This is a genomic window from Bradyrhizobium sp. 17 (genome assembly GCF_023073515.1).
GTDB classification, from domain to species: domain Bacteria; phylum Pseudomonadota; class Alphaproteobacteria; order Rhizobiales; family Xanthobacteraceae; genus Bradyrhizobium; species Bradyrhizobium canariense_D.
Genome location: NZ_JADPJQ010000016.1, coordinates 1 through 44,409 on the forward strand (window position 1 = coordinate 1; position 44,409 = coordinate 44,409).

Sequence of the window (44,409 nt, forward strand, 5' to 3'; positions counted from 1 at the left end):
GAAGACCTCGAGCCGCCGCACCGGCTCCGTGATAGCAGTATGCACTGTGTCCATTCTAAGCCTAACGGTCGAAACCGAACCGCAGACTCGCAGATCACACCGTCATCCGGTAGGTGGCAGCTGAACAGCCCTTACCATCGAATGGCCGTAGTCCGTCAGATCAGCGAGAGCGATCGCCACAAAAAGCAGGTCGCGTATGTGAGGTGCCAGTTTCGCAGAGCCCGCATCGGTCATCGACTGCGTCCGTTGCGCCCGCGACGGAAATCGGTTCTCCGTCCTACTCGTTCGTGTGCCGGACTATCGCTAGAACCGCTCAAGGCCACCTGAGCACGAGCGCCGATTGGAACGGATGCGCAAAGGCAGTTGCAAGTCCTCACGATGAATTCAAATGGGCCATTCAACGCGCATAGACTCGCGCACGCCAAACGTCATGGAATGATCCAGGGCCGAGAATCTGAGGCCTTGCCCGGCCGTCCAAACCTCACCACCTTGTTGCGTTCTGAGCGACTTCGCGGGAGCGGCGAGAGCACTTTGCAAACGCTTACGACACCCGCCGCGGGCCTGCGCGCGCGCCGCAGGCCACCGACAACGCAATCGCCCGTCAGGCTGCGTTCCTGCGCGGCAACTTCCATTGTGGACGAACACGATGGCAAGTGTAGCCGTTCGGATAGCGTTCCAGGTAATCCTGGTGCTCTGGCTCTGCCTCCCAGAAATCGCCAGCGGGCGAAAGCTCGGTCACCACTTTGCCCGGCCACAGCCCTGAGGCCTCGACGTCGGCGATGGTCTCCTGTGCGACGCGGTGCTGATCCTCGTTTATGTAGAAAATCGCCGAACTGTAGCTTGCACCCTGGTCGTTTCCCTGCCGGTTGAGAGTCGTCGGATCGTGGATCTGGAAGAAGAACTCAAGCAGGTCGCGGAAGCTAGTCTGACTCGAATCGAACCTGATCTCGATCGCTTCCGCGTGTGTGCCGTGGTGGCGGTACGTGGCATTCTCGACGTCGCCGCCGGAGTAGCCGACCCGCGTTGAGATCACACCGGGCAGGCGCCGCACCAGCTGCTGCATCCCCCAGAAGCAACCGCCTGCCAGGATCGCGCGTTCTGTAGTCCCTGCCATTTTCAGGCCTCCTGCTTTGCAAAAAACCTCACGTAGTCGCCGAATCGCTCACACCCCAATTGGTCGCGGTGGATTACGCGAAGGGGGGCCGAGTTGACGCAGTATCTCAGCCCTTCCTTGTGGCAACGCCCCGTCAGGTAAAACATGGCCGAGGTGGCTGTCTCAGTGCTTTGGAGCGGACCTCTGTCTCCGTGTATGCCTGCGAGCTGTCACCGTTCTCGAGGACACTTGCGGCCTCGAGATGCCGCTTTTCATTTCGAGCGCGGCGCAATCATGAACATCGCCGGTCATGTCAGCGCTCCCGGCATGAAGCAGCGAATGTGCGGTTGGTCGGTCATTTGAAAACCGGAGCTATACCACACCCATACCAACGTGCTATGGTCCAAGTTCGGCTCGGTAACGAGGGCATCGTCGGGAACATCAACCCACTCGGTATCGCCCTTCTTCATGTCCTGACCGTTGGAGGCGGATCTGTAGAGGTCGGCGGTCTTGGGCACCATAACCCTGTAATGGCTTTCCTTCTTGTTTTGAGAGGTCCATTCGACATCCCGCAGATGTAGGGCGTCGGAGCCATCACAGCAGGGGCCAGACTTACTACGGAGCTTCGCAAACCACGGGTTCAGCTCGGGGTGCATTGCATCATGGCCGTTGGAAGATGGCAGGTTCATCGTCAACATTAGGGCGCTCGCGAGCACGCACCTGACGATCAGGTAACAAGCCGAAATGGGAGGACCGCAGTTCTCTTCGGGGGTAACACTCGACACTACGGTCCCCTTCATCCGGGCTTCCCAAAACCGGCTCCTTTGGATTGGGGCCGTCGGGGTGGAGTCAGTCTTGGGTGTGTCAACCATTCAGTCACTCGGCCATGCTCAAGAATGACTCACCGGGATAGTGCAGAAGCGAGCGGAAAAAGCCGACGTTCTGGTAGAGTGAAGTCAGGACCGCTGCTTGCATTCCGCTTTCGCGTCGACCGAGAAACGGCGTACGCAATGGGCACAAGACGACTTCAAGGGTGTGAAGTTCACTTCGGGCTTTGGCGGGCGCTCGCGCTTTCCGTGAAACTCGGTCATCCCGTTTCGCTGTCGAGCTCGTCGAAGCATGCGAAGAGTGGCTCGCTGGAAACGTCGACGCAGAGACCAGACTACCTGTTGTCCCAGGATTTGTTGCAGAAGGGAGCGCTCGATCCGATCAGTCTGCGTCTCGCGATTCTGCTCGGCAGTCAACTTCGAGACCGCTTCGGGGTTGTTCCTGTAGGTCGGCATTCGCCGTACTCCGTGGTGTGCTACTTTGAAGATATGTACCGGGTCGTCGTCCGTCCAATCACCTCCAGCTATCGAAACGATGCCATGAGGATCGACATTGGAGGTATTTCAATCTGCAAGGTCCTAGGAGGCGGGTCTGACACTGCTGCAACAGGACTTTGAATAGGGCTACGGCGAAGGCGTGTACCAGGGACTGCGGTACGGCGTCACCGGGCGGAAGTCTTTACGGAAAGCGAATCCAGCCCGTTCGCGCGAGCGGTCGCCGGCGGCGACGTCGTCAGCTTCAACCTTTACCGGCCGAGGTCGGGTGAGGCTCTTTCCCTCCTGCGAAATACCAGCCAGGCGAGTTTGTTCTCGGGCATCTCCCCAGGGAGCGGAGAGCATCGACCCGCCGAGGAGAGTTGAAACGCATGGAAAGCTGCACTCCGGACCGCAGTTGACGTTTTTCGCTTCAGCCGGGCACGGCGACTTAGGATCGCTCCCGTCTGCGGTGAAGTGGCGGTCACCGCCGCGCTCAATCGTGATCCTGACGGCCTCCGCGCTCGCTTCTGATTCCGTGTAGCTCGCCACGAGTGCCTCGAGAGATAAACGATCGACTCTCATCACTCACACTGTTCGCTCGACGCGGGGCACGCCAGCAAACTTCTCCAGTGCCGGTTGGGAGTGCGGCCTGTTGCCTCTGCATCCGAGCTGATCGTCTCGCTCGGGGAGGACGTCGGCTGTCGGCGCCAGGTACCGGGGAGCGCCCTCGCGGAGACCGCCACGAAGCTCCAGGGCTCACCAAACGCGATCAGAACGTGGCAGTTGCCTGCGTCGACCTCGCGGTCGAGCGGAAGGGGTGCTAGCTGCGTGGAAGACAAGGCGGGACGTCTCGGAGGCATGGAGCCGGCCGAGCAAACCCTGCTTGTCGACCTCAGACGAACGCGCCGCTCACGTCGGCTTCAGGATATCGATGAGCCCACCGACGGTTGCGCTTCTGACTCCAGGGCAACGGATAGCGGACGCGGTCGCCGCGGTCATGGGATCGTGGACCTTCATCATCGTCGAGAGCGTGATCCTGTGCGTCTGGACATCGGCCAACCTGGTGGGCGCGATCAGGCGCTCGGATCCTTACCCGCTCACTCTTCTCAATCTCGCGCTTTCGTTCCAGGGGGCCGACGCCGCGCCAGTCATCATGATGAGCCACAACCGGCGGCAGGACATCGATCGCGAGGCGGCGAAGAACGAGTACCGGATCGACGTGAAGGCGGAGCTCGAGATAGAGTTGTTGCATGAGAAGATCGACCAACCGCGCGAGCGTGAAATCCTCAAGCTAACGGAGGCAGCCAGGATGCTGACCGTGCTGTTGGAGGAGCCGGCGTCGGGTGCACGCGAGTCCGATGCGGAAGGCGGAGGGCGGTCATAACCAGCGACTATCGACTTCATGGCGTGATGTCATTTTTCATTCGCCGCGCGGAAGTGCATAACGGTACCTTGCTCATCCGGCGCACGGCCGCTTAGCGGGCTCACGCGGCTCTCGCCCCAGAGAGCAGCCATACGCGAATGACTGAAGCGGTTCTCGCAACCCGGGCGATGGCAGAGCTGCGCGACGGTCGAGATCCCGGAGGACGCCGCTATGAAGAGCTTCTTTCGCATCCGTATCCGAAACGTCCGGCTCCACCCAGGGACAGCATGTTTCCGTGCGGCTGATGGGGCCAACGGCTACACTGCCGTGCTTAGATCCTCGATCGACCGGGCAATTCTACGTCGAGAATCGACTGCGTCGCAGCACTCTAGGAGCGAGGTACGAGTATGTTTTCAGTGATTTTTGAGATGCTCCCCAACAAAGAGAGCCTGGATGACTATTTCGACAACGCCAAGAGGCTGCACCCCGAGCTGGAGCAGGTCGATGGCTTCGTCGACAATATCCGATACAAGAGCCTGATTCGCGAGGGCTGGATCCTTTCGCTTTCAAACTGGCGTGACGAGAAGTCGCTTGTCCGCTGGCGCTCCCGCCGGCGTCATCATGAGGTTCAGCAGAAGGGGCGCGAGGAAATCCTAGCGGACTATCACCTGCGCGTCGGCCAGATCACTGCCGACAATCAGGTGCCGACGGGGTACGCAGTCACTGAGCAAAGGCTCGATGAGACCGAAGTCGGGGAGGGAACGACGGTGACGCTTATCAACGCGACTCGCCCCGGGGAGTGGAAGCAAACCGACAACCCGTACGATTGCGCCGAGTGGCTCGGCCTGAACCCGTGGGCTCCCGACACCACGTCCTGGGACATCTTCGAGGCCGTACTTACGCCCGGCGACCTGATTCTGCTCATATCCTGGAAGGACGCCGGTGCAGCGCGGGCCTACGAGGACGCTTACGCGCCGAATGAGACGGCACGGGTTCGGACAGTGCGGATCGTACGCGATTACGGCAAATACGACCGTCGCGAGGCACCTCAGTACTATGCAGAGGCCCAGGGCGGTAAGACCCTCTACGCCTGAGACCGCTCCGTCGTGAAGGCCGCCCTGCTGCGAATTAGACCGTACGTCGGCGAAGTCGCGAGCCGCGGAGCAACCAGCGTCGCTCTCGCGAGGTGACAGCGGCGAACACGATCAAGGAGACCCGCCGAAATGAGGACGGCGTAGGCCGAGGGCATCGCTGAAATCCGGGTTCTGTTAACGCGTCCGCTCGTCTGGCTCCTCATCGTGTTCCGCTCGAACATCATAGCGGCCTCGTTGCGCTGGATTGGGCGATCCCTCGAAGCGTCCTTCTGTCGTCCAGTGGTGATCAGGGCTTACGTGCTCTCGTCGTCAGCGAGCGTGAGCCGGAGGCGCGCGGAACGGTCCGTGTAAACCGATCGTGCACTGACCTGCTCTGGCTCGCCAGCTAAGACCCAAGTCAAGTCTGAAAGGAAAGCACGATGACGAATTCGAACGATGATGGACCTCTCCGCCACAGCCTGAGGTGGCCGGAGACCTTGACGATGCTGGCACGCTTAACGGCCTGCCGGCGCATCGGTGTTCTCAATCGCGGCCCCGACAGCAGGGGCGCCACCGGGGAGGCGGCCCCGAGTTGCTAAGTGCTTCGCTCGCCGCATGCATGACGATGACCACACGGCTGCAGGCGCGAAGGCGGAAAATGCCGCTATCCGACGTCGCAGTAGCCGTGTCGTACCACCATGTCAGGGATGGCGGCTGCGACTGCTTCGAGCGCTCCACAAGCTCGAAGGAACGCCTGGCGACGAGGCCGCGCACAACTGATGCAGGCTGCGAACATGTGTCACGCCGGGCGGACGCTGGGCCTTAGCGCCGACATCCGCGCTAACGATAACGTCGGCATCGGGCCGGCGGCAAGCTATGACGACGACTTGAGCGAGCTTCCGATTCCGTACATCACCCCCGATTAGCGGGCCGCGAGATAGTCCGCGAGCACTACGGCGTTGTTGCGCTTGGTATCGTGCGCGCCGAAGAGCAGCGTGACTTTGCCCGTCAATGCAAGATTTGTCAGGTGCTCGACTGCGGCGCGATTGGCGCGGAGCTCCTCGAAGTATCGCTTGTGAAACTCGCGCCACCGGTTCCGGTCATGACCAAACCAGGTCCTGAGGCCGCCGCTCGGAGCGATGTCCTTCAGCCACACGTTCACGCTGGCATGCTCCTTCGTGAGTCCGCGCGGCCAAATGCGATCGACGAGCACCCTCGTGCCGTCCGAGCCCTCGGGCAGCTCGTACACACGTTTAACACCAAGCCGACAGGAGTGTCGAGACATTGGTTTCTCCAGTCCTCTCCTCCGTAAAGGAGGGCAACTCGCATTAGGTCGCCTTCGCGGGGCTGACCTCGGGAAAATCGATCGGGGTCTGCACCGCATTGTTGATGAAGTTCGTCAACAAGAACTGAGCAGTCAGCGCGATCATCTCGACGATGTTGGCGTCTGTCCACCCCGCATCCCTGACGGCCGTAAACTGGGCGTCGGAAACTTTGCCGCGCGTCTCGATGAGCGCTTTCGCGAAGGCGACCGCAGCCTGGCGCTTGGGATCGGTTGATCGGCCCTCCCTGTTCAACTCGATTTCGTCCGCTGGGATTTTGGCTAGATTGCCCGCCATAAAGCTGTGCGCGGCCAGGCAGTAGTCGCACCCGTCCGCCTCAGATACCGCCAGCGCGATCCCGTCTCTCGTCTTGATGTCCAGCGTCTTCGCAAGTGATGCCATCAGGGTAGCCCAGCCGGAGAGCACGTTCGGGCTGATCGACATGAGGCGGTGCAGGTTGGGCGCGAAGCCCAGCATCTTTTCGACGTTGTCGAGGATCGGCTTGGAGCCCACCGGAGCGTCCTCGCGTTTCGGAATGGAAATGCGTGGCATTTGATCCTCCATTAGACCGCCAACGACTATTCGGTTGGTGACGAAGCAACCAACGCCGACGTTTCAGCTACCGGTAGCGACCGGACTGCCTCGAAGACTAGGACGCGTCGCACCGCGGCGCTCATGCTTGTTGATCATGCAGTCCATAACGTCAGGTCATCGGCCGAGCGCCGATCGGGCACTGATGTCGCAGTCCCAGACTTCGTGCTCAGCTGCTCGCCGCGCTGACCGGGGTGGAACCGGCGGCTCTGAACGCCCCCACCTCGCCTTCCAGTCTAAGATGCAGTACCTGACCGGATCGAGCGCTTGCTCGAGCTCGCGGAAGCGGGCGTGATGTGCTGCGGGCACTTTAAGCCGCAGCAAGACCCCCGTGATCAACCTTCGCTGTTGCCAAGTGACGCGACGCGCCGCGCCAGATCGGCGTCGTGTTTCAACTCTCTCAATTCCGCGAGCGCTTTAGATCTCGAGACGCCGGCGGTTGGGCTAGTCCATCAACATGACGGCGGCACCGTCGTTGGCCCCGCCATTGCCGATCCTGTACTGCGCGTCAGCCCTTTGCATCCGCTACTGTTGTTCAGGCATGCCGGCACGTGATATGGACCGCGGCGGCGCTCGCCTCGGTCACCGCTTTGATGGCTCTGGCACCGGGCTCGGAAATGATCCTTCAGAGCATCAGGGGGCGAATTGACCCCCGCGCTCGCTGCGCGGGCGGTGCGCATACGTCGCACGAAACCTCGCAGCCTTTCCTAAACCCGCGGTGAGACCGGGGAACATGCCCGAGAACAAACGCGACAACCTTCTCGGCCGGTACTTCGCAGGACGCAAAGAGCCTAACCCGACCTCAGCCGGGATTGAAGCAGACGCCGTCGCCGCCGGCGACCGCTCGCGCAAACTCATGGCATCGTTTCGATAGCTGGAGGTGATTGGACGGTCGACGACCCGATACATATCTTCAATGTAGCACACCACGGAGTACGGCGGATGCCGACCTACAGGAACACCGCCGAAGCGGTCTCGAAGTTGACTCCGAGCAGTATCGCGAGACGCAGACCGATGGGACCAAGCGTTCCCTTCTCCAACGAATACTGGGACAACAGGAAGTCTGGTCTCTACATCGACGTTTCCAGCAAGCCGCCGTTCGCATGCTTCGACAAGCTCGACAGCGAAACGGGATGACCGAGTTTCATGGAAACATCGTCGCCCGCCCAAGCTTGAAGTGCACTTCACGCCTTCGAAGTCGTCTTCTCAATATACCCAAAGCTTGAAGGACTACCGCGTGCGTACGAAAAGTCCCAACGGCTTTGATCCGAGACCGCACCGGTTCCGGGCGAATGCCCGCCACTACTGGACCGATCGAGACAAACTCTTGCTAACTAGATAGGAGAACTATCATGACAAGACGTTCGCTTATGATCACAGCCACAAGCTGTTTCATTGCATTTGCACCGGCAGCATATGGGCGCTCGGCCTACGACGGCTCTTGGGATCTCGTCTTCGTGACGCAAAGGGGAACCTGCGATTCCAGTTACAGCTTTAATGTCGATGTGACCAACGGAATTGTCACGCATCCCAATCTCGTAAAATTTCGAGGTTACGTCGCAAGGTCCGGCGCGGTTCGCGCTTCGGTAACGGTCCAAGACAAAGTTGCCGCCGGTTCGGGCAAATTGTTCGCAACGTCCGGTCGGGGGACCTGGAGCGGCCACTCAGGAATGTCACGATGCTCGGGCTACTGGACCGCGCGCCGCAATTGAAGGACGCGACGGGGTGCGAGTGCGCGAATGCTGTTAACGCCAAGTCTTACGCAAAGGAGCATTTCCTCGGTGAACTGGAGACCGTAATGAAATGACAGTTCCCAGAATACTAGTCGGCATCGCAGTCCTGCTCGGCTTGTTCTCAACCGGCCTCGACAGGACAATGCGGTTGGAGACGCCTCGGTCTATGAGCGCGCGCATTGGGTCGGGTGAATCTGCCCCCGTCGGTACTAATCGGCTAGCTCTAGTGATTGGCAATTCAACCTATCCCGATGCCGACTCTCCTCTTTCTCAAATGACACGCGATGCGGAAGGTTTGACAAATGCTCTTCGCAACGACGGTTTTCTGGTCGACGCAGTTGACAATGCGGCGCGTCCCGACATTACCCGCGCAATTGATCGTCTAACGGCAAAAGTACATTTGAACTCAATTGTGTTAGTGTATTTCGGAGGTTACGGTGTCCAATCTGACGGACAGAATTATCTGATTCCGGTCGATGCGAAGATCTGGACTGAAGAAGATGTCCGCCGACAAGGCGTAAGTATTGACCGCCTCCTTTCGCAACTCAAGTCTTCCGGAGCACGCGTACGGCTCATAGTGATTGAGGCCTCGCGGCGCAACCCCTACGAGCGGCGCTTCAGGAATTACTCACACGGACTTGCGCCTATTCAAACGAGTGAAAACGCGCTCATCCTGAGCTCAGCGGCGCCTGGCCAAGTGGTCGAAGACGTGGACGAACTACATAGCCAGCTGATGACCGCTCTTCTTGAGCGCATCGGGTCTTCGAAAGGAATCGAGGAGGTCTTCAACAACACGCGAAACGCCGTGGTGGCTGCTACCCAGGGCCAACAGATTCCAGCTGTGTCGTCTACGCTGACCGAGAACATTGACCTTTCGCCGATACGCGACGGCGCGCTGCCGTGTGCTCTGTCGGCTCCGCAGCTGGCCGCCGCCGCGAGTCATCAAACAGAGTTCTGCTGAGATCTAAGGATCAAGGGCTCACTTTCCCTGGAGTGCGCTATTCACTCATCTCCGCGTTGTTTGGGACCTTCAACGCACTTCGACGCCGTCCCGTATCGACGACGCCGCATCACCGGAGGTCTCTTGCGCTTCATGATCGTCTGCTCCTGCAATGTCCTCAGCGACCACGATGTTCGCCACGCCGTCAACACGGCCGATGACGCGCCGCGCAATGCCAAGCAGATCTATGACTGCCTTGGTTGTAGCGCTGAATGCGGCCGCTGCGCCCGCACCGTCAAGACGATCATCAACGAGGCATACAGGGAATGTGCGCTAGCCTGTCAGGCCGGCTGCCCGCATAGCCAGATCATGGATGACGCGGGGGATGAGCCCAAAGTCGCGCCCGCAGCGCCCTGACTTCGGTGGATTTGCCGCTCGTTCGCGCCTGGAATGCCTGCTTGCTTGTTTTTTGCCAGAAGCATTCTAAACTCCTAGGGTCCAAGACCCGCCTTAACTGTTGGAGTTCATCATGCAGGGCGACCCCAAAGTCATCGAGTATCTGAACAAGGGATTGCGTCACGAGCTCACTGCCGTCAACCAGTACTGGTTGCACTACCGGCTGCTGGCCAATTGGGGCCTCTCGGAGATGGCCAAGGTCTGGCGCAAGGAATCAATCGAGGAGATGCAGCACGCCGATCGCATCACCGACCGTGTAATATTCCTAGAGGGCTTTCCCAACATGCAGATACTCGATCCCTTGCGGATCGGCCAGAACGTCAACGAAATCATCGAGTGCGATCTCGCCGCCGAGATGAGCGCGCGTGCGCTGTACCAAGAGGCGGCGACGCATTGTCATTCCGTGAAGGATTATGTCACCCGCGACTTGTTCGAGAACCTGATGACGGACGAGGAACACCACATCGATTTCCTCGAGACGCAGCTTGATTTGATCAACCGGATCGGGATCGAGCTTTACTCCCAGAATCATGTCGGTGAGCTCAAGAGCGAAGAGCACTGAAATTTACGTCGATAGTCCCTTCTGCCAGTCCTAAGTTCGCGTTCTGCGCCTGCTTTGCCTCCGCGAAGGCTGCGAGCGGTTGCTTCAGCTCACTGGTCCTACTGGCGGAGCAAGGAGAGAACCGGTCCAGGGCCCCCTCCGTGACGTTTCCGCGTTCACGGAACGTGAGTACATGGCGAGGCAAGTGCCACTGGCACTCAGTGGTGGAAAATCGCTGCTCAGCCGGACCAAATTCATCGGGTCGGCCGAGTCTTTCGGTCATAGATGGTGAAGGTGGGATCGAACGGTATCCGCTCGTCACATTCTCGCAAAAGACAGGGGATGGCGTGGAAAGTTCCGACTAGCGCTACGCTCAAGAGCGATGGATTGCTTTCCGAGCTAACCGACAAGGCGTGGACTTGGTCGGCCATCTCTGTAGCCGCTTGTCGCGAGAAGGTCATTGGGAGTCTTCGGCTCGGATCCGCGCCGTTGACAATAAGGTGTGCGACACGACGAGCTAGCGTGTTGGCTTTGCTCCACGGCGCTGCTCGGGATTGAGTTCACCAAGATTTGTTGCGGCTGTCGGCAGGCTCGGCTCCTTCAGAGAGAATTGGAAGCCTACGCTGGAGGACAACGCTCCGCTAGCCTTAACGCTCCGGGAAGGAGTGATCTGCGTCCGATGACAACGAACCGCGGTGTGCCACCGGTGCGGTAGTGGGCCATGGTGGTGGTAAGGACTCCCCGCGACGAATGGCCCTCGTGGGCGAAGGGTCCGGGGCCGTAGCGCTACTGGTCGAAGGGCAACTTGTCACGCGCATTGACGTAGGCCCCCTCGATGCAGTCTGGACTGCGGCGTTTCCGAGGTCCTCATTTGCGGGGATCGTGAGCCAACCCCTGGAGAATTGGAAGTAGGTGCGGGTGGTAGCCACCGCACCAACACTGAAAGAAGAGAGAAGCCTGTGGCGCGCGGCGAATTCCTCGTGGGAGGCGGACGTTCCTTTCCCCGAGCTTCGATCCAGTAGGGCTCGAGTTCAAGGGCAGGCTGTCCTGCGATACTTGCTCATGGCTATACTCCCAATTCTAATTTCGGCGGGTGTACGGCGGCGCTTCGGCCTCACGACCGCGCTCGCGGCACCAATGTCATTGCCATGGAATGGACCGGTAAAGCTATGATCGTCGCGACAACCGCTTTAGGCTTATCCAGATAGGCACGTGGAACACCTTTTCGGTGGCCGAGAGTTCTGGTCGGGCGAGGCGGTGCAGAGGGCAGCGCTGCGCGCCCGCGGTGGCGCCAAGCGGCTCTCTCGATCCGATAACGGTCGGCTATCGACTCCATGGCAAGAGGTGATTTTCCTTTTGACCGACATGGACTCAATCTTCGAGCCATGGTCGCCGGCCCTCGGGTAAGAGCCGAAATCGGCCTTCCATTGAACCGTCGCAAGCCAAGAGGTCCGACATGCAGATCAAAGAGACAACCGGCGTTTCATTCCCCGGTGCGGTCGAAAGCCCGGCGCTGGAGGATGTCGTCGTGCTCAGGGAGCGCGCCGGGCTTGCGCTTGGAGTGCAGCGTGCGAGCAACGCAAGCGTGCGGGGCGCACGCGATGACGGTAGCGGCCTCATCGCGTCCAGGTACGTTGAGATCCCGCTCGTCGGGTCCGACGGCAAGGTCTCGGGAATTTTGTGCCGCACCAGTCCGCGGCCCGACACCGGAGGGGCGGTCGCGGCCGGCGAGCGGGCAGGGGTGAGGGCAGCGGACCTGAAGCAGTTCCTCCACGACATCAATAACCTTCTCGCCGTTATCGGGAGCGGACTGCAGCTGCTGGAGTGCCAGAGCGAAGCCGCGCACCGAAAGGCCACCGCCGACAAAATGCAGGAGGCGATCACGAGAGGCGCGTTGCTGTCCCGGCAGCTCCTCGACGCTGCGCGACCGCCCCCCAAGTCGACCGATGAGTTCGTCTCGGGCAGTCGCCTCACAGCAATAGCGGGCACGCTTGACCGGGCGTTGCGTCCGGATATCACGGTGCGCACCGAGATTGCCTCTGATTTATGGAACTTCAACGCTGATCCGGAAGAACTGTACTTTGCGCTGCTGAATCTCTGTCGAAACTCGGCCGATGCCATGCCGGACCTCGGCGTGATCACCGTCGCGGCGCGGAACGTCGAACCTTCCTCCGGTGCGGCCGCGGCATTCGTTGAGATCATCGTCGCCGACGACGGGGAGGGCATGCCTGAGGAGGTCCTTTCGCAGGCATTCACCCCGTATTTCTCCACAAAACCCATGGACAGCGGCACCGGTCTCGGGCTCCCCCAGGTCCAGCGCTTCGCCGAAGGCCGCGGCGGCGTGATGAGTATAGAGAGCAAGCAGGGTTTAGGCACCTTGGTGCGCCTCTTCCTCCCGCGCGTACACGCGGCTGGGCTCCCCAGCAGCATCGTCGGCACGAAAATAGCCTACGCGCCGTCACCTGACGGCGGTGTATTCCACGTCATCAAACCGGCGACAGCTGCGCCGACGTCGTAGCCGGCGCGAACACCCGACCGTTCAGTGATGCAGCTCATGATCCCCCCGGGCCGTCTCGACCGTCCGGTCGACCAAGAGACGGACCACGTGCTCGGCGCCGTGGATGCTGAGATCTCGCTCGTCGAGTACGGCAGCTACGCCTGTCCGCACTGCAGGGCTGCCAACGAGCGCATCGCGCAAGCACGCGACCAACTTGGCAACCGCGCCTGCTATGCCTTCCGCCACAAGCCGCTCGCGGACAACAGCATTTCCTTTCGGGCCGCCGAGCTCGCTGAGCATGCTCAGACGCCCGAGGCGTTCTGGTCCGCGCACATCAAGCTGATGACGAGGTCGATGCAGCTCACAGAGGACGACCTCGTCGCGGTGGCCGCGGACCTCGGTGTGAGCGCCGATTTCTCGCTTGGCAACAGCGACGCCTTACGGCGCGCGAGGGCGAGGGTGGAGGCGGACGTCGCAAGCGCACGCGCAAGCGGGGTGAGAATCACGCCAACCTTCTACATCAACCGTCGACGCTATGACGGACCTTGGGACGAGAGCTCTCTCGTCGACGCGATGCTTGGCACGCTTGGCCACCGCGTCCGTACGGCAGCCCTGGAGTTCGCGAGCTGGGGCCCGTCCGCCGGCATTTTGCTAGTCCTCGCGACCTTGACGGCCATCGTCTTGACGAACTCGCCGATCCGGCCCGCATTCGAGGCGCTCTGGCGCCAGGAGTTGGGCGTGAGCTTTGGTGACGCGGCCTTTCAGATGCCCATCCTCCGTTGGGTCAACGACGGCCTGCTGACGGTGTTCTTCCTCGTCGTGGGGTTGGAAGTGAAGCGTGAGATGACAGTTGGCCACCTCGCAAGCCGCCGCTCCGCGGCGCTTCCGATCGCCGCCGCGCTCGGCGGGATGGTCGTGCCGGCGCTTCTTTATGCGCTGGTCATCCCCGCGGGGCCGTGGTCGCACGGGTGGGGCATTCCGATGGCGACCGACACTGCGTTCGCGATTGCCTTGATCGCCGTGATGGGCGCCCGCGTTCCTGTTGGGCTGCGGATCTTCCTTACCGCGGCGGCCATCGTCGACGACATCGGTGCGATCGTCGTCGTCGCCGTGTTCTACTCCGGCGATATCCAACTGGGCTACTTGGCCGCGGCCGCGGCCGTGGTCCTCGCGCTGGCGCTGCTGAGCCGGTCGAAAGTCTACCTTCTCTCGCCTTATGCTCTCTTAGGCGTCGCGTTGTGGGCGTTCGTCTACGCGGGCGGCCTCCACGCGACGGTGGCTGGCGTTGTACTGGCGCTATTCGTTCCGACGCGCCCACCTGCAAACCTGGCTGCCCTGATCACGCAGGCCAGCACGATCATTGCCTCCGAGGCCCAGCACGAGGGCGAGGTTCTCAGGCACGGCCCCTCCACCCCGGCGCTGCACGCGCTCGAAGCGATCTACGACCGACTTGAATCGCCCGCCGACCGGCTGCTGCGACACGCCGGCGCGCGGTCGAGCTACGCAGTGCTCCCGATCTTCGCACTGGCGAATGCGGGTGTGGCAATCAACCCCGGCGTCTTCGTTGGGCATAACTGGCTCATGGCCGCGATCATTGCGGGCCTCACCATAGGAAAGCCGGTCGGCATTTTCCTCGCGGCCGCTGCGGCCGTGCGCGCCGACATAGCCGTGAAGCCGGCGGAGTACACGTGGCGGCAGTTGGCCGGGGCGGGATCCCTGGCTGGGATCGGCTTCACGATGTCGCTGTTCATCGCCGGGCAAGCGTTTCCAAGCGCCACTGACTTCTCGGCCGCCAAGATTGCCGTGTTCGCTGCGTCAATTCTTTCCGCCGTCGTTGGGATTGCCCTGCTCTGGGGAGCTCCGCGCAAAGAGCTTATCGAAGAGGCGCGGCAGAGCACCGGCATGCAAGTGTCGAACTCCGCGGGTGCTTATGCGGAATCGCGGATACTTTTGGATGATTCTACCCATGGAAATGAGAGTCGCAGTCGCTGACGGCCAACTCCGCGAGACATCATCGATTCCGTCGGTTGTATCCCGCCGTCGAGGACACCAACGCGCTGAGGTATCGCAGCGAACCGTCACATCTGCAGGAGGTTGACCATGGCTCAGGTATATTTTCACTGTTCGAACACGAAGACGGTTTTCGTCGATCGCCGCGGCGCTGTGGTGGACGATCTTGCTGAGGCACGCGATCACGCAACCCGTGTCGTCCAATCCTTAACCCGCGAGCGAAGTCTCGAGGATTGGCGTGACTGGGTCCTGCATGTCAGCGACGACAGCGGCGATGAGCTCTTCGTAGTGCCCTTCACCTCCGTGCTCGGCAAGCCGAATTGAGGGCGCATATATCAGACGGCTGGAGGCCCGCGACTCGTCAGCCTCGTCGGGGTCGGGTCAACAAAGTGCACACCTTACTGGCCGCCTCCGTCAGGCCCGACGGAACGGCGCCGGATCGGGTGGGAAACGCAGCGCTTGAGACCGGCATCGCGAGCTTGTCAAGTTGCTACCGAACTATGTGACTTCTCGGACGTCTTGGACAATAATTGATCATCGAGCGCGTGCGGCGTGCCGAAGTGGAAAACAAGATATAGCCGCACAAAACATCGGCCCCAAGACGGCGGGAGGCCCTCGAGTGGCCGAGGCTGATGTGTTAGAGGCTCGCTACTCGGGACAGCGACATCTCATCAGCGAACCGCATCTGCGATCTCGCGGGGAATAGCGCAACTCGCCGCCATGACAGCCGACACGCACATTGTGCGGGCGGTGATCCTGAGAAATGCAGGAAAGCGCAGGAACTCCTGTCGCCGAGCACGGCATTCAGGGTGCACGCGCTTAGGATAAGCTGGAGCAACCTCCCATTTTGTCCAACAGCCATTAAACCGAAGACACTGAGCTTTTCAATGCCGATACTGCTCATCCCAGGCTAGAATTAGACCAACGTATGATCAGGCCATTCCGATTGTGGAATGCGATCCTCCCTCAGCACGATAACGCGATACAAGCGTGCCATGGCCTAAGAAATCGTTCTGAGATAGCAGTGAGTCCAACGGCTCAGTGCCGAGAGTCGCAACGGAACCGGACCCGCGAGCCGGCAGTTGCAAGAAGAGGTCGGCGGCGTAGCGCCCGTCGGCCTTTTCTCGGCTCGCTTCCGATCACTGAAGGGTCCCAATTATGGATAGCTCGGATAACAACGACCGGTAAGAAGAGGCTCCTGAATCACAAACACTGAATGGCGCCGGTTCCGGGAGGTCGCAATGCAACAGATCTATCTCACGATTACTGTTAGCAGTCTCACGCTGCTGGTCGGCGTGTATTTGCTCGCCGTCGTGCTTCTGTGAAACGGTCGAATCGAGATTGCCGTTCGCGCATCATCATCTGGCGGACCATCACATCTTGAAGCCGACAGGTCTCGGAACCAGTAGGGTCGAGCTAGAACGTCCATCGCATGTAGGTGCTATCGTTCGCATGAGGCGCGTAGTGCGGTCAGACGGAAGTGGATGAACGTCCCTCCCGGAATGACACCCGAGCTTGCCGGCGAGTTCATGCAGCGGCTCAACGCAGGGGATACGCTTCGAAGGATTACGTCTGGCGACAAGCGATGCGGCCCTGCATTGGTCACCCCTCAGCGTTTCAAGAAGCATTGCGAGCTGCACCCCGAGAGGGCTGACGAGGCGAGGCGGCTTGCCAAGGCCAATGAACAAGCCGCGGCGCAAGTCCGAGTAACCCTAACGTGGAGGCTCGCGATACAGCGGTCGGCTGACAATCGCCGAACAGCGGAAAGATGCAAGAACGGCCATATCAGGACGATGGACAGTACATTTTATGAGCAGCATCTGGGTTACCTCGTCAGACGCTGCAAGGATTGTATGAAGACCCCTCGTCAACTGCTTATGCCCAGCGCAGAACAGGTGAGATCTTCCATCTCAGTGCTTCATGAGGGCGGAACGCTGAGTTCGAGTCTAACGTCGCAAATGCAGCAAACGATGAGGAATTTCATGAGGGCGACTCCCAATCTGGGTACTCGGCTGCGTGACCTCTCCGATCAGAATGCGTTCGCAAAGCGGAGCGCTGCTCAGAGGGCCAGGCGTCGGTTTGCTGGGGCGTCATTGACCCGAAACGAGGGTGAAGATGCCTACGAAGCGGTACGGCGAGCTACCGCCCATCTTTCTAAGTACGAGCGCGGAGACGTCATGTCTCGGATGCTTGTTGCGATAGCGGAGGGGCGCCTCAGGTTGAGTGACGCGAGCGCGCGTGTAGACGAATTCTTGGCTGATCAGCGGCATCGACCTCGGGTATACGGCGATTACAGCCTGAACAGCCCGGTAGGTGACGAGGACGGCGTGACGTGTCTCGACACCAAGACCGATGCGGACCGCCTTTGGGCGCAGGCCCTGGGGCCGCAGGACACGCCTTCCGGCGCCTGCGGCCTTCCCACAATCGGCGCCCCCGCTCACGCCGGCGGCTTCCCTTGGAATTGGATGTTGCATTTCTTCTGAACGCTCGCCTGCTCGATCGCGACCATTTGGCCTTTTCTTGTTGGCGAGCTCCGCGGCAGTCTGTTTGTCACCGCCGACAAAAAATGCGGCTGGCCAGAACACGACGGTAGCAGCCGCCGTGACCAAGCCGTCTTTCGTCCGCTGGCTGCCTTAGGCGTCGGAAAGGCCGGCCGCTGGCTGCGGCCCCAGCTGCTGGCAGTTGTAGGATTGGTACACGACCGGCGAAACGTACGACGGCGCGACATCTGACGAGGCTGACGCACAGCCAGCCAACGCGGCGCCAAGCGCCACGATTCCAAAATTACGCATTTGAAAAAGCCCCCCGGCCAAAAACAACAGGGCGCACTGAACTTCAACCACTGCGCGAGATCAATAGGTCGCGCGCGTGAATTGCCGCAACTTGGGAAAATATGCAGCAGCGTCGCACTTAGCGCAAACACGACCCGCCGGCCTCGTCCATTGGTGCCTCGCAGCAAAACGACCCCCGCGGGGGCACGCGGAGGCCGCTGTTGGAGCTCCAAGCCCCCGGGGGAAGGCCAGAAGCAACTGGCAGTAATGGGGGAGCGCAGGATGGTTCCTGCCTGAATAAATAGAAGTCAGGTTTCCCGCTCTAGGGTATCTTGACGAGCAAGGCGGCGAGACCCGCCGTTGTGATCCGATACGTCGCGGCCGTGCTCCCGCGCTCGATCCAGCCCTTGGAGACCATATTTAAGACGGTGCGCTTGCCGGTAGGCTCAAGAGCTCTCGGCGTTAGCTCACGTCCCGCGCGCAGCTTCTGCAACGCATCTCGCTCCGGGCTGGTCGGCAGATGGCTCGCCCGGGGTGGCATCTATTTTTAACCTTTAACGCTCGCCGCATCAGCGTCCGAATAGCTTGATGTCGGCTCCTATACACCGGGCCCTTCTTTTTGCGGTAGGCATTCTTAGCCGACGATCAGCCACGTCACCCCGGCGATCGTGCCGTAAAAGCCCGTGAGTGCAATAAGCACGAAAGCTCGCTCGATCTTGTCCATCGAATTTCCCCCGCAAGAAAGCCAATCGGAAAAGACGAAGGTTACTCCCGCTCAGGGCCAATTCAAGCGCTGTTGTCAAGTTGCGGCAGCCTAGAGACTGTGGATAACGGGGAAATTCCACGCCATCTTGGTCGCACCTCGGCCTGGACAGCCACCCTAGCCTTGATCCATTTCACGTTCGTGACTCAGCTTTGCGAGCGTCGCGCGGAAGTTGGCGAGATCGCAGAGCAACTGGTCGCGCTCGGGATTCTGCGGAAGCGCGAGGGCTTTCGTTTCCGCGTCTTCGGCTTGCTAGTTCGTCTAGCACCTGACTCATTTTTCTGCCTTCGCCCGATCTCCACCAGCCGCGTGAATTGCCTCTGGCCGAGAGGGAGGTTCTGCTAGGCTAGTCTCTTTTGGATTCCGTTTCTCGGTCCGCCGGACCAGTATTCCGATTCGTTCGAAATCCAGTTCATGGCATCCGCTTCCGTCGCGAAGTCGGCAATGTGGGAAACGGGACCAACACCAGTTTTCACAGCCACAAACCAACGTCCGGTTTTTGTTATTTGGGGAGCAAAGGAGGGGAACGACTTTGGGCGCTGCATGACTTGCCCGGTTCGTGAGTCGTCGGTCATTTCTTCTTCAGCCCGATCTCGACTAGGCGCTGGGAGACCTCTTCTGCTGCGGCTCAGTCGTCTACCCTTATAGCACACACCGGCCCGCCTCAGCGACAGGGCGGGCTTCTTGGCCATCCGCGACGACCCTTATTTTCGTTGCTCCTTCTTGTACTCTGCATGCCGTTCGTCAAACCATAGGCGAAATACGGTTTCCTGCATTGACCCTGGCTTGATCGCGAATGCACGACTCGCTGCCCGATAGCGCTCGACGTGGGTCGGGTACTTTTCGAAGATGTCCCTCAATTGAATCTCGGCGTCAGGGGCGTCCGGCATCGCGTGAGTATAGACCGGGATTCCTGCGCGTCAGAATCCAGGCAAAAGGCCGGCCGGTTCACGCTGGCGGGCCACTGTGCTAGCACCGCGGGTGCCGTGCCGATCGTGCCGATCGTGCGGAACTTCGCGGCGTCGGTCGCAGGAGCAGCCTTTTAGCCGTTCCTGCGACCTTCACTTTTGAGGCTCCTGCGCTCCGATCCTCAATTAAATCAGCCTTCGTTTGCAAACTCGCGAAGCGGTGGCTAAGACCGGGGCGAATCGCGCTCCTTGAGCAGCTACGCCGCGAACCGCGGCCTCGGTCGGCCTTGATGCGCTCAGTTTCCGCTTCCTCTAATTGCGCGCCATAACCCACGATAAAGCCGCCTCAGTTGGCGGGCTCTTTCATGGCGGCAAGGCTATCACCTCGTACTCGAAGGCCAGGCCTGGCCCACCGGAGCGCCTCAAGCGTGTCTCTGCCGATAGCGATCGGCTATCGACTCCATGGCGAGAGGTGATTTGCCTTTGACCCGTCATGGACCCAATGTTCGAGCTACCTCGCGCGCCTCCTGTAAGGACCAAAGTCGCCGTTCCGATCGCGTAGACCCCCGGTTGCAGAGTGCGTGCGACTCAGGCGTCGTCGGGAGACCGAAAATGGCAATCGCTTTGCAGGTTAGCTTCGCCTTGTGGGGAATGATCATTTGCGCGGGTCTGGAGATCGCCCAATGGGCAAGCTAAGGCGCGCCATCGCGCCGAGCTTGCCTTTAGGTCCGCCTATCCTGACCATGTACCACTCGCCACATCGGATCGAAGGGCGGAGCGCGTCCAGGAAAGGGAATGAGATGCGTACACTGATAATCGCAGGCATCGCCCTTGCATCGCTGGGCGCAGCTTGGGGCGAGTACGGCAGAAAAGGCAAACAAAACGGACAACTGCAGCTACATGCTTATGGACGGGCAGTTGGTGGATACCCGTTGGCGCAAACGTCTGCGTACGCTCACCCGCGCCATATACCAGCGAATACGCGCTGCTTCACTGTTATCCGCCCCTTCAAGAAATTGATCTCGTAACCCGTGGCGATTCCGGCTGTAGTGAAAAGTACGAACATCGCGAGCGGAAAAAGTAGGACCTGCAGCGGGATCTGGAGGGTGACGACCCGGGCTCCTAGGCAAACCGGGCCCGCCGCCGTGACCAGCGGGCCTGATGCCAAAGCGCGGGCTAGCCGTCTTGGCAGGGAACACCGAAGTTGTCACAAGCGAGAGCGAATGCCTCTTTTGCTTTTGTATCCTCGAAGCAGAAGCGAGTGCCGACTTCCGCGCGATCGATCCACCAATCGACGTTATTACCTTCGTACGGTGCTCCGTCAGTTCGGCAATAAGCCTATCCTTCAATGGCCCTGCCGCATCCTCTTCATCTGCTTCGGACGGCGGCGCGCGTTGGCACGCGCGACCTCGATTGGGCCAAGGGCGGCAAGTCTCTGCAGATGGTGGCATTCCTCGCTCGGGCATCACGCGGCGCGGCGGCAATAACGATCGTCTATCGACTCTATGGCGAGAGGTGATTTCCCTCTCCGGCGTTGCAAGGTCATTCTCGTCGGGTGGTGGATAGTCATCTTCAAAGCGAACAGGAGCTACCGTGACTATTCAAGTCCGCGGCCTCGCGATTGCGCTCGCAATTGCTGTTCCTATCGCGGTGGCTGCAACGGCCGAATCGTCTGCTGCTCCGATCACTTTCACGTCGATCAAGGCGGCGGTACCAGCCGCGACGATGGACGTGCGCTATCGGGTGCGGCGAGGTTATCCTACTGATAATTCGTACCGGGGCTATCCGACCTATGACTACTTCCATCCCGGTGAGGCCAAAGCTTGGCCGTGTGCGGCTCCCTCGAGCTGCCGCTAGCCAACATGTATTTGAGACATCATAGCGTTCCTCGATCATTCGCACGTCGTTCTTGGAGCAAGCTGAAACGAGTTCAGCGCGAGCGTATGTCTTCTGCCTTATCCTTGCGCATTTCATTGAGCTCAGTGCTGGTTATTCACCGAATGCGGGATGTTCAGTTGGCCGAGTGGTCCAAAGAGGATATCGCAACAAAGAATCAACGGAAGCTCATCACTGACGGTGACGACGTGGTAGCTAACGGTGAAACAGGCTTATTGGTAAGCTCACGCGCGCATCCCGCTCCTGTTGCGAGGGTTTGGGATAACGACAAAGGAGCGAGCAAATGACGCTCCAAGACAGCTTGACGGGCAAATCAGCTCATGAACGCGCCTTCTCAAGCACGAATACGGGAAGCGCGAGTACAGAGCATTTCTACGGCAATCTGAAGCCGTTCGATAACTTCTCACAAATAACGCGTTTCGACCGCTATCTCCCCTTACCGCGCGATTGGTTCATCGGAATTGCCGATATCGTCCAATCGACGACGGCGATCAAGACCGGCCGATACAAAGCCGTCAACACGGTGGGCGCTGCGGTGCTGGTCGCCATAACCAACGCGTTACCTGAACTCTGCTTTCCCTATGTTTTCGGCGGCGACGGAGCGACCGTAGCGATCCCCGGCAAGTATCTTGACGAAGTGAAGTATGCATTGGCGCGAACTGCGGCATGGGCAGATGATACTCTCGATCTTGTACTTCGGGTCGCGATCGTTCCGGTTTCTGCAATCCGCGCAGCCGGTCACGATGTTCGTGTCGCGCGATATGCCGCGTCCGAGAACGTCTCGTACGCCATGTTCACCGGCGGCGGCATGGCGTGGGCGGAAGGACAACTCAAGAAGGGAGAATTCAAAGTACGCCGCGCACCGTTGGATGCCAAGCCCGATTTATCAGGGCTCTACTGCGGATTCGGGCCAATCCCTACCGAGCAGGGCACCATCCTCTCTATCATCGCCATTCCGGTCGAAGAGCAACGGTCGTACGCGGCTTTGGTGGCGGATGTTTTGGCCTTGATCGACTTTTCCTCGCGTCGATCGGGCCATCCGTTGCCGGAGGGCGGTCCGTTGCCCGCCTGGCTCGGAGGCAAAATCCAGAGATTGCTTGATAAGCACTCCTCACACGCGCACCTTCTGACGGCCATCGCAGATGCACTACGAGCTATCAAGACGCGATTCGTTCTTTCGGCAGGTATTCGCATGGGCCAGTTCAAACCCCTCAAATATCGACGAGAGATTTCGAACAATACGGATTTCAGAAAGTTCGACGATGGCCTGAAAATGACGGTGGACTGTTCGCCGGAAATCGCAGACGCTATCGAGGCTCGACTGGTTTCGGCCCAGCTCTCTGGCGTTTGTGTAGCGGGCACACATCGTCAGACGAGCGCGCATCTCACCTGTTACGTGCCTTCAAACATCCGGTCAGATCACGTCCACTTCGTTGATGGGGCCGACGGAGGTTACGCCGCGGCAGCGGCCAAACTCAAAGCAGGCAAGACCGCTGTCATGGCAGGGTGGCAGCAGCGCGAGCAGTTGATACTCCGGCGGCACCTTGACACTTGCGGGCCGTCACAACTTGAAGGGCGAGGTCAGCCATGACCATCAAACGTCGTGAATTCGTTGTTGGAGCGGGCGTCATTGGCGTCGTCGGCGTAACTAGCGGATCAGTCGCCCCACAACCCGCATCGGCGGAGCATGCGATGCAGATGGGCGCGAAGCAGACTGCTCATGCATCCTCACCCGCACAGACGGCAACTTCCGCACCACCCGAGAAGCGCGCTTACACGTTCCTCAATCCCGATGAGGCCACCTGGGTCGAGGCGGCGGTCAATCATATGATTCCGGCCGATGACTTGACGGCCAGCGGCGTCGATTTGGGCATTGCCTATTTCATCGATCAGCAATTGGCAGGCGGTTTCGGGCAAGGCGGTAAAATGTTTATGCAAGGTCCATGGCATCCTGGGTTGCCCCAACAAGGATGGCAGGTTCGCCTCTCTCCTGCGGAAGCTTATCGCGCCGCCATCCCGGCGATCAACGCATACTGCACCAAGGCCTATGGCAAGGACTTTTCATCGATCACGGAAAGTCAGCGCGATGAGGTCTTAAATGATCTCGGCACAGGCAAAGCGGATTCGGGACCGCTTCCTGCTGGCCTCTTCCTTGATCTGCTTTATCAGAACGTGATGGAAGGCTTTTTCAGCGATCCCGCTTACGGCGGCAATCGCGATAAGGCTGCGTGGAAGATGATCGGCTATAGCGGGGCGACCGGGAACTTCGTCGACCTGATCGAGACAACTTACAACAAGCCTTACACCGAACCAAGCCAAAGCATCGCTGACTTGAGCTGATTTTCAGGTCGAAGGAGAATTCCGATGGCGACGAAGTTGAAACCCGTCGACGCAGTCATTGTTGGTTTTGGCTGGACCGGGGCTGTGCTGGCCAGGGAACTCACAAAAAAAGCGGGACTCAACGTGCTGGCGCTTGAGCGCGGCGGGATGCGCGACACTATCCCGCACTTTGCCGCGCCGATGATACATGACGAATTGCGTTTCGCCATTCGTCATGACCTAATGCAGGACGCCTCCCGCGAGACTCTCACCTTTCGCAACAAAGTCGACCAGACGGCGCTGCCGATCAGGCGCTGGGGATCGTTCTTGCCGGGAAATGGTGTGGGCGGCGCAGGCGTCCACTGGAACGGCCAGCACTATCGGTTCGCGCCCAGCGAGTTCAGGATCCGCAGCCACTATGGCGAACGATACGGCAAGACGTTCATTCCTAAAGAAATGACGATACAAGATTGGCCGGTTACGTACGACGAACTTGAGCCCTACTACGACCGCTTCGAATATCTCTGCGGCACCGCCGGGAAGGCCGGCAACATCAAAGGCGTGATCCAGGAGGGCGGGAATCCTTTCGAAGGGTCCCGTGCGCGCGAATATCCGAACCCGGCGATGAAGCGCAGCCTTCAAATGAAGATGTTCGAGGATGCTACGCGGGAAATGGGGTTTCACCCCTATGTTCAGCCATCCTCCGACGTTACGCAGGCCTACACGAACCCTGAGGGTGTGGACATGGGCTCCTGCGTGTACTGTGGGTTCTGCGAGCGCTTTGGTTGCGAAATGTCAGCGAAGGCAAGCCCGCAATCGACGCTTCTGCCCCTTCTGCTGAAAGACCCTAGATTCGAATTACGCACGCTTTCTCATGTCACTAAGGTCAATCTTGACTCCGGCCGCAAAAAGGCAACTGGCGTTACCTATATCGACTCGCAAGGTCGGGAGTTCGAACAGCCCGCCGATATGGTACTGCTCTGCGCATTTGGTCTGCATAACGCACGGCTGATGATGCTCTCGGGAATCGGTCGCATCTACGATCCTACGACCGGTAAGGGTAGCGTTGGGCGCAACTATGCCTACCAGATGTCCAGCAGCGTCACCGCGCACTTCAACGATAAAGTCTTCAATCCGTTCATGGGCGCCGGTGCGTGCGCCATGATCATAGATGATTTCAACTACGACAACTTCGATCATGGGCCGCTCGGCTTCGTGGGTGGTTCTTACATCTGTGTCGAGAGCAAGGGGCAACGGCCGATCGATTTCCGCAACCTGCCACCAGGCGAGCCTCGCTGGGGCAAAGGCTGGAAGCAATCGGTTGCCCACTGGTATAACCGCACTTTCGTGATCGCGTCTTTCGGCAGCGTCACAGCCCAGCGCAGCAACTATCTTGACCTCGACCCGAACTATAAGGACGGCTTCGGCAATCCCCTGCTGCGGATGACGTTCGACTTCACCAAAAACGATCTGGACATGTCGAAGTACTGCACCGATCGTGCAGCCGACATTGCCAAGCACATGAACCCGGACAAAATGGGCATCAACTATCGCAAGGGCCCTTATTCGATCGTCCCTTACCAGACGACGCACACGACAGGCGGCACCATTATGGGAGCCGATCCGACAACCAGCGCTGTCAACCGCTATCTGCAAAGCTGGGATGTTCCCAACGTGTTTGTTATGGGCGCCGGCGCCTTTCCGCAAAACCCGTCGCACAATCCGACGGGCACCGTCGGAGCTCTGGCCTATTGGGCGGCCGATGCAATCACAACGAAGTATCTGAAATCGCCGGGGCGCCTGGTCCCGAGCTGAGCACATCGGACCCGCGCCGATGGCGCCAGCCATCGAGTAGAACGCGACCCCATGGAGCACGATCTGAGGTTGTTCCGGAGCGGTCTATGTACGCCAAGGTTGGGGCGCTTACGGCGCCTTACCGTCACACGCGATAATATCACTGGTGCAGAATGGCATATGTTCTCACGGTAAACGGCAAGCCGCATACGATGGACGCTGACGGCGACACCCCGCTGCTGTGGGTGCTTCGCGACATGCTCCAAAAGACTGGCACCAAGTTCGGATGCGGTATGGCGCTGTGCGGCGCGTGCACGGTGCATCTCGAGGGCGCGGCGACAAGAGCCTGTATCACTCCGATTGACAGCGTCCGGTCACCGAGTGATCACCGCGGAGGTTATTGCGGTCCGGGCATGCGAAAGCATTGGTCCGTATCCGCGATGCGGAACGGTTTCCCAACGTGCCCAAACCTGATATCAGCGCCGCGAGAACGATCTGCTTGCCTTCGTGGCGGATCGTAGAGCTCCTGGTGATCGCGCGCCGCTTCCGCTGCAACGTCGTCCTGCGCGGTGGTCAGCTCTTCACCGAAAGATTCGAAGGCAACTGGCTCCATAGGCGTGGCGCGCGGGGAGGCCGGACTTCATCGTCTATCGCCTCGTTTGGCGCTCGGCCGGCTGATGCTGCCCCGATAGCAAAGACACACTCACGCGCGTAGTTCGCCACCCGACCCAGCTACCGGTTGACCTACACACGATTATCGACATCGATCTTTGGTCTCCGCGGCGCAATCACCCATGCGCAGCAGCATCTGCAACCTGGAAAGCGCCGGTCGTTAGGCCTTTGCGGGGCGAGAGGCCCCCACCGGCCAAGCTCGGTTCCCTGATTTGACGAAGCTGCGGCAACTGCCCTGCGGCACAGGTGCAGATCGTTAATGGATAACGCCAGCCGGGCCGTTGCAATTCGCGCAACAGTAATCGGTTCCACACTGCTCAAGAAGGCCGAGCGCCTGCGCTATGCTGGCTTCCCAAGAGCATAAGTCGTCATGTCAACTAGCGAATTCAGATTGTCCTTTGCTCTTCCACTGAACGGAGCGCAGCCTTCAATATCTCTTCGGCGCCTTGCTGAAGAAGTTTATGCCCGAGACTTCTGCCTATTGCGTCGGCTTGATCGGCCAGACCCACACTTTCATTGGTGATCTTCCTTTGGCCATCCGGATGAGTCACTTGTCCTCGAAGTGTTAATGTCCCGGCGAGCCATGTGGCAGAGACCCCGACGGGGAGGCTGCAACCCGCATCGAGACTTCTCATCAATGCGCGCTCTGCGTCCACTTCGGAGCGCGATTGCCGGTCTTCAATCTTTTGAAGCAGCGCTATAAGCGCCGTATCCTCTTCGCGAGCTTCGGCCGCGAGAGCACCTTGACCGACTGCATACGGGAAAACACGAGCGTCTAAAATCTGTGAAGCCTCATGCAGCAATCCTAGTCGGGACAACCCGGCCGCCGCCAATAGAGTCGCATCTATTCCCTGTCGGTTCTTTGCCTTACACAGCCTTGGAGAAACGTTTCCTCGGATAGGTCGAATATCGAGACCATTGCATAACTCGAGAAGTTGAGCTTTACGGCGAATTGATCCAGTGCCGACGCGCAGCCCCGGCCGTAGCTGACTTAGTGTAACGCCACAAATCGCGTCCCGAGGATCCTCTCTTTTGGGAACGGCTGCCAATACCAAGCCGGGCTGCAATTTGGTTGGAAGATCCTTGAGGGAATGAACGACCAGGTCAACTTCGTTGCGCAGAAGCGTGTCTTCGCTCTCCTTCGTGAACGCTCCGATGCCGCCAAGCTGATGAAAGGCCGACCTTCGATCTTTATCGCCAACCGAGCTCACGAAGACCAAGCGTACCTCAGCGGCCGGCTCGACGCCACGAATAAGGTCGGCGACGTGACTGGCTTGCCAGATGGCCAAATCACTACGCCTGGTGCCGAGTCGAATTTCCACGATGAAACCTCTCGCTTCTTCAGCAGTTCGCGAACCTATAGCGCTGCGCAACTAGCTATGATCGGCGCCTGCTCATTTAGCCGCACAGCGTGACTCTGGTGTGGCAGTCTTTGCTTGGGTATCTTTCCTCACGCCGTAATTCACATCAATCCACAGTCGCCCGAAAACGGAGAAGCAGCCAATAGCTCGCAACTTTATAAAGGCACTGGACTAAGTCGAGAAGGGTGCGGGTTCCTCGAGAATGGAGCTTGCGCACCTTCCGGATGTCAAGCGCGCTGAATGCGTCCACACATCGCTTCAACTTCAAGGGGTCGAGCCCAAACGCCACAGCGAGCTGCCATCACCTGTTTATACCGGAACGATCGAGGTGATCGAACGGTGTCGCCACTTTACGTGCGGCATCACGCTAACCTAAGTGGGCGCCTCCGTCGTCAAGAGCGAACGCCTGTCGATGAGACCGCGTCCCTTCGCCTCACGCACTGGATCATGCACGAGCATATTCGTCTTCACTTGCGGAGATCCGGATGGGTCAGCAGCCACAGCGTTGACTCGTTTGATCTTGGGGCGCGCTATTTGAATGGATTCATCGACGAGGAATAAGTTGGTGTTTTCGCGTAATCCGCCGGAACGTTCCAAAGAGTTGCGACATACCAAGCGGTCCAAGCAACGATCAGTAGCGTCAGCACCCACACCCAGACCGGCGTCGGCGAGGGCGATTCCGCTCGGTGCGGCTCGAACGGCTCTTCCGCTCCAAACGCGTTGACCGTGAGGCGCACGGTACCGTGGACGACGGCACCATCACCAAGCCCGGTGACCGTGATCCCGGGGCCGTTGCGGACTTGGAATCGAAGGCGCCGGACCCCGACCTGGCCGGTGGCATCTTGGGCTTCGATGCGCAGGCCGTGCTCGCCGTCGGCAAGGCTCTTGGTGTCGAGCGCTATCTCAGTTGGCGGCCGCTGATCGGCGACCGGATCTGGCGTGTCGTCTAGATAGATGCGGATGCGCGGGTCGGGCACGTGTTGCATTCCTCTAACGGTCGGTGTCCAAGACGCGATATTTTGGATGATTGGGATCCCGTTCGCCGGGGTCGAAGAGCATCCACAGCGCCGCCACGATGCAGCTGAGGGTCACGAGCCCAGCCCCGCCCGCCACCAGCACGTTGCCAAGTAGTGGTCCGGTAAGACTATGATCGCCAGCAACATTAGCGATCGCAGGCGTAGTGCAGAGATAGCCAAGCGCCGAGAGGATCCAAGCGGTAATCGTATCAGTCATCGTCGCCTCCTATTTCTTGGCGCGGAGCTTCGTGATGTCCGCGAGCGTCACCAGCGGCCCGTGGTTGCCCCATGACGTGCGCTCGTGATTGATGATATCAGCGATCTGCTGATCAGATAGTCTGTCAGCGAACGGCGGCATCTCTACTTCGTACTTCTGGCCGTTGATCACCTTCCCACCAAGGCCGCGCAGCATGGTGGTGATGTGTTCGGCAGGGTCAGTGGCGTTAACGACCTGATCGCCCGCAAGTGGCGGAAACGTGCCGGGCACGCCTTTGCCCTCTGCACCGTGACAGGCGGCGCAGTTCTCGGCGAACAGCTTCGATCCTTCCGCGGGATCGAATGTCGGTGCCGGGGCCGCTATCGGAGAGACCGGTTTCGTCGGCTGCTTCTGCAGTGGTTCGTTGGCGCGCGCCGCGACGACATCAGCCGCGCTGATCAAGGCACCACGATTGCCCCATGAGGAGCGCTCGTGGTTGATGATATCGGCGATCTCCTGATCCGACAATTGATCCGCGAACGCGGGCATCGGAGCTTCATATTTTTGGCCATTGATCACGTTTCCGCTAAGTCCATGCAGCACAGCGCCGATGTGTGCCGTCGGATTGGCGGCGTTAACCACCGGATCTCCGGCGAGCGGCGGAAACGTTCCGGGCACACCCTTGCCTTCCGCGCCGTGGCAGGATGCGCAGTTGTTGGCGAACAATGCTGCACCTTTGCCGGCATCAAACCCTAGCGGCTCGCTCGAGCGACCCAATGGCACGGTGCCGGGCTGCGTTGGAGCGAGCGCGGGCTGCTTCAGCGACAAAAGATAGGCCACCAGCGCCTTGCCGTCGTCGTTAGGAATCACGGTACCGCCTGGCGCGAACTCAGGCGGCAATGACACCGCTTTCTCTTCGGGAGGTAATTTGTCCACAACGCTGAATAGCCAAGGGTAAGCTGGCATGATCGATTGCGGCACCACTGCGCGCGGCTGATAGAGATGGATGAACTGCCATATGCTGCTCGATTGCCGCGTGCCGATATTGCTCAAGTCCGGACCGTTGCGCTCCGAACCTAGCAATTCCGTCGTCTGGTAAGCATAATCGCCCGGTGCGGACGGACGGCCAAAGGACTTATCTCCAGAGAGGGGGCGTACTTGCTGGGTATGGCAATAGAAGCAGCCTTCGGAGACATAAACATCCCGCCCTCGCGCCTCTAAGGGCGTCAGTGGCTTAAGGCCCGGCGTCGGAGGTACCTTCGATAGCCAGATGCCCGGCAGCACGCCCATAAGAACCGCCAATCCGGTGTAGATCAGCGTTGAACCACCGCAAATCGCCAACAACCTATTCATACCGGCACCGTCTTGGCTGCGGCAAGCTCGGCGTAGGACCTGCCGTAGGTCATTGTCCAGACATTGAAAGCGAAGACGAGATGGCCGGCGAACATCAGCGAGCCACCGACGGAGCGCCACAACCAATATGGCGCGGCATCTTCGACCGACTGAATGAAGGTGAGTCCTCGAAACCAATCGAGCCCCTGAATGGTTCCTGCGGCCGACAGCGCCGCAACGTAGATGACAACACCGACTGCGGAAAGCCAGAAATGGATGCCCATAGCCAGGTTGTAGGGATACTTGCCGGTGGCGCGCGGCAAGAGTGCATAGACTCCGCCCCAGATCGCGAAGGTAACGAAGCCATACATCGTCAGGTGCGAGTGCCCTACCGTGTAATTGGTCAGATGCCAAAGCTGCTGCAGCGAGCGGAACGCCTCAAATGTGCCTTGCGTCGAACCCAGTAGATAGCCGTAGACGGCGACGAGGATGAACACCGCGGGCGAGCGATATATCCATTCGTGAGTCCCCCGGAAGGTGAGAAGGAAGTTCGCGGTGCCGCTCAGCACAGGGACCAGCATGGCCACGCTGAAGACGATGGCCGTAGTCTGCAGCCACCACGGTAATGGACTGAATTCAAAATGATGGGCGCCGACGATCGGATAGAAGATGAGATTGGTCCAGAATGCAAAGACGCCAAGAGAATACGAATAGATCGGACGGTTCAGGAGCTTCGGCAGCGCATAGTAGGACACACCGAGCGATAGGGGCGTGAACCATAGTCCGACGGCATTATGCATGAAGAAGGCCTGTACCGCGACCTGACCCAGTCCGAACTGGTACCATGGCAGAAGCGACACCACGACCATGACAATCGTCCACAGCGTGCCTCCGATAGTATACCAGTTAGAAATGTAGATATCCCCGGCATCCCGCTGCTCGACAGTGGCGATCATATTCCAGACCGCAGTGATCAAACCAAGCCCGAGGATTACGCGAATCCACCACAGCCACTCGCGATACTCCTGGCCGTAGTTGAAACCGAAATCGAGTGTAACGGTGCCCAGCACAGCGGCGACATTAAGGAGCGCAAGACTGATCCATGCGAGGCGCTCGCTGTAGAGCCGCGCGCCCGAACTGCGCGCTGCCACGAACAGCGCAAGTCCGATCAGCGCCTGGCTCGCCCAGGCATAAAATGTTCCGTTGGTGTGGATCGCCCGCAACCGTCCAAACGACAGCGCCGGCGTCGTCGCAAAATCCGGATAGGCGAACTTGAAGCTGACTAAGACTCCCACGGCCGTGGTCAATACAAGCCAGATTGTCGCCGACGCTACGTAAGCCGCTAACACGCGCGCCAGAGCGGGGTCCTCCGGAGCGGCTGTCCGAGGCGGAATGGCCGTAGCGGTGTATGACATCATCCGACTCTCCGTCCCCTCGACGTCGTTGTCCAGCGTTGCTCCAAAGCGCGCCCGACGATGCTTTGCAGAATGCCCTTGCAACGCCTGCGAAGGAAATCACCTCTCGCCATCGATTCGATAGACGATCGTTATTGCTGCTGCGCCGCGTGACTCCGTAGCGAGGAACGTCACCAGACGCACATGCAGAGATTTCCGTTGGCTGCCTGAGAGCAATCCAGATCGCGGGTGGCAGTGCGCCGCCTCCTCGACCATGACGCTGCTCCTACGGAGGATTTCGCGTTCGCCACGATCAAGCTGTTTTTGCACCCTCAGGTCTGGTGTGGTGGCACAGCTATTCGCCCGGCCCGCCGCTCGATCTGAGCTTCCGACGAGTTAGGTCGTCTTTTGGCCCCAACCGAGACCTTCAGTTCACTCTGACGACTATCCGTTTAAAAGGCATTTTCCGCGAGGCTTTGAATACGAGCGTCACGACCGGCCAGGTCGCATCTGCGCGGCTTGCGCGATGCACGCATCCACAAGCCCGTCAACGTTCGTTCCACGTATCGGCGCGAGTGGGATGTCTCACTCAACTCTCCTTTGGCTCGTACTCGTTTTTCAGCGCGGGCGACAATGGGAACTCTCTACAGGTGCGACTGGTGGCATTCCCCGTTACTACTTCACGCGGCGCGACGGCACTAACGATGGTCTATCGAATCTATGACGGGAGGTGATTTCCTTCGCCGGCGTTGCAAGGTCATTCTCCAAAGCATCGTCATAACGAAAATCAGTGCCGCCATCGAGACGGGATTGAGAAGCCAGGAGGCTCAATATGCAGCGCGACGAGATAAATGCCGCCGCAATCAATTGTAAGGAGGCCGCCTATTTCGATGTGCCGTGGGAAGATGCCTACGGATACGCACAGGCGATCAAGGTTGGTGACACGATCCATGTCTCCGGTCAGCTCAGCCACGACGAGAAGGGGAACCTAATCGCGCCTGCTTCTCTCGATGAATCCGGCAAACCGGCCGACTTCTCGATGATGGAACAGCAGATGCGGACGACTTACGCCAATGCCGCCAAGCTTTTGGCGCGCTTCGGGGCGACGTTGGACAATGTCGTCGAGGAGACGCTGTATGTCCTCGATGTCGGTGCCGCTTTCGCCGTTGCGGGCAGGGTACGCAAGGAGGCCTACGGCACGGCACGACCTCAGTGCGCCAGCAACCTGATAGGTGTGCTGAGACTGGCCTTTCCTGAACAGCTCATCGAGATCACCTTTACCGCTAGGCTGTCGGAACAGATGCGAAGCCGCCATGATAACTCCCCGATGTCCCGAGTTAACGAAACATGACACAAGGACCTGAAACGGCGATGCCCGACATCCTGATCGAGCCGAAGGATTGCACCTTGGTGCTGGTCGATCAGCAAGCCGGGCTTGCTTTCGGCGTCGGGTCGATCGATCGCCAAACGCTTTTGAACAACGTGATCGCTCTAGCGCGCACTGCCACCGTTTTCGGCATGCCGATCGTGGCTTCCACGTCCGCCACAAAGGTCTACAGCGGTCCTCTGATGCCAGCGATCCACGCCGCGATTCCTGAAGTAGTCGCGATCGAGCGCCGCAACATGAACATGTGGGAGGACCACGCTGCGCGCGCTGCTATCGTGGCGACGGGACGACGGAAGCTGATCTTTTCGGGGCTGTTGACGGAAGCGTGTGTGACTTTTCCGGTGCTCTCCGCTCGCGCGGAGGGGTATGAGGTGCACGTCGTCGGCGACGCTTGCGGCGGGCTCACTCCGGTCAGTCACGATCTGTCGATGCGACGGATGGAAGCGGCGGGCGCGAAGCCGACGTCGTGGATCCAGGTCCTTCTGGAACTCCAGCGCGACTGGACCCGGCACGAGACCTATGACGGAGCGCGAGGTATCGTGGAGGCTCACGGCGGCGGATACGGTATCGGTTTGGCCTATGCACGGGATATGATCAAGCCTACGTAAGAAATGCGCCGATTATCCATCGGCCTGCGCCACGAGCCTGGGCTGCCGCCCACGCCCCGCGAGAGAGCGCGCGTGAATCTATCTTGATCCCCGAAGCCGCAAATTAGCGCAACCAGCAAGCGAACCTTGCTGGCCAGATCAACCGCTTGGCTGCCTCGATCTTCAAGTCGGAAAGAAGCTTCTTGTGAGCCACACTGTTGGTGTCCTTGAAGGCGGCCGCGAAAGGACTGGCCGTGAGCGGCACAGCAGATGTCGATTGGTTTCGGTAGCTAGCCGTCCACTTGGCCGAGTAACCGCTGGGCTGGAGCTCGCGAAAACGCTCGCTAGGGCGGCTGAGCGCTCCGGCGGAGACCCTGAGCGGGTCTCGAAAGTTGCAATGCGGATACCAACCCTTCGGCTAATTGGGGAGGGCTGCTGCCGCGAAGCAATCGGCATGTGCACCCGCTTAATTCGCCGCGGTAATGGGCACGGCACGTCGGAAACGTTGTTCGGGTAATCGGGGGGATCTGTTGATATGAGCGCTAGGGTCGACGTCCAGCGAGCCGCTCACACGACCGAGACTGTTTCGGAAATCTAGCGTGAATATTCCGTTCGCGTGGTTGGCTTTGCTGGAATTCCTCAATCGGTCCTCAACATGGTACCCGCTAGTCTTGCCCAAGCGGGCCCACAGCGCTCACGCTGCCCGCGGGCCCCATAGCTTCAGCCGACTTGGTCGATATTGCCGGCTCTGGATTTGTCTTGGACGCGACCGCGCTGCTTACGAAGCGCCCCCGCACCGGTTTGGGCGTCAGCTCGACCACCGCTGCCTTGCCCGGCTGATCAAGCATACGGGTCGTGACCAGCCCGGTGAGTCGCAACTCCTCCTGCGACAGTTCATGCAGATCTTCCCAGGGCGGCACGTTCAGCGACAGCGACAACAAATCACCCGCGCCGCCCATGTCGAAAGTGTATTTCGCGAGACGACCGATATCGCGTTCCACGATCATCAGATCATCCGCGCTGTAGGTCGCGGCTTTGGCATCATTGGCGCGGTCACCGATCCAGATCTGATGCACCCGAACATGGGCGGTCTCGGGCACGAAACGCGTCTTGCCCGAGAGCAGCATGAACACGCACATCGATTCGCAATAAGCCACGGGAGCCTTGTCGGAAGGAGCGCTCTGTGCAGTGTTGGTCTGAACGCTGACGCCAACGGTGGTCAGCGCCCCCAGATCGCGCCAGCGCCGCCCGAGCGCGATCGCTTCATTGACCGCACCGCCGCTGGAATCCAGCACGATGGTCGCGCCGTCAAGCTGTCGACCTAGCGCGAATTCGTCGAAAACCCTCGGAGTATCGGCCGTCACGATGCCGACCGCGCTGACCCAACCTCGGCAATTCGGCTGGCAAGCAATCCAGCTAAACTTCATCGGCAATTTGCGCAATTCGAGGGTGACCCCGGCGCCCGCCGAACCAGCCGACATCGTCGCCGGGCCGAGCAATGCGATGCAAATGGCGGCGACGCCGTGGCGCATCCAGCCTCGAGTTGCCACCCAACCATTACGGGCAGAGGTTACAATACATGTCGCCAGATTAATCGAGAGCGAGACGGCAAACAGGATACCCCATAGGACGAACATGTTAGAACCTTGGCCGGGTTATCGAGCCGGGTTTGCCGCGTCGCAGGGGCGTATGTACACCGGCGGCGGCTGGTGCTGCCCGGGCAGCGGTACGGCTTCAGCCTCTACTAGCCAGGCCTGATGGTTGGTGCGCCGTTTAAGGCCGGGGCCGCGCATGTAGTGCAGCCCGGGCCGGTAACAGTCGCGCACGTCCATGAACAGATTGTGAACGACCTCGGCGATGTCGGAGGCTGACTTAGCCGTCTTGAGGACAAAACCAAACAACGCGGAGTCATCTATGATTGTCATGGGTGAACTCTTGGCCATCGTCTTGCGGTTCGATAAATCGGTGCGGCTGTACCCAGTGTAGTCTCAAGGAGACTTGCCAACACCATTGCACAGAAGGTTGATCCGTGTGGTACTTCGGCTGAGAAGAGCATACCTAAGTGTAGGAGATGCGCTGGCACGTCCTACCTCGGCCGAGCGAAATCGGTCGATCAGCCGGATGACGCTGTTGAAGTCGGATGATTAATCAGAGGGCCGCGCGCCGCATAGAATCATGAGTTAGCGATCGCTGCAGCTAGGCGGGCCGTGGACTGATGCTTGATGTACGTGCGCTTGCCACAACCGAGTTAACGCAAGGCCTTGAAAGCCTGCGCAATCGCGTAGCGACGGACCCATTCTGTGCTCCGTTTGCTCGAGCTAGCTGGCCGAGAGATGCGGGTTTGCAATGCAAATACTTCGCTTCGTGTCGACGACATGGGCTTCAATCATCGTGGGCTGGCCGTTGTGGCGCCCGCTATCGGCCCGGCATACAACACCGAATGCGACCAGATAGGTTGATCGAGATAATTGATCCCGACGGAATATACCCATTGCCTTCGACCAGCGGGACGTCACCAGGTCGAACCCTGTTGAGTAAGCCCCTCGCGCGCATCTTCAAGATGAGCGGCTGGTGGGAATGTCGCAGCTGCCCGGCAGCTGCCTTACACACTAGAGGCAGGCGGCTTTCGAACCTCGGTGTCGCAGTGTCAGGCGACCTGCTCGATCACGAGTCCCCTTCCGTTGAACGAGCTCGCGGCGCCGGTGCCGCGCCAGCTCAGCAAGACTCTCGGTCGAGGTAGTAAAATGTCGATCGAGACGAAAACCTTGCTCCTTTCCCACCAAGGGCTCGGTGTCGACGATGGCGGTCACCTTGCGTTGGAGGTTGACGGTGCGAATTGACAGCGGTGTTGCTCGCCCCTGCTCGTGTCGACTTCGATAGGAGCCCATACGTTATCGCCACTGCTCCACGACTTTGGCTGATTGGGCGTCGTGCGGGACTAGAAGAACTCATCGCGCTCACCTTCAGGATTGCGGACTGTTGGCACGCAAGCGCAAACACGCGGCGAGTCGTGGGGCAGGTGGTTCAGGCATCCTGCGCGACACTGCCTGCGCACTCCTCACTGGCGCGGGGTGGCGCTATCGATTTCATTCCGTCTGCATGAGGCCTGCAGCATTTAGTCTAGATTAGTGAGCTGCTCGAAGGTCCGCGGCTTTCCGAGCGGGCCTTCCGAATACGCGCCGCTGGCATCAGACGGCAGCGCTTGGGACGTGCGGTGTCGACGCGTCGCGCCGATCGTATCGCACCGTCGGAGTCCGCATTGCGACGATCTCCTCACCTACCGTCGGGTGCACGGCCATAACTGACGCGAAGTCTTGCATGGTAGCTCCGCTGCGGATCGCTATGGCGAGCACCTGGATCATCTCGCTGGCCTCTTCGGCGACGATATGGACCCCGAGGATCCGGTCTGTTGCGCAATCCACAACGACCTTCAGAAGCGCGGTCTCGCAATCGCCCGTCACGGCGGCCTTCAGTGGCCGAAAGCGAACCTTGTAGACGTCGACGGCAGGGTACTGCGCCCTCGCTTCCAGCTCCGTCAGGCCAACGGAGCCGATCTCCGGGCTGGAGAAGACCGCGGTCGGCACATAGGAATAGTCTACCTGCCACGCTTTCTTGCCGAACAGGCTATCGGCGAACGCGTGGCCCTCGCGAATCGCGACGGGCGTCAGGTTGAACTGGTTCGACACGTCACCCACAGCGTAGATGCTCGGAATATTCGTGCGGGAGCTCGCGTCGACAATAATTGCGCCGTCTGCCCCAGTCTTGACCCCGGCGCGGTCGAGCCCGAGCGCGGTCGTGTTCGGCGTGCGGCCGATGGCGAGCAGCACCTGGTCGGCCATCAACCTTCCGCCCTGTTCAGTCGTAACGTCGATCCTTCCTGCATGGTCGCCGTCGCGGACGTCCCCGTTCCGCCGTTCGAGGCTGCGGATGCTGTCGCTAAACATCAGCTTAATGCCACGGTTCGTGTAGGACCCAGCGACCGCCTGGCGCACGTCCTCGTCAAAGCCGCGCAAGACATTGCTTCCGCGGCAGACGACAGTGACGTCGCTTCCCAGCGCAGCAAACAGGCCAGCGAACTCCATTGCGATGTATCCGGCGCCGCCGATCACAAGTTTCCTCGGGAATGTCTTCAAGTCGAAAACGGCATCCGAGGTGATGCCGAGCTCGATGCCGTCGAAGCGAGGCAATTCGGGCCGTGCGCCTGTCGCTATCAGGATCGTGCGTGCCCGTATGCGACGGCCGTTTTTGAGGAGGCGCACCGAATTTGCGTCCTCGAGCACGGCGCGAGACCTCACCACCTCGACGCCTGCACTTTCCTGACCGGTGCCGTAGAGCCCTTCCAGGCGTGTGATCTCGCGGTCCTTAGCGGCGATCAATGACGGCCAGTCGAAATGTGGGACCGACAAGCGCCAGCCGAATCCTGCGGCCTCCTCGAACGTGCCGCTGAAACGGCTCGCGTAGACGAACAGTTTTTTTGGTACGCAGCCGCGGATGATACACGTTCCTCCCAGCCGGTACTCCTCCGCGAGCATTACTCTCGCGCCATGTCCCGCCGCGACGCGCGCAGCGCGGATCCCTCCTGACCCACCACCAATCACGAACAAATCGACATCGAACTCCGCTTCCCGAGAAGGCTCTGAAACCTCGGCGGCCTGTCTCGACACGCCTGGGAACTCCTGAAATGCTTCTGTATCGCTCAACTCAGGCATTCAATCTTTTCTGTGCGGGACCGGAATGCTCTCATGTCCGCGCAGGCGCATTGCTGACGCTTGTTTCAAGAAGCTGCTACTTCAACGTAGCAAGATAGGCAACCAGGTCTGCCCGGTCCCTCGATTCCTTCAGCCCCGCGTAGGGCATCCTGTTTCCGGGAACCACCTTCTGTGGCGATTCCAGATATGCATCGAGGATCTTTGCCTCCCAAACGATGCCGGAATTCTTGATAGCGTCACTGTAGCTGAAGCCGGGAACCGTACCTGCCGTTCTGCCTATGATTCCTTCCAGGCCCGGCCCGATGCGATTATCATGATCCGTGGCATGGCACGCAGCGCAGGCTTTGAAGATCGCTTTGCCGTGCTCGGCGTCCTGTGCGTAACCGGGATTCGCTGTTGCTCCCGCAAGTACGAGCACCGCAATAAACGCGCCGATCTTTCCTGCGCTTTCCATTGGCAACATCCTTCCTTGGATCGGGTTCAGAAGTAGCACGGCAGCGCAATGTAGTTGTCGCCTGCCTCGGTGATAGGCGGCGATTCTTGCTACAGCGGAGGAAATTGGAAATTCCATTTGGATATGCATTCGATAGGCGCGAGATATCGTCGCCCAAGAGCGCTATGCGCGCCGGCGTCCGGCGAGTGTGGTACTGCACTCGGGATGTCGGGCGGTGTAGGAGGACATGAAAGAGCACTTCGCGATGACTTAATGTCGGGTCGCAACGCCAGGACAACACCATGCGTCGCGCCGCGATCCGTGCCCCGGCCGGATAGCTCTTGCGGCGTCCTGTGGAGCGGGTGACGCGGCTCCTAGTCCGTGACTGCGAGCGCGCCGTCGTCCCAAGGCATTTCAAGCCGGCTCGTTGTACGTCTCGTCCGAGCACCCTAAGCTTTCGTATCATCGCAACGCCCTGTTTGGACTTCCCGAGCTCAACCTGTGCTCAATTGATCCGTTAGTGGCGATCCTCTTAGTGTTGGTGCATCCGACTTGCACACAGCTAAGGGGAAGACAATGCCTTACCGCTTCGAGCGTCTTGGGTCTGACAATGGCAGGCAATGCGCCGTCTGTGAGGGCGACTTTGGTGCAATCCGGCATTGTTCATGGCGAACGCCGCTTTGCTCTAAGAAGTGCATCGATCGCTTCAAGGCACACCGCAAGAGTGACCACAATGGATACCTGATCGCTTTCGATCAAACGCCCGAAGACCGCACGAGCGCGTCATGAGGAATCAGATTTCGCGACGAGGCAAGGAATGCTTGAAGGCAGCGCAGACTTTGCTGCGCACTGCCGAAACCATCACCGACCAAGCGGTTGCGATTCAGCTTAAGGCGCTTGCCGACTACTACGAGCGGCGAGCCGAGAAGGCTTCGCTCGACGATGCAGCCAAGGCACTAGCTCGATCCGCAGACCGCTGAATGCGACGGGCATACATGAGCTGATGGGCAGCTTCTCCACCGGCGATCGCGCCCACGGGATCGCAGTCGAGCCGAAAGCCGAACGTGGGGCCACGCGAACAGCACATCGCGCAACAACACCTTGGAGGGATGCCGCGTTTTTTACCGCGAGCTAGCTGCGGCAAACGATCATCTTCGTCACGGGTGCGGCGACATACCGACGTCTGCACACAATTAGCCGGGGGAAGATCGCCCGGCGTTGCGGCGGACTCCACGCTAGACGGATGGTAACGCCGCTTGCGCGTTATCGTGCCCCTGCTTTCCCAGCGATCGCACGGATCGACGCCGACGGCAGAGCAGGCGCGTATGCTCGCGAGCGCGCCAACTTGAGACCGAACTAACAACCGCTTCGTTGCAACAGCGGTCCCGTCGCCGGGCTTTTATACCCTCGTTACGACGGGCACGAGGCTTCGAAGCCGGGGTCAACGAACGACCGCTGCATGCGTCGTCCCGGCCGAGTGCTACGCGACTCCTGGGCCCCGGGGCTGCCCTGCCCCTTTTGGAGGGCGGGTCGTGCACGCCGCGAGCCTCGATCTTTAGGCGCTTCGAGTGTGTATCAAGCGTTATTTGATGGGAGTGGTGAGCGCTTTGTCATTGGTATCGAGGACGAAAACAGCGAGCAGCTTCGCCGGCTCGGTCGTGCTGGCGTTGCGGCTGATCGAATGGGTCACACCGGGCGGTTCGGACCAGCTCTCACCTGCCCGATAGATACGCATCTCGCCATCGTTCCCCTTCGACTCAATCGCGCCCGAAACCACATAGGCGTAGATGAACGCTGAGCTCGCGTGAGTGTGGGGCGCGGAGGCTGCGTTGGGTGCGTAGTCGACTTCCAAGGCGATCAGCGACTTGCCAGGTATGTTAGGAATTGCAGCCTCGAAGTTCTTCGTGATGGTTTGCGCTTCGGCATCATGGACGTACATGGGGCCGGCCATCAAGATGGCGAGGGCGGCGCAGTTGGCGGCGATGATGGTTCGGATCTTCATGGGCTTTCTCGCTTTGGGTTTCGGTCGCTTTCGTTAACGCCATCATCTAGGTCCTGAGGGGTTTCACATCGTACTTAGGATAGTAGCTATTCCTGATTTCGTCCTGACTTCTAGGAGGGTCAGCAAAGACATGGGCTGGAGACAGCAACGGGGTGATCGAAGCTGTTTCGATTTTGACAACGTGATCAACAGGATATTCTTGGCCATTCGTTACGTGAACTGAGTTGGCGATCATCAACGACTTGTCATGGTCAGGCGGCAGTATCAACACACGGCCCTTGAATCGATAACCGCGCCTCTGGAAAGATGTCGACCACGTTAATTTCGATAGCGGGATTGCGTTGCAAGTTCAGCATGGTCCGGGGATGCGATATCGGAGAAGTAGAGAACGCCGTCTGTGACGGTCAGAGACGCCTTCGGCGAAAGATTGGGCGTTCCGCCCTCGTTGACTGTCGCGACGAACGACAGTATCGCCTGCTTGGTGATCGTCTCCACGTCGGCGATGATTTCAATCATAGATATCCTCGCTTCGATCTTCGGGAACCCTCCCTAGCGCGCGGTCCGCGCAGTACCGCCGCGGCGCGTGGAGCGCAGGCGGGCCAAAGGGGGGCGCCAACAATCCATTTGGGAGAGGGGAACCCTTCGCCTTTTCTGTTTCCTCACGGACGAACTCGGATGATGGTTTTCCCGCTGGTCCGCTTGGTCGAATTCAAAACGGCGACGGCGTCCTCGATGGTCGCGATGTTGCCGATGTTTGTACGCAGTCGTCCGTCCCGCACCCGCCGGACGATCTCACCCAGTTGGCGGCGATCAGACACGAGGACAAAATCGATCGCCAGGCCGTCGGCGGGCCGCGCCTCGGTCGGCCCGGCGATGGTTACCAGCGTTCCTCCGGCTTGAATCAGGTCCACGGAGCGCTTCCCGATGTCGCCGCCGATGACATCGAAAACCAGATTGACTCTGCCGACATCTTCGAGGACGTCGTTCTGGAGATCCACGAACTCCTGCGCGCCGAAGTCGAGCGCCTTCTGGCGGTCGGCAGCGCGTCCGGTGCCGATGACGTAGGCGCCGGCCTCACGTGCGAGCTGCGCCACCATCGAACCGACTGCGCCGGCCGCGCCGTGCACGAGGACGCTCTGCCCCGCCCCAAGGCGGCCGTGCACGAATAGCCCCTGCCACGCGGTGAGGCCCGGCATCGCTACGGCCGCACCCACCGTGAAATCGACGTCGCCCGGAAGGGGCGCGAGGTTGCGTGCCTCCACGGCCACATACTCCGCCAAGGTCCCTCCGCGATACGAGTCCGACAGACCGAACACCCGTTGTCCCACCGACAGCCCGGTCGTGCCATAGCCGAGAGCGGTGACGACACCCGCCAGCTCCTGGCCGGGAATTGTCGGCGTCCTGTCACGGTCGAGGCGATCGGTCCAGGTCGAAGGCCATGTCAGCTCACCGGAGGTGAATCCCGACGCATGAACCTGAACGATGACCTCGTTTATCGCCGCGTGCGGCTCGGGCTGCTGCATCAGTTTCATCCCGGCCGTTCCCGCAGCCTGGTCAGTCACAACGATCGCCTGCATGATAATTCCTCCCCGATCATTTGTCTCTTTACTGGATGTGCTCCGGCGACAACTTGAGCTCGCGCTCGGCGGTACGGTTCGCCGCTACACCGGGGCGCGGCGGAATTGCTGCTCGATTGTGGCCCATCCCACTACGCAGCCTTCTTCACCGATCGTGGCGGCAAGGCCAGCGACCATTCTCATGAGAGCGCTCGCTGTTTGATGAACCGGTCGCGTTCGAGCTGTCGCAGGTGCTGCTTCCCGTCGTATCGGTATGCGGATTGCGTGCGCCGACGACAGTGAACAGAGTTGCGACGGCGGCAAGTCCGCCGTATCCGAGCGTGATCTGCGGTAGCGAGAACGTGTTCGAAAGTTGGCCGGAGACAAGGCTAGGGAAGGCGGCACCGCCGTAGCAGATAAGGTAGATCGCGCTGAAGATCGGCGCCCGTTCGGCTGGCGTGCTGCCATGCAGCAAGCCGCGGGCGGCGGCGCTAATGGCGATTCCCTGGCCGGCTCCGGCGACGATGGTTGCGATGATGAACAAAACCAGTGTGCTGGCGGTGACCGCCGTGCAGAGGCTGATCATTCCGGCCAGAAAAATGATCATACCGACGCGTTGGGCTTGCGCGGATGTGAACCGGCCCCCCATGGGAGCGCCCAGAACGCTGAGGGTCATATAGCCGGCGAACACCAGTGCAGTTGCCCATGTGGCCAGGAACACCGCCGCCGCAACAGGGAGCAGGTGCCGTGATCGCCAAGCGCCTGGCGTCGGAGTTGCTGTTTCGGGGCTGATGGCAATGAGTGCGGCAGACAATAATAGGAAGCCGATGCAAACTAGGTATATGAGGTCGCGTGGCCAGGGACCGAACTGGACCAAGGCACCGGAGGCGATGACGCCGACAGTAAGGCCGAGCATCGGTCCCTGGCTGGAGGCGACGGACGCCAACCATTCCGGTCTACTGGGTGCGGCGTCGACGATGTAGGATGTCAGGCTGCTGCTGGCCGACCCGGTACCGAGACCCACGAGGAGGCGACCGACCAGCAGGGTAGCCATGTCGTGCACATTCAGCAAAAACACACAGCCCAGTAGTACCAGGCTGAGGCTAATGATCGCAGTGAGCCGGCGGCCCAGATGATTGGACAGTCGTCCCAGCCCCAAGAGTGCGGCGATGGTGCCGATGGCGTTTAGGCGACGACAGCGATCGAGATGCCGACATTCGTGAAGCCGTCCTCCGCCCGGTAGATGTTGTAAAGGGGAATCGCAGCGGCCGCCGCGGCAGACGAGACCACTAGCGAGACGACTGCGGATACGAATACGAGCCGGAGCGTGCCGCCCCGGTGCGCCTGGTTGATCGCTGGTGCCAGATGTTGCAGCGAGCCGTGCATCCGTTGTCTCCCGGAGATTCGGGCGCGCAGGTCCAAACTCTCCAATTAGGTATTTTCACCAACTGGCTTGAATCGTCGACGCCAGGCCGAAGAGCGGCTGCATCGGTGAGAGCTGCCGTGCCGCGCATATATCCGGCGGCCTTTCGCGCGCCCGTCGAATATTGTCGATCAGGTAGCGCAATCGTCGATCTCCGGCGCGGCGCATGATAACGCTCGCCGAGCCCCCGAGGTGCACGTGCTTGCCGTCGTGACCTGTGCCACCAATTGAACAGTCCAGCACGATCCGGGCGATATCGCCGGCAACGAACACACGTCGGCCTTGGCCTTCACCATTAGACAGACCGCGAGATCGCGCTCGAGTCGGGCGGCGATTTCGGTGTGATCAGTGATGGTTCCCTCGTTACCCGTGATGAATACGGCCTCTGCGTCGTACGGGGGCATTATCGCGCTGATCTTACCGGAGTGAAATCGCTTGAGCAGCGGCGCGACAATGCCTTCGGGTTCAGTAGGGAGCGGATAGGAGCCGGACATCAGGGGTTCCTGCTTCGTGTTGACTGAAATGGTTGCCCTGGCGTTATTCGATTAATCCGCGGCGTTGAGTTGTTATTGGTCGCAGCGCGGGACGAAAGTTTCCAATATCCGATGTGAATAATTTTCATACCCGCGGGGAATTGTGCTGCGACAGTCCTCTTTTCCATTGATGGAGGTACGTTGCGCAGTCGGCGACCGCGTCACGGCGCGCGGCGAGCGGCAGTAACGATCGTCTAGCGATTCACGCGTGCTGAACAGCAGCGTGCGCCTCGCGGGTACCGTTGGCAACCGTCGGTTCAGCCCGTTTCGCCGAGGTCGATCGCTCGGGTGGTCGGCAGATCCGGCAGGATGCCCGCTCAGGCCGATGTCTGCTTGTGACCCTGGCTGTTCTCTAATTCCGGGCGTGAGGTCAAGCTCTCCTTGAACATCCTTGCCGGGTCCATGGTTCTCTCCGCGGTAGGGGCGTGCCCTCC

The 44,409-nt window shown here is 59.9% G+C and carries 35 protein-coding genes and 1 pseudogene; 17 read left to right on the forward strand and 19 right to left on the reverse strand.

The features are described 5' to 3' along the window. Positions 1–601: 601 nt before the first annotated feature. Both msrA and IVB13_RS03275 read right to left on the reverse strand, forming a co-directional pair. Positions 602–1,114: a peptide-methionine (S)-S-oxide reductase MsrA gene (gene msrA / locus IVB13_RS03270; RefSeq protein WP_247487709.1), complete on the reverse strand. Its 513-nt coding sequence runs from the start codon at positions 1,112–1,114 to the stop codon at positions 602–604. Positions 1,115–1,401: 287 nt separating this feature from the next. Beyond that, on the reverse strand, positions 1,402–1,791 hold the full coding sequence (locus IVB13_RS03275) for a hypothetical protein (protein ID WP_247334930.1): 390 nt from the start codon (positions 1,789–1,791) through the stop codon (positions 1,402–1,404). Positions 1,792–3,328: 1,537 nt separating this feature from the next. Between IVB13_RS03275 and IVB13_RS03280 the strand changes: the two genes are divergently transcribed. Together IVB13_RS03280 and IVB13_RS03285 are read left to right on the forward strand one after the other, a co-directional pair. Then, on the forward strand, positions 3,329–3,781 hold the full coding sequence (locus tag IVB13_RS03280) for a DUF1003 domain-containing protein (RefSeq protein WP_247334925.1): 453 nt from the start codon (positions 3,329–3,331) through the stop codon (positions 3,779–3,781). Between the two features lie 386 nt (positions 3,782–4,167). Beyond that, positions 4,168–4,854, forward strand: a complete 687-nt coding sequence (locus tag IVB13_RS03285; RefSeq protein WP_247334919.1) for an antibiotic biosynthesis monooxygenase — start codon at positions 4,168–4,170, stop codon at positions 4,852–4,854. A gap of 901 nt (positions 4,855–5,755) precedes the next feature. Here the strand turns inward: IVB13_RS03285 and IVB13_RS03290 are convergent. Together IVB13_RS03290 and IVB13_RS03295 are read right to left on the reverse strand one after the other, a co-directional pair. Further along, entirely contained in the window at positions 5,756–6,118 is a 363-nt protein-coding gene (locus tag IVB13_RS03290; RefSeq protein WP_247487712.1) for a DUF488 family protein, read from the reverse strand. Positions 6,119–6,161: 43 nt separating this feature from the next. Further along, positions 6,162–6,707, reverse strand: coding sequence for a carboxymuconolactone decarboxylase family protein (locus IVB13_RS03295; protein WP_247335101.1), 546 nt, complete (start codon positions 6,705–6,707; stop codon positions 6,162–6,164). Positions 6,708–7,760: 1,053 nt separating this feature from the next. Between IVB13_RS03295 and IVB13_RS40095 the strand changes: the two genes are divergently transcribed. The 12 genes and pseudogenes from IVB13_RS40095 to IVB13_RS03350 all read left to right on the forward strand — a co-directional run. After that, positions 7,761–7,883 (forward strand): hypothetical protein, encoded by a 123-nt coding sequence (locus IVB13_RS40095; RefSeq protein WP_256464905.1) that lies wholly within the window; start codon positions 7,761–7,763, stop codon positions 7,881–7,883. A 215-nt stretch (positions 7,884–8,098) separates the two neighbouring features. Then, positions 8,099–8,458 (forward strand): hypothetical protein, encoded by a 360-nt coding sequence (locus tag IVB13_RS03300; protein ID WP_247334917.1) that lies wholly within the window; start codon positions 8,099–8,101, stop codon positions 8,456–8,458. A 187-nt stretch (positions 8,459–8,645) separates the two neighbouring features. Beyond that, positions 8,646–9,440, forward strand: coding sequence for a caspase family protein (locus tag IVB13_RS03305; RefSeq protein WP_247487714.1), 795 nt, complete (start codon positions 8,646–8,648; stop codon positions 9,438–9,440). Positions 9,441–9,572: 132 nt separating this feature from the next. After that, positions 9,573–9,836 (forward strand): (2Fe-2S)-binding protein, encoded by a 264-nt coding sequence (locus IVB13_RS03310; RefSeq protein ID WP_247487752.1) that lies wholly within the window; start codon positions 9,573–9,575, stop codon positions 9,834–9,836. 112 nt (positions 9,837–9,948) lie between these two features. Next, positions 9,949–10,437 (forward strand): bacterioferritin, encoded by a 489-nt coding sequence (gene bfr / locus IVB13_RS03315; protein ID WP_247334912.1) that lies wholly within the window; start codon positions 9,949–9,951, stop codon positions 10,435–10,437. A 1,435-nt stretch (positions 10,438–11,872) separates the two neighbouring features. Continuing rightward, on the forward strand, positions 11,873–12,934 hold the full coding sequence (locus IVB13_RS03320) for an ATP-binding protein (RefSeq protein WP_247334909.1): 1,062 nt from the start codon (positions 11,873–11,875) through the stop codon (positions 12,932–12,934). Between the two features lie 27 nt (positions 12,935–12,961). Further along, entirely contained in the window at positions 12,962–14,905 is a 1,944-nt protein-coding gene (gene nhaA / locus IVB13_RS03325) for a Na+/H+ antiporter NhaA (RefSeq protein WP_247334905.1), read from the forward strand. Between the two features lie 108 nt (positions 14,906–15,013). Further along, positions 15,014–15,247 (forward strand): hypothetical protein, encoded by a 234-nt coding sequence (locus tag IVB13_RS03330; RefSeq protein ID WP_247296369.1) that lies wholly within the window; start codon positions 15,014–15,016, stop codon positions 15,245–15,247. 6,297 nt (positions 15,248–21,544) lie between these two features. Then, on the forward strand, positions 21,545–22,852 hold the full coding sequence (locus IVB13_RS03335) for a DUF3095 domain-containing protein (RefSeq protein ID WP_247487717.1): 1,308 nt from the start codon (positions 21,545–21,547) through the stop codon (positions 22,850–22,852). Beyond that, positions 22,849–23,601 carry a gluconate 2-dehydrogenase subunit 3 family protein gene (locus IVB13_RS03340; RefSeq protein ID WP_247487719.1) on the forward strand — a complete coding sequence of 251 codons (753 nt, stop codon included), beginning with the start codon at positions 22,849–22,851 and terminating at the stop codon, positions 23,599–23,601. The genes IVB13_RS03335 and IVB13_RS03340 overlap by 4 nt, the downstream gene beginning before the upstream one ends. A gap of 24 nt (positions 23,602–23,625) precedes the next feature. After that, positions 23,626–25,395 (forward strand): GMC family oxidoreductase, encoded by a 1,770-nt coding sequence (locus tag IVB13_RS03345; protein WP_247487721.1) that lies wholly within the window; start codon positions 23,626–23,628, stop codon positions 25,393–25,395. Positions 25,396–25,547: 152 nt separating this feature from the next. Then, positions 25,548–25,745, forward strand: a pseudogene (locus tag IVB13_RS03350) (2Fe-2S iron-sulfur cluster-binding protein); the annotation flags it as partial. Between the two features lie 687 nt (positions 25,746–26,432). Here the strand turns inward: IVB13_RS03350 and hemC are convergent. The 5 genes from hemC to IVB13_RS03375 form a co-directional block, all read right to left on the reverse strand. Next, complete coding sequence (gene hemC, locus IVB13_RS03355; protein ID WP_247487723.1) at positions 26,433–27,368, reverse strand: hydroxymethylbilane synthase; 936 nt, start codon at positions 27,366–27,368, stop codon at positions 26,433–26,435. 569 nt (positions 27,369–27,937) lie between these two features. Continuing rightward, the gene (locus tag IVB13_RS03360; RefSeq protein WP_247487725.1) at positions 27,938–28,384 is read right to left on the reverse strand and encodes a cytochrome C; all 447 of its coding nucleotides are present in this window, start codon (positions 28,382–28,384) and stop codon (positions 27,938–27,940) included. 13 nt (positions 28,385–28,397) lie between these two features. After that, entirely contained in the window at positions 28,398–28,640 is a 243-nt protein-coding gene (locus tag IVB13_RS03365) for a hypothetical protein (RefSeq protein ID WP_247334881.1), read from the reverse strand. Positions 28,641–28,649: 9 nt separating this feature from the next. Beyond that, a complete protein-coding gene (locus tag IVB13_RS03370; protein ID WP_247487727.1) occupies positions 28,650–29,972 on the reverse strand; it encodes a c-type cytochrome in 1,323 nt (440 codons plus the stop codon). Beyond that, positions 29,969–31,369, reverse strand: a complete 1,401-nt coding sequence (locus tag IVB13_RS03375; protein WP_247487729.1) for a cbb3-type cytochrome c oxidase subunit I — start codon at positions 31,367–31,369, stop codon at positions 29,969–29,971. Before IVB13_RS03375 ends, IVB13_RS03370 begins: the two co-directional genes overlap by 4 nt. Positions 31,370–32,177: 808 nt before the next feature. Here IVB13_RS03375 and IVB13_RS03380 point away from each other — a divergent pair. Together IVB13_RS03380 and IVB13_RS03385 are read left to right on the forward strand one after the other, a co-directional pair. Next, positions 32,178–32,696: a Rid family hydrolase gene (locus IVB13_RS03380; protein ID WP_247487731.1), complete on the forward strand. Its 519-nt coding sequence runs from the start codon at positions 32,178–32,180 to the stop codon at positions 32,694–32,696. A gap of 20 nt (positions 32,697–32,716) precedes the next feature. Next, complete coding sequence (locus IVB13_RS03385; protein ID WP_247487733.1) at positions 32,717–33,340, forward strand: hydrolase; 624 nt, start codon at positions 32,717–32,719, stop codon at positions 33,338–33,340. 644 nt (positions 33,341–33,984) lie between these two features. On the opposite strand, the gene IVB13_RS03390 is transcribed toward IVB13_RS03385, so the two are convergent. The 4 genes from IVB13_RS03390 to IVB13_RS03405 all read right to left on the reverse strand — a co-directional run bounded on the left by IVB13_RS03390 (position 33,985) and on the right by IVB13_RS03405 (position 38,482). Then, entirely contained in the window at positions 33,985–34,956 is a 972-nt protein-coding gene (locus IVB13_RS03390; protein WP_247487735.1) for a hypothetical protein, read from the reverse strand. Positions 34,957–34,974: 18 nt separating this feature from the next. Next, entirely contained in the window at positions 34,975–35,244 is a 270-nt protein-coding gene (locus IVB13_RS03395) for a hypothetical protein (protein ID WP_247487737.1), read from the reverse strand. A 1,263-nt stretch (positions 35,245–36,507) separates the two neighbouring features. Continuing rightward, positions 36,508–38,028: a glutathione-disulfide reductase gene (gene gorA, locus IVB13_RS03400; RefSeq protein ID WP_247487739.1), complete on the reverse strand. Its 1,521-nt coding sequence runs from the start codon at positions 38,026–38,028 to the stop codon at positions 36,508–36,510. A gap of 76 nt (positions 38,029–38,104) precedes the next feature. After that, the gene (locus IVB13_RS03405) at positions 38,105–38,482 is read right to left on the reverse strand and encodes a cytochrome c family protein (protein ID WP_049824144.1); all 378 of its coding nucleotides are present in this window, start codon (positions 38,480–38,482) and stop codon (positions 38,105–38,107) included. 800 nt (positions 38,483–39,282) lie between these two features. On the opposite strand from IVB13_RS03405, the gene IVB13_RS03410 reads away from it, so the two are divergent. Next, positions 39,283–39,441, forward strand: coding sequence for a hypothetical protein (locus IVB13_RS03410; RefSeq protein ID WP_247334835.1), 159 nt, complete (start codon positions 39,283–39,285; stop codon positions 39,439–39,441). Between the two features lie 602 nt (positions 39,442–40,043). Here the strand turns inward: IVB13_RS03410 and IVB13_RS03415 are convergent. The 6 genes from IVB13_RS03415 to IVB13_RS03440 all read right to left on the reverse strand — a co-directional run bounded on the left by IVB13_RS03415 (position 40,044) and on the right by IVB13_RS03440 (position 43,715). Further along, positions 40,044–40,463 (reverse strand): cupin domain-containing protein, encoded by a 420-nt coding sequence (locus IVB13_RS03415; protein WP_247487741.1) that lies wholly within the window; start codon positions 40,461–40,463, stop codon positions 40,044–40,046. 318 nt (positions 40,464–40,781) lie between these two features. Further along, a complete protein-coding gene (locus IVB13_RS03420; protein ID WP_247487743.1) occupies positions 40,782–40,979 on the reverse strand; it encodes a pyridoxamine 5'-phosphate oxidase family protein in 198 nt (65 codons plus the stop codon). Between the two features lie 143 nt (positions 40,980–41,122). Continuing rightward, on the reverse strand, positions 41,123–42,040 hold the full coding sequence (locus IVB13_RS03425) for an NADP-dependent oxidoreductase (protein ID WP_009859328.1): 918 nt from the start codon (positions 42,038–42,040) through the stop codon (positions 41,123–41,125). 145 nt (positions 42,041–42,185) lie between these two features. After that, a complete protein-coding gene (locus IVB13_RS03430; protein WP_247487745.1) occupies positions 42,186–43,178 on the reverse strand; it encodes an MFS transporter in 993 nt (330 codons plus the stop codon). A 26-nt stretch (positions 43,179–43,204) separates the two neighbouring features. After that, a complete protein-coding gene (locus tag IVB13_RS03435) occupies positions 43,205–43,405 on the reverse strand; it encodes a hypothetical protein (protein WP_247487747.1) in 201 nt (66 codons plus the stop codon). 55 nt (positions 43,406–43,460) lie between these two features. Further along, a complete protein-coding gene (locus tag IVB13_RS03440) occupies positions 43,461–43,715 on the reverse strand; it encodes a hypothetical protein (RefSeq protein ID WP_247487749.1) in 255 nt (84 codons plus the stop codon). Positions 43,716–44,409: the final 694 nt, after the last annotated feature.

Coding starts and splice junctions, on each gene's coding strand:
- msrA (WP_247487709.1), bottom strand. CDS start 1,114: ATGGCAGGGACTACAGAACGCGCGATCCTGGCAGGCGGTTGCTTCTGG.
- IVB13_RS03275 (WP_247334930.1), bottom strand. CDS start 1,791: ATGTTGACGATGAACCTGCCATCTTCCAACGGCCATGATGCAATGCAC.
- IVB13_RS03280 (WP_247334925.1), top strand. CDS start 3,329: ATGAGCCCACCGACGGTTGCGCTTCTGACTCCAGGGCAACGGATAGCG.
- IVB13_RS03285 (WP_247334919.1), top strand. CDS start 4,168: ATGTTTTCAGTGATTTTTGAGATGCTCCCCAACAAAGAGAGCCTGGAT.
- IVB13_RS03290 (WP_247487712.1), bottom strand. CDS start 6,118: ATGTCTCGACACTCCTGTCGGCTTGGTGTTAAACGTGTGTACGAGCTG.
- IVB13_RS03295 (WP_247335101.1), bottom strand. CDS start 6,707: ATGCCACGCATTTCCATTCCGAAACGCGAGGACGCTCCGGTGGGCTCC.
- IVB13_RS40095 (WP_256464905.1), top strand. CDS start 7,761: ATGGGACCAAGCGTTCCCTTCTCCAACGAATACTGGGACAACAGGAAG.
- IVB13_RS03300 (WP_247334917.1), top strand. CDS start 8,099: ATGACAAGACGTTCGCTTATGATCACAGCCACAAGCTGTTTCATTGCA.
- IVB13_RS03305 (WP_247487714.1), top strand. CDS start 8,646: ATGAGCGCGCGCATTGGGTCGGGTGAATCTGCCCCCGTCGGTACTAAT.
- IVB13_RS03310 (WP_247487752.1), top strand. CDS start 9,573: ATGATCGTCTGCTCCTGCAATGTCCTCAGCGACCACGATGTTCGCCAC.
- bfr (WP_247334912.1), top strand. CDS start 9,949: ATGCAGGGCGACCCCAAAGTCATCGAGTATCTGAACAAGGGATTGCGT.
- IVB13_RS03320 (WP_247334909.1), top strand. CDS start 11,873: ATGCAGATCAAAGAGACAACCGGCGTTTCATTCCCCGGTGCGGTCGAA.
- nhaA (WP_247334905.1), top strand. CDS start 12,962: ATGCAGCTCATGATCCCCCCGGGCCGTCTCGACCGTCCGGTCGACCAA.
- IVB13_RS03330 (WP_247296369.1), top strand. CDS start 15,014: ATGGCTCAGGTATATTTTCACTGTTCGAACACGAAGACGGTTTTCGTC.
- IVB13_RS03335 (WP_247487717.1), top strand. CDS start 21,545: ATGACGCTCCAAGACAGCTTGACGGGCAAATCAGCTCATGAACGCGCC.
- IVB13_RS03340 (WP_247487719.1), top strand. CDS start 22,849: ATGACCATCAAACGTCGTGAATTCGTTGTTGGAGCGGGCGTCATTGGC.
- IVB13_RS03345 (WP_247487721.1), top strand. CDS start 23,626: ATGGCGACGAAGTTGAAACCCGTCGACGCAGTCATTGTTGGTTTTGGC.
- IVB13_RS03365 (WP_247334881.1), bottom strand. CDS start 28,640: ATGACTGATACGATTACCGCTTGGATCCTCTCGGCGCTTGGCTATCTC.
- IVB13_RS03370 (WP_247487727.1), bottom strand. CDS start 29,972: ATGAATAGGTTGTTGGCGATTTGCGGTGGTTCAACGCTGATCTACACC.
- IVB13_RS03375 (WP_247487729.1), bottom strand. CDS start 31,369: ATGATGTCATACACCGCTACGGCCATTCCGCCTCGGACAGCCGCTCCG.
- IVB13_RS03380 (WP_247487731.1), top strand. CDS start 32,178: ATGCAGCGCGACGAGATAAATGCCGCCGCAATCAATTGTAAGGAGGCC.
- IVB13_RS03385 (WP_247487733.1), top strand. CDS start 32,717: ATGCCCGACATCCTGATCGAGCCGAAGGATTGCACCTTGGTGCTGGTC.
- IVB13_RS03390 (WP_247487735.1), bottom strand. CDS start 34,956: ATGTTCGTCCTATGGGGTATCCTGTTTGCCGTCTCGCTCTCGATTAAT.
- IVB13_RS03395 (WP_247487737.1), bottom strand. CDS start 35,244: ATGACAATCATAGATGACTCCGCGTTGTTTGGTTTTGTCCTCAAGACG.
- gorA (WP_247487739.1), bottom strand. CDS start 38,028: ATGCCTGAGTTGAGCGATACAGAAGCATTTCAGGAGTTCCCAGGCGTG.
- IVB13_RS03405 (WP_049824144.1), bottom strand. CDS start 38,482: ATGGAAAGCGCAGGAAAGATCGGCGCGTTTATTGCGGTGCTCGTACTT.
- IVB13_RS03415 (WP_247487741.1), bottom strand. CDS start 40,463: ATGAAGATCCGAACCATCATCGCCGCCAACTGCGCCGCCCTCGCCATC.
- IVB13_RS03420 (WP_247487743.1), bottom strand. CDS start 40,979: ATGATTGAAATCATCGCCGACGTGGAGACGATCACCAAGCAGGCGATA.
- IVB13_RS03425 (WP_009859328.1), bottom strand. CDS start 42,040: ATGCAGGCGATCGTTGTGACTGACCAGGCTGCGGGAACGGCCGGGATG.
- IVB13_RS03435 (WP_247487747.1), bottom strand. CDS start 43,405: ATGCACGGCTCGCTGCAACATCTGGCACCAGCGATCAACCAGGCGCAC.